Genomic DNA, 48062 nt, shown 5'->3' on the forward strand with positions numbered 1-48062 from the left:
GCGAGCAACTCCAGCAGAAGAGCGAGCAGCTTAAAAATATAGTAAAATCTCTCTATTCAAAAGGTATGAACATTCTGCAAATTGTAGAGATAACCGGAATTAACAAAGATGAGGTGGCAGCGATCTTGAATTAGAATGCTAAATCGTTTTAAACCGAGTATTAAGGAAAATGTGATTTTCTTAATGCTCGATTGTTATATCGCCGTTTTTTTATATCTTCGCTATTTGAAATATATTGAGATTCCTTTATTGTCGTGGTTTGAATGGCAAATTCGATTCTCGACGTTATGACTACTATACAAATCAAAATAAGATGAAATTAGACAGAAAATTATTGACTGGTGCTGCTGTTGTGTTGATGTCAGCATCTGTGATGTCGGCTTTTGCCGACAATCAACCCGCATTCCCTGGAGCCGAAGGGTTTGGTCGCTACACTACTGGCGGTAGAGGCGGAACCGTGTATCATGTGACGAAATTAGATGATGACGGATCGGAAGGCACCTTCCGATGGGCTTGCAACAAGAGTGGTGTCAGAACCATCGTGTTTGATGTCAGCGGTACGATATTCCTGAAGAGTGCTCTGCAGTTGAAGAAAGGTAATGTAACAATTGCCGGACAGACAGCCCCCGGTGATGGCATTTGTATTGCTGATTACCCCTTCACGATAGATTCTGACAATGTTATTCTTCGCTTTTTGCGTTTCCGTTGTGGCAATCGTCATGTGGACAAGCACGAAGGTGACGGACTTGGTGCAATGGACCGTAAGAATATCATAGTGGACCATTGCTCTGTGAGCTGGAGTATCGATGAATGCCTGTCCGTCTATGGCAGTAAGAATCTCACCGTGCAATGGTGTATAGCCTCACAGAGTCTGAAGAACTCCGGACATTCCAAAGTTGCCCATGGCTATGGTGGCAACTGGGGTGGAAGCGGTGCATCGTATCATCATAACCTGCTTGCCGACCACGATTCTAGAACTCCACGACTGGGGCCGCGTCCCGGAACCCAGACTGACGAAAGGATGGATATGCGTAACAACGTGATATACAACTGGGGCGGCAACGGCTGCTATGGCGGTGAAGGAATGAACGTGAACATCGTGAACAACTATTATAAGCCAGGAGCTACAACGCGGAAAAGAAGCAAGACCATCCAGCGCCGCATCGCTTGTCCGGGTATACGCACTGTGGACTACTGTCTGGACAAGACACTCCTTGCAGCACGATTCCAGCAGACAACCGGTATAACCTGCAAGAATAACGACGTGAAAGGGTCGGCAGAAGATGGCAGAAATTATGTTACCATCAAGGGAACGAAGTACGAGATGGATATGAGCGGAAAACTTGCCACAATCACCGTGAATGGCACTCAGATTAATGTACCGTGGAATGATTGGGCAAAGATGCTACATGTGTGGGGAAAATTTTACGTGGAAGGCAATCATAATCCAGATTGGGATGTGGTGAATAAGGATAACTTCAAGTATGGCGTTTCCGACCAGATTGACAAGACCGGCAACGATGGCACTTATCCTGGTGATGAAGCAATACAGTTGAAGACACCGATGGTATTTGAGACCGTTACTACCCATACTGCGGCAGATGCCTTCAACCGTGTGCTCGACTATGCCGGTGCGTCATTGCGCCGCGATGCTCTTGACAAAGTCATCGTAAGCGATACCCGTAGCGGTTCTGATACCTATACAGGCAGCGGATGCACGTCAGGCATAATCAACAGTCAGGATGACACGAAGCCAGCCGACGCTTCTGCAGACTGGAGTCCTTGGCCAACACTTGCCACAGATACTTCTATCGACGTTACAGATACTGATGGCGACGGAATGCCGGATGGTTGGGAAGATGCCAATGGACTCGACAAGAATGATGCTGCAGACGGAAATACGCTCGCTGCCGATGGATATACCAATCTGGAGCATTATCTGAACAGTATCGTGGAGAGTATCATGACTAAAGAGAACGAGGGAGGTAGACTCCTCAGTGGCAGTATGACGTATGAAGATGCTGCAGGTATTGCCGATGTTACGCTGGATAACAACAATGTGGAAGATGGCAACATCTATAACCTTCAAGGTATGCGTGTAGAACACACTGTGGATGGTCGTATTTACATCAAAGACGGGAAGAAATTTGTGAAGTAGAAGAATTTGCTTGACAATGAAATAAAAGGTTGAGTAGGGGAGTGTGTAATCCCTGCTCAACCTTTTGTTCTTTTATCGCTTATAGCAAGCAGTTATAAAATTCTTAATATAACGGCCAATGACTGATTTGGGCTAGATTCTCTGCTCTGTATTGTTGTAGGTCAGCATACTTTGCGGCACGTTGTCTTTCACGCTTTTGATTATCAGTTCAGCCATTGAGTGGCGCACGAAAGTCTTTGTGGTAAGCAATACCACGTCTCTCACCGGTATAGGCAGTGCGAAGGGGCGCACCAGTCGCATCTGTTTGTCGGAAAGTTGGCTAAGGGCGAGTTCCGGAATGAACGTCACACCCTGTCCGTTTTCCACCATTCTCATGAAAGTCTCTATGCTGCCGAGAGAATATTTTGATTTGCTCTCTGTTGCCGATTTCAGATCGCAGAATTTCACAAGTTGGTCGCGGAAGCAATGGCCCTCGTCGAGAAGCCACAGAAACTCGTTGCCAAGGTCCGAAGTCTTTATGTTCTTGTTGTTGAACAGCGGGTCGGTTTCTGCCACATAGGCTATGAACTGCTCATAATATAGCGATGTCTGGTTGAAAGCCTCCAGCTCGTCGAGTCTCACGGCGATGGCAGCGTCCAGTTCGCCGCGGTTCAATGCCTTCTTGATGTCGGCAGTCTTCATCTCGATGATGTGGAAGTCGATGCCAGGATTCTCCTTCTCCAGTTTGGTGAAGAAGCGTGGCAGCAGATATGGCGCTATCGTGGGCAGTATGCCGATACGGAACGAACCATTCAGCGAGTGTTGTTCTTCAGCCACGATGTCCTTTATCTTGTTTGCTCTCGAAAGCACCTTCCATGCCTGTTCCACCACAAGTTTGCCGATGGCAGTAGGAGTGACCTGTTGTGATGAACGTTCGAAGATTTTCACTCCGAGTTCCTTCTCCAGTTTCTGAATCATGGCGCTCAGTGTGGGCTGTGTCACGCCGCACTGTTCTGCGGCATTGGCGAAGTGTCTGTATCTGTATACAGCCACGATGTATTCCATTTGTTGTAGAGTCATGGGATGCTTTCCTCCTCTAATGATTAATTTGATTAGCGTTGCAAATATACTAAAAAAAACGTTAGCGGAATATATTTAAAGCATATTAACCCAGATGGCAGCTTGGGACTTAAAGTGCACGCTGCTTGCCCAACTGGGGCACGGTGCTTGCCCATCATGGGCAATGTGCTTGCCCCGGATGGGCAGAATTGCTGTCAGGCGTATGCCCAATAAATTAATGTTATAACACCCATATTCCAGTTTCCAGGATTCTGCCAACGCATGCAATTCATGTCGTCTGAATTCCTTACACCTGACAATCCCTTTCATCAGCAAACCATCCAGACAATTGGCTGACAGTTGATAGATGGTCAAGTGCCTGTCTGTCAGAATATTACGGCAAAAAACCAGATGGTCTGACAGTTTTTCGGAAATTCTTGTTTTTACTGAAAATCGGCGATATTGGCAACTTTTACTCATATCTATCAACATAACATAATTCCGCCAACGGGAAGTATTCCCATTGGGGTATGCAGGTCGTAATCAGAAAAAAATATATCATAATGTAATAAATCCCGAGGAGATGCGTTAATACAATAGAGGGATGAATTTATTTCAAAAAACAATGCCTATGGAACATTTTACTTCAGAAAATCCAATGCCGTCGAAGCGTACTATCGACATTATCAAAGCCTTTGCCTACACCTATAGGGTGATGAACATCAATGGCAGTATGAAATCCTATTGTCTAAACTGATAAACTGAAAAACATATTTAAAAGAATTTATGGCAACAATTATTTCTCCATCCCTGCTGGCTGCTGATTTCACAGACTTGCGCCATGAGGTGGAAATGATTAACAAAAGTGATGCTGACTGGTTGCATCTTGACATTATGGACGGAACATTCGTTCCTAATATCTCATTCGGATTTCCCGTTATCGATGCGGTGGCAAAGATTTGCAAGAAGCCTCTCGATGTGCATTTCATGATTGAACACCCTGAGCGTTATGTGCAGCGCACGGCAAAGACCGGCGCCATGATGATGAACGTGCATTATGAGGCTTGCGTGCATCTGCATCGTACTGTGCAGGAGATTCACGATGCCGGCATGAAGGCTGGTGTGACTCTCAATCCTTCAACTCCAGTCTGTCTGCTTGAGGATATCCTGAATGATGTGGACATGGTGTTGCTGATGAGCGTCAACCCCGGATTCGGCGGACAGAAATTCATCGAGGGCACTATCGACAAGCTGAGAGCGCTGCGTGAGATGGTGGACAGGAAGAATTCTCGTGCTCTGATACAGATTGACGGTGGTGTGCAGGCTGAGACCGCTCCGCGTCTCGTTGAGGCAGGTGCGGATGTTCTTGTTAGCGGAAGCTATGTGTTCAAGGCTGCCGATCCTATCCAGACAATCCATGATTTGAGATCGCTCTGATATGGAAGTTTTCCTCAATATAACAATAATGTAGGTTGCATGGTGAAGACCATTGGGGAAGTATGTATGTGATCTTGATTCAAGAATAAAATAATGCGGGTAAATCCATAGTCCTTTTTAGAAATATGGATTTACCCGTATGTTTTGTAGATGTTATATAGACCTTTTAAACCCAAGCGGCCTGATGACCGATTGAGGCTAAAATATAAGTTCCTGTAGTTGAAACGTCATGAGTGCTGCGTTTATGGCTTTGTGTCAATAAACGGTTTCAAGTGACAGCTTATTCTTTCTCGCCATTCTTCTCATGTTGAGTATGGCGTATCTCATTCGTCCCAGGGCAGTGTTGATGCTCACACCGGTAGTCTCGGCGATTTCCTTGAACGACATCTCCTGATAGAAGCGCATGAAGACAATTTCCCTCTGTGTCGGAGGCAGCAGGTTCATCATCTTCTTCACATCGCGCAGCACCTGCTCGTTGACATATCTGTCCTCGATGTTGAAGTCTGTTATGTCGTTTCCTGTGACATTCGAGAGGTCGTTGTCGTCAGAAGTTTCCACGATGTTTTTGGCGCGGTTGTCTCGATACCAGTCCATTATCACATTGTGGGCGATGCGCATTATCCATGCCGAAAACTTGCCGGAGTCAATATATCTGCCCTCCTGCAGTTTTGTTATCACCTTCACAAAGGTTTCCTGGAAGATATCATTAGCCAAGTCCGGCTCGTGCACTACGAACAGGATATATGAAAACAATTTGGATTGATTTCGAGATAATAACAAATCGAAGGCCTGATTGTTTCCTCTAACGTATGACAATGCCAACTCTTCATCGGTCATTTCATTTAGTCTTATCATTTTAATTCAATTTTTTAGTGAAGTAAATGATGTTTCAATAGGCTTTAGAATTTTATTTGTTATTATATAATAATGTTCTCTCTTTTGCGTTTATATCTTTTTCATAGATGTTCAACACACTTGCAAAAGTAAGTATAAATGTTTGTTTGAACAAATTTTTTTCTTTATAATGCCGTTTTTTCTTTGAAGTTTCGAAAAATGTTTATAATTTTGCACCGTAAAGGTTCGCCTAATACGTGATTGAAAGGGAACGGAGTGAGAATCTCCGACTGTCCCGCAGCTGTAAGCTCCTTTATGCTCAGTGACGACAGGCCACTGCCCAGAAGAATGTTTCTTCGGTTTTTCTGTTTCGGGTGGGAAGGTGTCATGAGAGTGGAGCGAAGTCAGAATACCTGCCTTTATGTTAGTCTTTGCGGAATCTTCTCGATGTAAGGAGTGGAAGCGTAATTGTGTAAATATATGAAGCGGTTGATATGTAGTCGGCAGTATAATTTGCTTGGCGACATTCGCTTACGTCATAATTGTGCTTGACCATACTTTGATTTCGGCAGCTTTTGCGGGACGTTTGGTATGGCAATCATACGTGTATTATTATATAAGTTATTTTTTATGCTGAGAAAAGGCGTTGTCGTGAGGCAATGCCTTTTTGTCGGTATGCTCGGCATGAGCATTGTCTGACTGACGCGCAAGTCCCGAATAAGACTTGATTGCGGAAATTGAATAGCCGATGTAAGGGGCGTTCATCGAGGGGCGTTGCTTTTCATTTCAGTTCATAACTCAATATCTCTTTCATTCCTGTCATCTTCATGTATTTTGTCTGGTAGCCATATATGGCAACGAGCCGTTGTATGTTTCCAGGGTTGTCCACGAGGTTCAGGTCGCGGCGAATCTTCGAACCGTTCTTCAATTGTATGGCTATGACGTTGGATTTTGATTTCTCGTTCTTATCGTCGGCGATGAGGATGGATGTGTTTGATTCATAGGGACTGTCGAAGAAATACTTGTAGCCTCCCGTTGATGTAGCACATCCTACGATATAGCCTTTCACGCAGATGGGGTCTTCGAAGACGTGGTTCTTGAATGTGTATACGTCCACCGTGTCGGTGCTCACCCATTCAGTATCGTTCTTTCCGTCACCGTTTGCCCATCCGCCGTTGTCGCCATTGTTGCCGGTGGAGGTTGATCCGTTGACTTTATCGTTGTTTTCCTTCTTGTTTTCAGTGTCGTCGATTACGGGCTTTTCGCAGCATGTGAACGCCAAGATGAGAAAGAGAAGAAGTATACTGTAAATGTGTTTCATTGGAATGGTGTGTATAATTGCTTTTTGTTTATTTGACATGCAAATGTAAGCAATCCAATGCAGAACTCCAAAGATTTGCCGTCTTTTGTATTCAAGGGATAGCTTGGGTAAAAAAAAGAGGTTGGCGCAGGATGCTACCAACCTCATGAGATTTCGTAAATGGCGAAATCATAAATAAGATGTGGCAAATGTAAGCCTTTATTATGAAACTTGCAAGAATTCCGACTATAAAATGTTGAATTTAACAAATTGTCCCGTTTTTTTATGTTATAAGGCAGCTTTTGTGTCATTGCTTTTAGTGTGCGTGTCATTCAATGTCGTGGTTCGCTATATGATAAATGCAAATAATCCTTATTTTTGTTGTTATATTTTTCAGATGTATTTTATTATGCGTATCTTTGCAACATCAAAAAATAAAACTACTATTGTATTTCTAAAAAACTTAACTGAATACATTTCAAACAAGACAGTATGAAAAAGCTACAAGCATTTTTACTGCTTTGCTTGCTCTTCCCTATGAGCCTATTGGCTTCGGTGTGGGATACAGACTACAAGCAAGTGGAGCAGAGCATCAGAGAACCGAAGTTCCCTAACCGCTCCTTCAGCATCACCAAGTATGGCGCTTCGCTGAAGAATACGGCAGCCAAGAACCAGAAAGCCATTAACAAGGCCATCGAGGCTTGTTCAAAGGCTGGCGGCGGCAAGGTGGTTATCCCTGCCGGAACATGGAAGACAGGAGCCATCAGACTGCGTAGTCATGTAAACCTCGTGATAGAGAAGAACGCTACACTCTTCTTCGAGTTCGACCGCAGTCTCTATCCCCTTGTTGAAACACGTTGGGAAGGTCTCGACTGTATCAACTACTCACCTCTTATCTATGCTTTCAAGGAGACCGACATCGCCATTACCGGTGAGGGAGTTATTGATGGCAACGGATCTGACGAGACTTGGTGGCTCATGAGCGGCAAGACTCCGAAGAGCCGCAACATAGAGGTGAAGGAGAAACAGCAGAATCCTGGCGGCCGTGCCGATTTGCTGCAGATGGCAGAAGACGGTGTGCCTGTTGAAAAGCGCGTCTTTGGTCCGTGGAAAGGTCTTCGTCCTCAGACGGTGAACCTCAACCAATGTGACGGAATTCTCATCGAGGGCGTAAAGATGATACGATCACCATTCTGGGTTATGCATCCACTGCTGAGCAAGAATATCACGGTGCGTGGCGTACATGTTGAGAATCACGGTCCTAACGGCGATGGCTGCGACCCTGAGTCTTGTGAGAACGTGCTTATTGAGAACTGTATCTTTGATACCGGCGACGACTGTATCGCAATCAAGAGCGGACGTAATGAAGACGGCCGTGAGGGCGGTAAAGGTAAATACGTGGGGCGTCCAAGCAAGAATATCATCATCCGCAACTGCAACATGAAAGACGGTCATGGTGGTGTGGTGCTCGGTTCTGAGATTTCAGGAGGATGCAGCAACGTGTTCGTTGAAAACTGTACGATGGACAGTCCGGACCTGGAGCGTGTGCTCCGCATCAAGACAAACTCATGCCGTGGCGGTGTGATTGAGAATGTATATTTCCGCAACGTGAAGGTTGGACAGTGCCGTGAGGCGGTGTTGAAGATAAACACAAACTATGAACCAAAGGAGAAGGGTCGTCGTGGCTTCTATCCAACCGTGCGCAACGTATACATGGAGAATGTGACCTGCCAGAAGAGCAAGTATGGCGTTATGATCGTTGGCTTCGACAACATCAACACTATCCACAACATCAATCTGAAAAACTGTAACTTCACAGGAGTATATGGCCAGCCTGTGTATATCACAGGCCAGACAGACAAGCCAAACTATGAGAACCTCGTAATCAATGGTTCACAAGTGCTCTCGCAGCTGCCTTACAAGACATACAGCCAGTGGATGGCACACTCAGAAATGCAGCGCAATCCGGATCCATGCTATCTCGATTTCGCAAAGACTCCAAAGTGGGGCTATGTGGTTGGTATAGAGCAGGAGGCAATTCTCGATGCTTATCTCGCCAGCAAAGATGAGAGCATCATCAATTATCTAAAGCAGTATCCAGCCAAGATGATAGACGAAAATGGTAATATCACAGGTTATGAGTATTCAGCTTTCAACCTCGACAATACCCGTCCGGCGCGTTTCATCCTGCGTATGAATGAACTGTTCCCTGAGAAGAAGAATGAACTTGCCTTGAAGACCATCTTCAAGCAGCTTGAGAAACAGCCACGCACAAACGACGGCGTATGGTGGCATAAGGCTATTTATGCATATCAGGTGTGGCTCGACGGAGTATACATGGGTCATCCGTTCTATACAATGGCAGCCCCAAAGCTGAAAGGCGAGAAAAAGGCAGAGAAATATTACGATGACACTTTCACACAGATTACCAAGACATACAACAGAACCTTCGATGACAAGTCCGGTCTCTGGAAGCATGCTTGGGATGAGACAGGCGAGATGTTCTGGGCTGACAAGCAGACAGGACTCTCGCAGCACACCTGGGCTCGTGCACAGGGATGGTTCGCAATGGCAATCCTTGAAGTTCTCGATGCAATGCCGGCAGACTACAAAAACCGTCCGGCTCTCGTAGCGATGCTCAACGACGTGATGACAAAGACCGTGAAATATCAGGACAAGAAGACTGGCCTTTGGTATGACGTAATGGACGTGAAAGACAATCGTAACTATTTTGAGGCAACAGCATCTTCAATGTTCTCTTACGTACTGCTGAAGGGCTCACGCCTCGGTTATTTCGGTGACGAACTGAAGGAAGCCGGCATCAAGGCATATAAGGGAATCCTCAACAATTTCGTGAAAGTGAATTCCGACAAGACCCTTTCTCTCACACGTTGCTGCGAGGTGTCAGGACTCGGTCCGGGTCTCAGCGCTAAGGTGCTGAAGGCAGCTCCAAAGGTGAAGGAGAACAAGCGCCGCGATGGTTCTTTCGAGTATTATATCAGTGAGCCAATCCGCGACAACGACGGCAAGGGCGTTGGTCCGTTTATCTGGGCTTCATTGGAGATGGAACATCTTGGCTACGACGTGGAGTCGCTCAACAAGTAACGACTCCGTTGCTGCCTTATCCAAAAGGACGCATAAAATCAAACTAAAACAAATATCAAATTATGAAGAATTTATGTTTGCCATTAGTAGCTTTGGCACTTTCCGCTTCAGCATCAGCACAGACTGGTGCTCCTGCCTTTCCTGGTGCAGAGGGATTTGCCCGTTACGCAGCCACCGGAGGACGCGCTGCCGATGGTACGACAAAGGTTTATCATGTCACAAATCTCAACGACAGCGGCACTGGTTCACTCAGATGGGCTTTGTCGCAGTCTGGTCCTCGCACCATCGTGTTTGACGTGAGCGGTTACATCGACTTGAAGTCAAACCTCAAAATAACATCAAATACCACTATTGCAGGACAAACGGCACCAGGCAACGGAATTACACTCCGTTATTACACCGTGGAGTTCACAAACTGTGATAATATCATCGTCCGTTTCTTGCGCTTCCGCCGTTCACAGGTGAAGCATGTTGACGACGGTGCCGATGCAACATGGGGAAGATACCGTAAGAATATCCTCATCGACCACTGCTCTATGTCGTGGAGCATTGATGAGCTAGCGTCTTTCTATGACAACAGGGATTTCACCCTGCAGTGGTGTATGCTCGCCGAAGGCCTCAACGCAGGACATGCTAAAGGTGACCACAGCTATGGTGGTATTTGGGGTGGAAAACCGGCATCATTCCATCATAACTTCCTTGCCCACGTCCAGAACAGAGCACCTCGCTTCAATGGCGCCCGCTATAACTGGAACGGTTATGACAAAACCCAATATGCCAACTCCATACAGGCAGAGAGGGTAGACTTCCGTAACTGCGTGGTTTATAACTGGGGTAACGGAAACGGTTGTTATGGCGGTCCTGGTGGTGGCTATGTGAATATGGTGAACAACTATTTCAAGGCTGGTCCTGGCACGAAGAACAAGACTCGCGTTACGCAGATTTCATTCTCTGATGCATCAAACGGCGGCGACAATCCGTTCCCCAACTATTCCAGCCGTTATTTTATCAGCGGAAACTACGTGTCTGCAGCCGGTTCCAAGGCTGCCAACTATGATTGGAGCGGTGTGATTTACGACCAGAAAATCAAGATAGGCAATGATTATTATATGCAGGATGCCAAGCATTATTATGGTGAGGATCAAACCTATGTGAAGGATGCCAGCGGTGTAGACTGCATCAAGATAAAACTTGACAGTCAGTTTGACCCGGGCACCATCACTACCCAGACCGCTGAGACGGCATACGAGAAGGTACTCGCATACAGTGGAGCGAGTCTCTATAGAGATGCTTGTGATGTGCGCTATGTGGAAGAGGCAACAAATGGTACTGTTACCTATAACGCTTCTCATGCCAATGTTCCTGGTATTATCGATGTTATCAACGATCCGTCTTCAGACAGCCAGAATTCCGCTACGGCAAGTTTCCCCGAACTTCCATCAGAATCACGTGCTGCCAACTATGATACTGATGGCGACGGCATACCAGACGAATGGGAGATTGCCAACGGTCTTAATCCTGATGACCCAAGCGATGCACAGTTGAAGACTCTCGATACCGCGAAGGGTTGGTATTCAAATCTTGAAGTATATCTCAATTCTATCGTTGAGCATATCGTGAAATCACAGAATGCTGATGCCGTGTCGCCAGTGAATGAGTATTATCCAGCGTTTACATCAGGCATTTCTGCTTCGTCAACGAAGTCTGAGGTCAAGTCAATCGAGTATTATTCACTGAATGGCGTCAGACTCTCTGAGCCACAGCAGGGAATATCAATTCGCAAGATGGTCTTGACAGATGGCCAGACTGTAGTAGACAAAGTCTTGAAGAAATAATTTCAATTATCTTGAAACGGTCGTTGAGGTTCGAAAAATTATAATTCCGCAAAATGACCGTTTTCTTATTAGCGATAAAGAAGGGAAGTGCTGTTCGGTGCTTCCCTTTTTTAATGACTTTTGTTTCTTAACCTTATTTTAACACGCAAAGAGATACTTCATATCTATAAAAGTTCTATCTTTGCATAAAATAAGCTTCGGCTCGGGATAAGAAATGAATGTCTTCATTTCATTCTCCTCTCGCCTTGCATTATCTTTGCATAAGATAAGCTTCACCTCAGCATAACACTCAAGCAAGCTTGATGTTCTGCATTCGCCTTGCATTATCTTTGCATTAGATAAGCTTTGGATTATAAAATTGCTCAAGCAAATAAAATTGTGTAAATATATTGTTTAATTAATTATTACATTATGAAGAAAACTTTACTATTATTCGTTTCATTGCTTATGACAATGGGAATGTTCGCACAGTCTAAGACTGCGAAATTCGATTTCACAGGCGAGTCTGCTTATGGCATGACACTTTTGAGTGGCTCTACAAAAGAATACAACGCTGACCCTACGGTATGTACAGAGGGTGATGTCACTCTTACTCTCAATGGTCAGACCCGTTGGTGGAAAGCAACCAACGGCAACGAGTTGCGTTTCTATAAAGGCTCAGATATGACTTTCAAAGTGCCAGAGGGTAATGTCATCACAAAGGTTGAGCTTACAGCCAAAGTTCCTGCAAAATTCGAGTCTGCTGTAGGTACATACGCCAATGGCACATGGACTGGTTCAGCCAATAGTGTGGTTATCTCAACCAACATTACAGAGAAGAACACTCCGATCAGCTCTGCTGTAGTGACATACCAGTCATCTTCCGCTCCAATGAAGAAAGACCCGGCACTGTCGTTCAGTGAGACTACAGCAAGTGGTGTTGTAGGCGAGGCTTTCGTTGCTCCTACTCTCACAAAGGCTACCACTGCTGCCGTGGTTTATACTTCGTCAGACGAGGCTGTGGCTACCGTTAATGCTGAGACAGGCGAAGTGACACTTCTCGCTGCCGGTGAGACAAAAATCACTGCTACTGCTGCAGAAAACGATGAATATAATGGTGGTTCTGCATCATATACACTCACTGTCACAACTCCAGCTCTCGATGTAGTTAAAGAGCCTTACTCAGAGTCGTTTGAGACAGAGTTCGGTTCCTTCGTTCTCGACAACGTGAACCTTTCTGAGGGTCTCTCATACGTTTGGTCTATCGACAAAAAATATAAGTGTGCCAAGGCTTCTGCTTTTGTCAACAAGAAGAACCTTCCTTCTGAAAGCTGGCTCGTTTCTCCTTGGATTAAACTTTCTGCAGCAGAAGTAATACGTAGCCTGTATTTCGACCATGCCGTGTCTAAGTATTTTGGCAATGTTTCAGAGGAGGCTACATTGTGGATCAAGGTCGAGGGCGGCGACTGGACTCAGATTACTTCTATCGCATATCCAGAAGTGCCACAGGACAAGAGCTTCTCTCCTTTTGAGACTCAGGCAGTAAGCCTTGCCGGTTATGAGGGCAAGAAGATAAAGGTCGGCTTCAAGTATGTAAGCACCGACGAAGCTGCCGGTACATGGGAAATCAGAAACTTCAAGGTTTCCACTGATGTTTCTGGCATCAACGAGATCAAGGCTGACAAGCTCGACGTGAACGCTCCTGTATACAATCTCGCAGGTCAGCGCGTAAATGCCAATGCCAAGGGAATTCTCATTCAGAATGGCAAGAAGTTCATCAAGTAATGTTCTGAAGGTATTTCCAGGGTAAACAATATCCCTAATCATATTAAAGTGTGTCAACCGAATGGTTCAGACGCACTTTTTTTTGTTTTCATTGATCCCAAATCGGTCGTTGGCGCTTGCTTGAATTCTGATTTTCAGAAGAGTGGATTTTTAACCCCTATCAGTCATTATGTCCGTTTGAGGTTTATTGTCAGATGGGGAGCTATACTTCAGATTATCATTCATCTTTGGAAATCCGCTTTTGCAATCGGGTTGCAATACTGTTGTGGTATCTTTGCATCCAAATAAATGAAAAAGCGAAAAAAATAAAGAATCAAGAATTATGCTGAAGAAAAGCTTTTACTGTTTATCGCTGTTCATTCTCGCTCTTGGTATGGCTGCCTGTGGCAGCAAAAACCACGATCATGACCATGAAGAAGAGACGGAGCAGCATGCCGGCGAAGACGCCCATGACCATGACCACGATGGTGACGAGATTTTGCTGACTCCAGAAAAGGCAAAAGCTGCCGGAGTGCAGGTTGAAACAATTATGCCTGGAACCTTTCATGGCGTTATCCATACCAGCGGTAAAGTGTTGTCTGCATCGTGCGACAAGACCACTGTCGTTGCCACAATCAGTGGCCGTGTGGCAAACAAGAATCATGTGAGTGAAGGATTGAAGGTAGCCAATGGTGCGGCCTTGTTCTCAATCACGTCAGCAGGAATGCAGGTTGCCGACGGCGATCCCGTGCAGCGTGCACGTATCGACTACGAGCGTGCAGAGCGTGACTACACCCGTGCGCGAATCCTTATAAAAGATAAGATAATAAGCGATAAAGACCTCGCTGTGGCGAAGGCAGAATATGAGGCTGCAAAACTGACATATACAAGCATGCAGAAAACACGCAGTGCTGGCGGCGTAGTAGTCACCGCACCTCGCGGAGGCTTCATCAAACAGTGTCTGGTTAACGGCGGCGACTATGTTGAGGCTGGCCAGCCGCTTGCCATCATAACCCAGAACCAACATCTCTATCTCCGCGCAGAAATTCCAGAGCGCGAGTTCAAGGAACTGAACAAGATAAAGTGTGCGAAATTCCGTACCAGCTACAGTGACCGCCTTTATGACATCACTGATATGGGCGGACACATACAGTCGTATGGACGTTCGGCAGAGGTAAACAACTCCTACATTCCAGTCATATTCGAATTCAACAATACAGGCGATGTTGTTCAGGGTTCCTACGCTGAAATATTCCTCATCACCCAAGACCGACCTAACGTGATGACCCTGCCGCTCACTGCCATAACGGAAGAGCAGGGCGTGCATTACATCTATATCCAGGTGGACAAGGAGGGATATCGCAAGCAGGAGGTGACACTCGGCGAGAACGATGGCGACAGGGTGGAAATCCTCAGCGGACTGAAGAAAGGCGACAGGGTGGTGACCAAGGGAGCCATACAGGTGAAGCTCGCTTCGGCCTCTAACGCTATCCCTGCCCACAACCATAATCATTAAAGAAAATCCTACGTAACAGACAGATTATAAATTATGCTGAACAAGATTATCAGGTTCTCGCTTGAGAACAGAATACTCGTTCTTGTGGCGGCAGTTCTGCTTGTCATCGCAGGGCTATATTCTACAAGCAAGACCGAAGTTGACGTCTTCCCCGACCTCAATGCCCCAACCGTTGTCATAATGACAGAAGCGGGAGGTATGGCAGCAGAGGAGGTGGAACAGCTCGTCACCTTTCCTATAGAAACGGCAGTGAACGGCAGCACTGGAGTGCGCCGGGTGAGGTCGCAGTCAACCCATGGCTTCTCTGTAGTCTGGGTAGAGTTCGACTGGGGCACAGATATATATCTTGCACGCCAGATAGTCAGCGAGAAACTCGCAGCCGTTGGCGAACAGATGCCAGAAGGTGTCAGTGCGCCGGTGCTCGGACCGCAGTCGTCTATTCTTGGCGAGGTGCTCATCGTGAGTCTTACCAGCGACAAGGCGTCGCTTCAGGATCTGCGCACCTATGCCGACTGGGTAATCCGTCCGCAGCTGCTCTCAACGGGTGGCGTGGCACAGGTAAGCGTGCACGGAGGTGACATCAAAGAATACCAGATACTCATCAGTCCCGGCAAGATGAAGCATTTCGGTGTGTCGCTCTCCGAAGTTATGGCCAGCACACGCGGCATGAACACCAACACCAATGGTGGTGTGCGCTATAAATACGGCAACGAATATATCATCCGCGGCATCACCTCTACCAACGATATCGACAAGATCGGTGCCTGCATCGTGAAGAAAAACGGCGAGAGCGTGATAACACTTGCCGATGTCGCAGACATCAAGGTAGGCAACCAGTCGCCCAAACTCGGTGTGGCAAGCGAGAAGGCACGTCCGGCAGTATTGCTCACTGTGACAAAACAGCCGGATACCAGTACGCTGAAACTCACCGAACAACTGAACAATGCGCTCGACGAACTGAAGACCAACCTTCCGGCAGATGTACATATCTCAACCGATATCTTCCGTCAGGCAGATTTCATCGACAGCAGTATCGACAACGTGCAGAAGTCGCTCATCGAGGGAGCCATATTCGTGGTCATCGTGCTGATGATATTTATTGCCAATGTGCGTACTACGGTGATTTCACTTGTCACAATCCCGATTTCATTCCTCGTGGCAATGATAGTGCTTAACGTTCTTGGCATAAGCATAAACACCATGACCCTTGGCGGTTTGGCAATTGCCATCGGTTCGCTTGTGGATGATGCCATAGTGGATGTGGAGAACGTGTATAAACATATACGGCAGAACCGCGAACTGCCGGAGGCAGAGCGCATACCGATAATAGAACTCGTATACAACGCCTCACGTGAGGTGCGTATGCCGATTCTCAATTCCACACTTATCATCATCGTCAGCTTTGCCCCGCTGTTCTTCCTCAGCGGTATGGAGGGCAGGATGCTCATTCCTCTTGGCATAGCTTTCGTCACGGCTTTGTTCGCTTCCACACTCGTAGCTCTCACGCTCACACCGGTGCTCTGCAGCTATATGCTGAACAAAAGCAATGGTGAGATGCCGAAGGAGGCTTTCGTGGCGGTGTGGCTGAAGAAATACTACCGTGAGGCTTTGCTCTGGGTGCTCGACCATACCCGCACCGTCATCATTTCCTCTGCGTCATTGCTTGTTTTGGCTTTAGTGATATTCCTCTCGCTTGGCAGCAGTTTCCTGCCAAAATTCAATGAGGGATCATTCACCATAAACATATCCTCGCTTCCCGGCATTTCCCTGGAGGAGAGCGATTCCATAGGAGCGCGGGCGGAAAGGCTGCTGCTGCAGGTACCGGAGATTCAGACCGTGGCGAGGAAAACAGGACGTGCAGAACTCGACGAGCATGCTCTCGGTGTGAACGTAAGTGAGATAGAAGCACCATTCAAGCTCGACGGCCGTAGTCATGAGGAGGTACTCGATGATGTGCGCCATCGCCTCTCCGTATTGGCGGGCGCAAACATAGAGATAGGCCAGCCGATATCCCATCGTATCGATGCCATGCTCTCAGGTACGCAGGCAAGCATCGCCATAAAACTCTTTGGAACAGACCTCAACAAGATGTTCACCATCGGCAATCAGATAAAGAAGGCTTGCAAGGACATCGACGGAATCGCCGACCTGAATGTGGAACAGCAGATAGAGCGTCCGGAACTGAAAATCATTCCGCGCCGCGAACTCCTCTTGCGCAACGGTATCACGTTGCCCGAATTCAACGAGTTCATCTCTGTTAACCTTGCCGGTGAAACTGTTTCTCAGGTGTATGAGGCTGGCAGGGCCTTCAACCTCGTGGTGAAAGGCGGCTACTACGATGAGATAAGCGACCTCATCATAGACGCGCCAGACGGACGCAAGGTGCCGTTGTCTGACGTGGCAGACATCGTGTCGAGTGCCGGACCGAACACCATCAACCGTGAGAACGTGCAGCGCAAGATAGTAATATCTGCCAACACCAGCGGCAGGGCATTGAGCGACGTCGTAGCTGATATCAAGAAAGCAGTGGGCGAAGAGGTGAAATTGCCAGAAGGCTATCGCGTAGAATACGGTGGACAGTTTGAGAGCCAGGAGAGTGCAAGCAGAGTGCTTTATCTCACTTGTACCATCGCCATTGCAATAATTTTCCTGCTGCTCTTCATGCAGTTCCGCAATGCCAAGGAAGCAGGCGTTATTCTTATGAATCTGCCTCTTGCACTCATCGGAGGTATATTTGCTCTGGTGATTACTACAGGAGAAGTGAGCATACCGGCAATCATCGGATTCATCTCCCTCTTTGGTATCGCCACACGAAACGGAATGCTCCTCGTGACAGAATACAAGCGTCTGCGCAAAGAAGAAGGCGCTACAGTAAGGGAGGCTATAGTGAACGGTTCGCTGTCTCGATTGAATCCTATATTGATGACGGCTCTCACTTCGGCTCTTGCCCTCGTGCCACTCGCCCTTGGTGGAGACCTGCCGGGAAATGAGATACAGTCGCCTATGGCAAAGGTAATTCTCGGAGGATTGATTAGTTCAACATTACTTAACGCATTTATAATCCCCGTAATATATGAAAAGATTTCTAATCGCCGTTAGTCTCGTAATCATGGCTTTCACAGCTTCGGCAGACAACAGCGTTGACGACGTGCTGAAGCAGATAGCCCAGAATAATCTCACTCTGAAAGCTCTGCAGCACGATAACGAGGCTGACGTACTCGACATAAAGGCTGAAAATTCCCTCGACGGACTGTCGGTGGAATACAGCCCGTTCTTCAGAAGCGGATATTCGGGCGTGGCGGAGAGTGAACTCGTGGTGAGCCAGGAGATACAGTTTCCTACCAAGTATGCCGACCGCAACAAGCAGGCGAAGATTCAGAAGACGGTGGGCGGAAAAATGTATGAAAAGAACCGTCGCGACATACTGCTCGAAGCGGAACAGCTGTGTATCGACGTGATACGTTTGAACAAGACCCTGGCAATGCTTGACCAGCGTCTGAAGAACAGCGAAACCCTGCATCAGATGTACGACAAACGTATGGCGGCAGGAGATGCAAATATCCTTGAGGTTAACAAGGTGAAGCTCGACTACATGGAGGTGCAGACCATGGTAAGCGAGGCGCAAAACGAACGGATGCTCCTGCTACAGCAGCTGCAACAGCTGAATGGCGGAAAGCCCGTGACAATTGACAGTGAGAAGTTTCCTGAATTCCAGCCGATAAAGGACTTTGAGTCCTACAAGGCTCTTTATCTTGCCAGCGATGCCGATATACAGATGGCTGAGACGATGCTGAAATCTGCTGATATGAATGTGAAAATGCAGAAAAGAGGGTGGTTGCCTAACATCTCTTTTGGCTATCGTCGCAACACGGAGCAGAAAGAAGGTGTGAACGGCCTTAAGGTAGGAGTCAGCTTTCCGCTCTATAGCAACAGCAAGAGAATCAAGGCAGCCCGGGAGCGCCGGCAGAGTGCAGAGCTGCAAGTGGAGCAGGCACGCAAGGATGCTGAATCGCAGTTGCAGTCTGGCTATCAACAGCTTGTCGGCTTGCAGCAGGTGCTTGACCATAGTGATGTCAAGATGATGCAGGAGTCTATAGTACTATTCTCCAAAGCTCTCCAGCATGGAGAAATCAATGCTTTGGATTATTACACAGAGGTAAACAGCATCTACGAGAAGCTCCAGCGCCATATCGACATTCATTGTCAGAGCGCAAAACTGCATGCAGTGCTGCATAAGAACGAATTGTAAGAGATTTGAAATTGAAAATAATAGGGGCAAGAATCTGTCATGTGATTCTTGCCCCTTGACCATTGGTTCTTATTTGTCCAGACTTTTCCCTGATGATAGGATAGGGATTTGTTATTTTTCCCTGTGCACTACACTTCCGCTTGCCTGGTGTGTGGCAAGTATGAGCACTTCGGCAATCTGCACGTGCTTCGGAGCCGATGCTGCATAGAAGGCTACATCGGCGATGTCGGCACCAGTGAGCGGCTTGATGCCCTTGTATACATTGTCGGCACGCTCGTTGTCGCCATGGAAGCGCACCTTGCTGAAGTTCGTTTCCACGAGTCCCGGCTTGAGGTTCGTCACTCGCACAGCCGTGTCGGCTACGTCGATACGCAGTCCGTCAGACAGAGCCTTCACGGCTGCCTTTGTGGCACAGTATACGTTTCCTCCGGCGTAGGCGGCATCGCCTGCCACGCTACCGATGTTTATCACGTTGCCCTCGTTGCGTTTCACCATACCCGGCACCACAAGGCGCGTCATTGTGAGCAGTCCCTTCACGTTGGTGTCGATCATCGCGTCCCATTCTTCTGGCTTGGCTTCATATTCCTTGTCGAGGCCAAGGGCGAGTCCGGCATTGTTTATCAGCACGTTGATTTTCTTCCATTCCTCATCGAGCGAGTCTATCGCCTTTTTTGCGGCAGCCGTATCGCGTACATCGAATGCCAAGGTCTTCACCTCCGTGCCCCTGGCTTCCAGTTCGGCTTTGATTTCAGCCAGTTTCTCCTCGCGGCGTGCCGTGAGAATCAAGTCATAACCGCCTTCGGCAAACTTTCTTGCACAGGCTTCTCCAATGCCGCTTGTGGCTCCTGTGATAAGTGCAATCTTTTTCATCTTGATATTTTTTTATTTATTTTGTAAGTCATTGTTGTCGTATCCGTAGTGATAATCCCAATTTTTGCAAATTTAATGTATTTCTCGTAAATAAGCTTTCTATAAGCGGGCTTTTCGTGTTTTTTGAGTGAATTTTTTTCCTGTTTACCTCACAGTAATTTGATGGAAAAGAATGGAGATTGAAAATAAAACATTACCTTTGTCTGCCGTTTCCATGAAAGGAATGGAAAAATGACATGTGGGCTGTTTGTCGTCAACTCGCATTCAGACAGCTTCTATAGGATAATTCGTTTTTTTAATCACCAGCTTATGATGATAAAAGTATGCGGAATGCGCGATCCGGAGAATATTCGCGATGTGGGGAAACTGGGCATCGACATGATGGGATTTAATTTCTGTAAAGATGATCCGCGTCATGTCGGCATGATAGCGTCTTTGGCTGCCATTATTCCCGATTATGCAGACAGGAGACTCATCGCCGAAAACAATTCACCACGGCGTGTGGGAGTCTTTGCCGACGACATGCCGCAGAACATCGTCACTGCTGTATATAATTACAAGCTCGATTGTGTTCAACTTCAAGGCAGCGAGTCGCCAGTAATGATAGACAACCTTCGCCGGACTCTTGATCCTGATATTTGCAAAGGTGTCAGAATTTTCAAGACACTGAATGTGGCGAATATAGATGATTTGAAATCAAGCAGACAATATTCAGCTCATGCCGACATGTTGGTCTTCAATATGAAAAACGATGATACGGAGGGGGCAAGGTCGTGTTCAGACTTTGAGTTGCTTGATGAATACGATGGTGGTTTGCCATTCCTTGTAGGAGGAATAGTGACGGAGGATTTGGACGGCATAAAGGCTGTTTCCAATCCTTGTTTTGCAGGTGTAGACCTGAACGAAGGATTTGAGACGAAGCCTGGCATCAAAGATACCTCAAAACTTAAAGATTTCATCTCCTTATTGAGAAAATGATTTGAAGACAAAAATCAGGGAGAATATGAGAATCGCTATAATTGACAATTACGACAGTTTTACATATAACCTTGCACATCTCGTGAAGGCTATCGGTGTTGATGTTGACGTGTTGCGCAATGACTGTTTCGAACTCCACAGTCTGGCGGAATACGACAAGCTTTTGCTCAGTCCCGGTCCCGGCATACCGTCAGAGGCAGGGCTTCTTCTTGATGTGATAAGAGAATATGCCGGCAGGTTGCCAATCCTGGGAGTTTGTCTGGGCCACCAGGCTATAGCCGAAGTCTTTGGAGCAAAGATTGAGAATCTGTCGCATGTCTATCATGGTGTGGCTACGCCATGTGATATTATAGCAGACGATAGTCTGTTTGATGGCCTGCCAAGACGTATCGAGGTGGGACGTTATCATAGTTGGGTGGTCAGCAGAGAAGGCTTTCCTGAGTGTCTTGAGATTACATCTGTGAGCGATGACGGAAAGATAATGTCCTTCCGCCACCGTCATTATGCAGTGCATGGAATACAATTCCATCCAGAGAGTGTGTTGACACCGGATGGAAAGAGAATCATCGGGAACTGGTTGGGAGAATGATGCTGTTTGGTTGCATCCTTTGCAGTTTCCCGCCAATCCTTATTCTGCCACAATCTTGAATCTTACTCTGAACGAATGCTTCATCTCGTCCCAGTTGGTGCCGAGCAGCACGAACTTTCCTATTTGTGCAGTAGAACGCACATGCTTTCCGATACAAGGACATGCGTCGTAGTCGCCGATGCGCACGATACGCAGGGTTTCCGATGCGTCGTCGGGCAGTCTGTCAAGCTGCACATCGTCGGGAACATGGTCTCTGTCCACATATTCGAAAGTCACTGGCAGATCTTCGGCTATCAGCTCGTTCATCCTGCGTTCTATTTCCTTTTCCTCGTTGCGGTCGGGCTTGTGGTCAAGGATATAACTGATTTTGCTTTTCTTTCGCTCTATATGAGCGTTTCGTGATCGTTCACATCCGAACATCCTCATCATCGTCTGGTTGAGAAGATGTTCGGCGGTATGAGCCGGCGGAAACTCCTCTTTGTTGTGTGTATTCAGTTCGTAGTCCATAGATTATTATTGTTTGATTCTTTTTGATATCTTTATCACTCTGCCGCTCCATGCCTCCACTGAAAGATTCAGTGGGTCGGTGTCAGAAAGGGTGATGGTGATTTTCTCTCCGTTCAGCAGGTCGGTTCCTTCCATTATTCCTTGCTTCAGGTTGAGATAGTTGAAGGCGTGTTGCGGAATGTTTATCTTGCAGTCGCTGTTCTCGTCGCTGAAGTTGGCAAGTACTATCATCAAATCGTCTTCGTTGCTTCTTAAGAAAACGTATTGCCTGTCTGCATTGAAGTCTGCAGATGTTGGGTTTACATACATGAGGTCGAAGAACTTGCCTTCTGTTACGGCATTCTCGCTGGTCGCAATGTTTAGCACCTTCTTGTATGTGGCTTCGATTGATTTTTCCTCTTTTGTCAGTTGTCTTCTGCTTGAATATCCGTGTATCAGCGAGTCGACAGACCAGTAGTCGAATATTGTCGTTCTTCCGTCTCTTCCGCTGAATCCCTCTTCGTCCATTCCTCTCTCTCCATATTCCTGTCCGGCATAAAGCATGAACGGGTTGGTTCTCATAAGTGCGCTTGTCATAAGAGCCGGTATGCCTTTCCTGGCGTCGCCGGCAAAGAAGTCGCTTGCAATTCGCTGCTCGTCATGGTTTTCCAGGAAATAGAGCATGTGGTCAGCGATGTCGTCATTCGTTTGCCACTGTCTCGTGATATCAGTGGCGCTCCTGTGGCCGCATACCACGTCACGCAAGCTGTCATACATTCCCACCTTGTCGTAGAGATAGTCAAAACCGGCATTTATATATTCTCTGTATCTGCCGGGATTGTATACCTCGCCAATGAATTTCACGTTGTGATGTTTTTTTCTCACTTCCGTCGTGACCCATTGCCAGAAAGCTGACGGCACCATTTCAGCCATGTCGCATCTGAATGCGTCTACTCCTTTTCCTGCCCAGAATAGCAGTATGTCGAGCATCTTCTTCCAAGTGTCTGGAGTGGGGGAGAAGTGTGTGGATACTCCGCCGGCATCGCAGTAGTCCACGCCGTAGTTCAGCTTCACCGTCTCATACCAGTCGTTCCTGCCCGGTCTGTTTCCGAAGCAGTCGTTGCCTGTGGCTTTGGCTGGGAATTCCTCGTATGGTAGTTCTTCACCATGATAGAGATCGATGTCGGCTGCAAAACTTTGTTCCGGACAGTAGTAGAAATTGTTTTGCGGAGAGAATTGCATTCCTGTATTGTCGTTCTCGCCGAAGTCGGCAATGCCTTTTGGTTTTGCTGTCGATTTGTATTGTCGTGCCACGTGGTTGGGCACAAAGTCTATTATCATCTTCAAGCCGGCTTTGTGTGTGCGCTTTACGAGAGATTCGAATTCGTTCATTCGCTTTTCTACGTTAGTCGCCAGGTCTGGGTCTATGTCGTAATAGTCGGTTATGGCATATGGACTACCCGCATTTCCTTTCACCACAGCCGGATGTTGCCGTGGTATTCCGTATCGGGTATAGTCTGTTGTTGTGGCGTGTCGTATCACTCCTGTATACCATACGTGTGTGGCGCCGAGCTCCTTTATTCTGCGCAACACAGCTGGAGTGAATGCGTTGAGTTTACCGCATCCGTTGTCCGTCAGCGTACCGTTGTGTTTCCTTGTTGTATTCGTGTTTCCGAACAGTCTTGTGAAGATTTGGTAGATTATAGCTTTTTCCATAAGTTTTCCGTTTTATGCAAATTTACATATTATTTTCAAATTATCGCCAGAAGTAGGTACAAAAAAAGAGCCATAGGTGAAAAACCTATGACTCCTTATGCTGTTTAAGAGGTTGTACTTACTGTATTCCGTGAGCGGCTACAGTCTTGTCGATACGGCCGATCATACCCTGAAGAGCTTTGCCAGGACCACATTCTGTGAAGTCGTCTGCTCCGTCAGCGATCATGTTCTTTACACACTCTGTCCAGCGTACAGAGCTTGTGAGCTGTGCGATGAGGTTCTTCTTGATGTCGGTAGGGTCAGTATGAGGCTTGCCGTCAACGTTCTGGTATACCGGACACTTAGGAGCGTGGATTTCGGTCTTCTCGATAGCTGCCTCAAGTTCGTCCTTGGCTGGCTGCATGAGTGGAGAGTGGAAAGCACCACCCACCTTCAGCGGTAGGGCACGCTTTGCTCCGGCTGCCTTCAGTTTCTCGCATGCCTCGTTGATAGCCTCGATGTTTCCAGAGATAACGAGCTGGCCTGGGCAGTTGTAGTTTGCAGGCACTACCACGCAACCAGGCTTGCTTACTTCAGCACAGATTTCTTCGATCTTGTCATCGGCCAGACCTACGATTGCTGCCATTGTCGATGGAGCTGCCTCACATGCCTTCTGCATAGCCATGGCACGGGCGTAAACAAGTTTCAGACCATCTTCGAAGCTCAGTGCTCCAGCTGCTACGAGAGCAGAAAACTCTCCGAGAGAGTGACCTGCAACCATTGATGGCTGGAAAGCGTCGCCCATGCAGAGTGCGCTGATTACGCTGTGGAGGAATACTGCAGGCTGAGTAACCTTGGTCTGCTTCAGTTCCTCGTCTGTTCCGTTGAACATGATGTCGGTGATGCTATAACCGAGAATCTCGTTAGCCTTATCGAAAAGTTCTTTTGCCAATGGATTGTTTTCGTAGAGGTCCTTGCCCATACCTACGAACTGTGCTCCCTGTCCGGGAAATACAAATGCTTTCATTTTTATCTATATGTTTGTTTATAATTAAGCGCTGCAAAGTTACAAGTTTTTTGTCGGATAACAGGCATTTAGTAAACAAAAACGTGCATAATTAGTCTAAAATACCTTTTTCTTGGTAGATTATTGCTGGTTTAACTCGTTGGTGGAATTAATTTAGTGCACACATTAATCCTAATGTCGGTTTGTTATTAAATGGGCACGCTGCTTTCCCAACTGTGGTACGCTGCTTGTCCCGGATGGGCAGAATTGCTGTCAGACAAATGCCCAATAAGTTCATTTTGTAATTCCAACCATCATGTCGTACTTTTGTTTCATTCTTGTTATGGAGCGTATAATAATCATGCTTGTCTTTGTCGTTTCATATATTTGTAATACTTTTGCATCCTGCAATCATACCTTTGCCGGTACGTGTTCAGGTATATTTTAAAAGCTGGAAAGATATATTATAGCAATCATTAATTCATTATTAAAATGAGAGAATACAAGACCTACGTTTTTGATTTGGACGGTACGCTGCTAAATACCATCAATGATTTGGCGGCAAGTGTTAACTTCGCATTGAAAGAATATGGAATGTCGCAGCATACGGTTGATGAAGTGAGAAACTTCGTAGGTAATGGAGTGAAGAAACTTATGGAGCGGGCTGTTCCCGATGGACTCGACAACCCATTGTTCGAGGATGCTTATGCCACATTCAAAAAACATTACTTGGAGCATGGACTCGACACAACAAAGCCATATCCGGGTATCGTGGATCTTCTTCGCGAACTGAAAAAGAGAGGAAAGAATATTGCAGTGGTGAGCAATAAATTCTATGATGCCACAGGTGAACTCGTGCGGCATTTCTTTGGAGAATATGTTAAGGTGGCAATCGGTGAGAGGGAGAATATAAGAAAGAAGCCAGCTCCGGACACCGTGCTCGAAGCCTTCCGTCTGCTTGGTGTAGACAAAGAGGAAGCTGTATATATAGGTGACAGTGATGTTGATGTGAACACAGCAAAAAATGTCGGCATTCCATGCATCAGTGTTTTGTGGGGATTCCGTGACAAAGAATTCTTGATAGAGAATGGGGCTACGACATTTGTGGAAACTCCGCAGGAAATATTGTAGTTTCTCATTGACTTGTATTTGTCAACTGGTAGGCATTCTCTTCTTGGGCGATTCCTCTTGTGCGATTTGAGTGGCCGTCCGGCTTGACTTCAAATTTCTTTCAGTTCATCTACTTATATATAATAAAGGTGAAAAAAGTTTTAGTCATTTGGTGGAAAGACGATAATAGATTACTTTTGTCTGTATGAAAAAAATATTGTTTCTGATATTTTCCGCTATCCTTGCCTTGCCTTCGATAGTAATGGCTCAGGAGAATCTTGATGATATGAAGCAGGTGAAACCTAAGGATGTTTTGCAGGCAGATTCATTGGCAAGTCTTGAGATGAACAAAGACTGTATTGTCCCTCCATCGGTAGGGCCGCAGCCATACGCTCGCACAGAATATCTCGATAGAGGCAGACAGAATGCGGATACGTTGAATTTGCCGACTCTCAATATGAAAGGACAAGTGCCGCTCATGACTTATCCTTATGATGGGTGGTGGGGGGTCAACAACTGGACTCTCCATAAAGGTCTCAACGTGAATCTCGGTGCTTCCGTATTCGCAGCCTTTGGCAAAGGAGCCCCCAAGGGAGCAGGCTTCGCACAGGATTTGTCTATGATGTATGCTCTGCCGTTGACCAAACGGCTCACTCTTGCCATTGGCGGATGGGTGAGCAATGCATATTGGGCACACGACAGGTTTACAGATGCCGGTGTCAGCGCAGTTCTCGGATATAAATTTGATGAGCACTGGGAGGCATATGTCTATGGCAGAAAAAGCCTTGTAAACAAACCAATCCCATATCGCTTTTGTACGATGGACGACCTCGGTGACCGTATAGGCGCTGCCGTGAAGTATAATTTCAGTCCGAGTTTCAGCGTTCAGGTGTCTGTTTCTATGGGACAACGGGACTACAGAAATCCATATGGTGGAATGTTCGGTTCAGAACCGGATATGGGATTTGGAGGCATGAGGTGATTTGACTTGTAGTGTGTAGTTTACATTTTAGTGGATTTCACGTGTTTAATCGCAATTTTGTAAATGTGGCAAGGCCTGATTTCCTTTGCTAAAGCATTTTTTATAGTCAAAGTGTTTAAAATATTTTAAATACATCCTCTGTTCCTTTTGTTTCTAAACCATATTTCTTATATTTGCAAAAGAAAATTAAAAGAAGAACGAAATATTATATAGAAATTTATGTTTGAGAATCTAAGTGACAGACTTGAGCGTTCCTTCAAGATACTGAAAGGAGAGGGAAAGATTACAGAGATTAACGTTGCAGAAACGCTCAAAGATGTACGTAGGGCATTGACGGAAGCGGATGTCAATTATAAGGTTGCCAAGACTTTTGTTGACACCGTAAAGAAGAAGGCGATGGGTATGAATGTGCTCACTGCCGTAAAACCAGGACAACTTATGGTGAAGCTCGTTCACGACGAGCTCGCTGAACTTATGGGTGGTGATGCTGCCGAGCTGAAGCTTCAGGGCAGACCGTCTATCATCCTGATGTCTGGTCTTCAAGGTTCCGGTAAGACGACTTTCAGTGGAAAGCTTGCCAATATGCTCAAGAAGAAACAACACAAGAATCCGTTGCTCGTGGCGTGCGACGTTTATCGTCCTGCCGCTATTCAGCAGCTCAAGGTCGTTGCAGAGCAGATCGGTGTTCCTGTGTATTCAGAAGATGGAAACAAGAATGTCGTAGAGATTGCCAACAATGCCATAAAGGAGGCTAAGGCAAAGAGCTACGATGTCGTTATTATAGATACCGCCGGTCGTCTCGCCGTTGATGAAGAGATGATGGACGAGATAGAAAGACTGAAGAATGCCGTCAATCCCGACGAGACACTCTTCGTTGTTGACTCCATGACCGGTCAGGATGCCGTGAATACGGCAAAGACATTCAATGACCGTCTTGATTTTGACGGTGTCGTTCTGACAAAGCTCGATGGTGATACACGCGGTGGTGCGGCATTGAGTATCAGAACGGTTGTGACAAAGCCTATCAAGTTTGTCGGAACTGGTGAGAAGATGGAAGCAATCGATGTTTTCCATCCGTCACGTATGGCTGACCGTATTCTCGGAATGGGAGATATCGTCAGCTTGGTTGAGCGTGCTCAAGAGCAGTTTGATGAAGAGGAGGCAAAACGTCTGCAGAAGAAGATTCAGAAAAACAAGTTCGACTTCAACGATTTCCTCGGACAGATTCAGCAGATCAAGAAGATGGGTAATCTGAAAGACTTGGCTTCGATGATTCCGGGTGTGGGAAAAGCAATCAAGGATGTGGACATCGACGACAATGCTTTCAAGGGTATCGAGGCGATAATCCTCAGTATGACTCCAAAGGAGCGCACTAATCCGGAACTCCTCAATACGAGTCGCCGCCAGCGCATCGCCAAGGGATCCGGTACGAATATCCAGGACGTGAACCGTCTGATAAAGCAGTTCGACCAGACTCGCAAGATGATGAAGATGGTGACTGGCTCGAAGATGACACAGATGATGAACGCCATGAAGCACATGAAGGGCGGAATGCCAGGAATGCCGGGTGGTATGCCTAAGATGTGATAGGCAGGAGTTTTAATTAAGAAATTACAAAACTTACATATAAACAAGATATGCAGTTGATTGACGGAAAGGCTACAGCGGCGAAAATCAAGGAAGAGATTGCCGCTGAAGTGAAAGATATAATGGCAAAGGGAGGTAAACAGCCTCATCTTGCCGCTATTCTCGTGGGTCACGATGGCGGTAGCGAGACGTATGTAAAGAACAAGGTTCTCGCTTGTGAAGCTTGCGGATTCAAAAGTTCACTGATACGTTTCGAAGAGAATGTGAGCGAGGAGGAACTCCTTGATACAGTGAAGAAACTGAATGACGATGCTGATGTTGACGGTTTTATCGTTCAGCTCCCGCTCCCCAAGCATATTGATGAGCAGAAGGTAATCGAGGCTATCGACTATAGAAAAGATGTTGACGGATTCCATCCAGTCAATGTGGGTAGAATGGCGATAGGTCTGCCTTGCTTCATCTCAGCCACACCGCTCGGCATACTGACATTGCTTCAGCGTTATAATATCGAGACGTCTGGCAAGAAATGTGTTGTTCTCGGCAGAAGCAACATCGTAGGCAAGCCTATGGCACAGTTGATGATGCAGAAGCAGTATGGTGACTCCACGGTGACTGTATGTCACAGCCATTCCAAGACTCTCAAGGAGGAATGTCGCGAGGCTGACATCATAATTGCAGCCATCGGCAGACCGGACTTCGTTACTGCTGATATGGTGAAGGAGGGTGCCGTAGTAATCGATGTCGGTACCACACGTGTGCCGGACGCTACACGCAAGAGCGGATTCCGTCTTAATGGAGACGTGAAGTTCGATGAGGTCTCTCCAAAATGCTCTTTCATCACTCCTGTTCCTGGCGGAGTAGGACCGATGACTATCTGCTCGCTCATGAAAAACACTTTGGCGGCAGGTAAGAAGGAGTATTACAAATGATAATAAGACAGAACAAAATAATTCAATATCATGACGGCAGAAGAATTTTACATGGAAGGAAGGGAGTTTCAGCGTGCTGGAAACTGGCAGGAGGCTATCCGCTGCTATAATGAAGCGATAGCTCTAGATGCAGAATGCGCTGCCGTTGAGGCCAAGAGGATGGTTATGGACATCCTCAACTTCTACAACAAGGATATGTACAACCCATAAACATGATGTGGGTTTGTGCATTTTCTTGTGACTGACGAAAGAAAAATTTAGACTAAAAGATTTTATAAGCTTAAGGCGATGGACATGAGGAGACGGGTTATCTCCTGTAGTCCTTAACTGTTACCCTTTAATTTAATTTAGAAAAGACATGGGCAAAATCAAAGGATCAATTGTAGTTAACACAGACCGCTGCAAAGGCTGCTCTCTGTGTGTTGTAGCTTGTCCTAAGGATGTCATCGCATTGTCTGACAAACATGTCAATGTGAACGGTTATCCTTATGCCGTGGCTGTACGCCCCGATGATTGTATCGGTTGTGCGTCGTGTGGTATCGTATGTCCTGATGGATGTATCAGTGTTTACAAAAAACGTATGGAGGATTAAGCAATGGCAGAAAAAGAAATTCTTTTAATGAAAGGAAATGAGGCTATCGCTCACGCAGCAATCCGTTGCGGATGTGATGCTTATTTCGGTTATCCTATCACACCTCAGAGTGAGGTGATCGAGACTCTTGCAGAGCTCAAGCCATGGGAGACAACTGGTATGGTAGTTCTCCAGGCTGAGAGTGAGGTGGCATCCATCAACATGGTTTATGGAGCGGCAGGTGCAGGTAAGAAGGTATTCACTTCTTCATCAAGCCCTGGTGTAGCCCTTATGCAGGAGGGAATCTCTTATATGGCAGGTGCTGAGCTTCCAGGTGTATTCATCAACGTGCAGCGTGGTGGTCCTGGTCTGGGAACTATCCAGCCTTCACAGAGTGACTATTTCCAGTCTACTCGTGGTGGTGGTAATGGTGACTATTATGTTATCGTTCTCGCTCCATCTTCAGTTCAGGAGATGGCAGACTTCATGGATCTCGCTTTCACACTTGCATTCAAGTATCGCATGCCAGCGATGATTCTTAGCGACGGTGTTATCGGTCAGATGATGGAGAAGGTGGTATTGCCACCAGTTAAGCCACGTCGTACCGAGGAGGAAATCAAGAAAGAATGTCCTTGGGCTACATTCGGTCGCACACCAGACCGTAAGCCAAACATCATCACTTCTCTTGAGTTGCAGCCAGAGGTCATGGAAATCCGTAACCAGAAGCTTCTCAAGAAGTATGAGCTGGTAAAGGAGAATGAGGTTAGATATGAGACTTCACAGTGTGAGGATGCTGACTATCTGTTTGTTGCATTCGGTAGTGCAGCCCGTATCTCAGAGAAGGCAATGGAGCTCGCTCGCGAGGCTGGCTTGAAGGTCGGACTCTTCCGTCCTATCACATTGTGGCCTTTCCCGGAGAAGCAGCTTGAGGCTCTTGCTAAGGGCAAGAAGGGTGTTCTCTCTGTTGAGATCAACGCCGGCCAGATGGTAGAGGATGTACGTCTCGCTACCCACGGCACTGTGCCAGTAGAGCATTTCGGCCGTCTTGGTGGTATCGTTCCAGATCCAGAGGAGATTGTAAACTCTCTGAAAGAGAATATCAAGAGCGGAAGATTTAATGGCTAATCTTTAATTTTGAAACAGCATGAAAGAAGATATAATTGCACCAGAGAATCTGGTATATGAAAAACCGTCGTTGATGAACGACACTCCTATGCACTACTGCCCAGGTTGCTCTCATGGAGTTGTTCATAAGCTCGTTGCAGAGGTTATCGAAGAGATGGGCATGCAGGACAAGGCTGTAGGTGTAAGCCCGGTAGGTTGCTCTGTATTCGCATATCGTTATATTGACATCGACTGGTCTGAGGCTGCTCACGGACGTGCTCCTGCAGTTGCTACTGGTATCAAGCGTTGCTGGCCAGACCGTCTCGTGTTCACATATCAGGGTGATGGTGACTTGGCTTGTATTGGTACAGCTGAGACAATCCACGCACTGAACCGTGGTGAGAACATCACTATCATCTTCATCAACAATGCCATTTATGGTATGACTGGTGGTCAGATGGCTCCTACTACATTGCTCGGACAGAAGACTGTAACTTGTCCTTATGGCCGTACACCGGAGCTTCACGGATACCCATTGAAGATGACAGAAATCGCTGCCACACTTCAGGGTACATGCTATGTTACACGCCAGAGCGTTGACACAGTAGCAGCTATCCGTTCAGCAAAGAAGGCTATCCGCAAGGCTTTCGAGGCTTCTATGCAGGGCAAGGGCTCAAGCCTCGTAGAGATTACAAGTACATGTAACAGTGGTTGGAAACTCTCTCCTGTAAAGGCAAACGAGTGGTTGCGTGAGAAAATGTTCGAATTCTATCCGAAAGGAGACCTTAAAAATACTATAGACGAATGAAAAAAGAAATAATCATATCAGGATTTGGTGGTCAGGGTGTTCTTTCCATGGGTAAGATCTTAGCTTACTCTGGTCTTATGGAAGACAAGGAAGTAACATGGATGCCAGCTTACGGACCAGAGCAGCGTGGTGGTACTGCCAACGTTACTGTAATCGTAAGCGATGAGCGTATTTCATCACCAGTGCTCAGCAAGTTTGACATTGCTATTGTACTCAACCAGCCATCACTCGACAAGTTCGAGTCTCGCGTTAAGCCAGGTGGTATCCTCATCTACGAGGGAAATGGTATCATCAGCCCCCCAACCCGCACCGACATTGACATCTATCGCATCGATGCTATGGACAAGGCTGCAGAGCTCAAGAATACCAAGGTGTTTAATATGATCGTACTTGGTGGTATGCTCAAGGTTTCTCCTGTGGTTAGTGAGAATGGTGTTGAGAAGGCTCTATTCAAGACTCTTCCTGAGCGTCACCACAAGTTGATTCCTCTGAACATGGAGGCTATCAAGATTGGTGGAGACATCATGCAGAAGCAGTAATATTTCAACTTCTTATATAACAAAATGGGGGTATGTCGTATTTGGCATACCCTCATTTTGTAGTATTTTGAGTTTGCTTGGCTTTTCGTCAAGTAATAATGCTTGTTTGGTTGCTATAGAATATTTGTTTTCTTCTTCCTTAAGCTATACTTTCCGTGCTTGTCAAACACGAGCCAGTATAGCACAGGCAGGATTGTGGCTATGAGAACCATCGAGATTAGTGTGCCGAAGAATATCACAGCACCCATTGGCGACCATAACGTGTTGTTTTCCAACATCATCGGCAATACGCCCACTGAGGCTGCTGCTGATGTGAGGAAGATAGGGCGCATGCGTCGCTCGCCGGCTTGGAAGGCGGCATCGCGTATTGACAGTCCCTTGTCGCGCCGGAGTTCCTCGGCATAGTCGAGCATGATGATACCGTTGCGCACAAGTATTCCCATCAGACTGACAACACCCAATACACATGTCAGGCTGACGTCATATCCCGTGATGAAGAGTCCTATGGCTGCTCCGAAGATGCAGAGCGACATTGAAGAGAGATTTACCAATGCCAGACTGATGCGTTTGAAATGGAAGAGGAGAATGAAGAATATCACCAGTATCGCAACCATCACTCCCGATATCACTTGCGGCATGGTTTCAGCATCTTTTTCCGACATACCTCCTACTTCCCATGTGAGATTCGGGTCGAGTGAGAGTCCGGCAACCTTTGTCTTCAGCTCTTCAGACAGCTTGTTGGCGTTATATCCTCGTAATGGTTCGCCCACGATAGATATTGTGCGGACACCATTACGGCGTATTATGCTGCCGTCATGCCAGTCAGGTGAAATCTTTGCCAACTGCCGTAGCGGTACGCTGGCTGTTCCACCCATTACGGGGATGTATTCATTTGCCAAATCACTGTCGTTTTCCGATTTCAGTACCATTTTCACCGGGTAATCGCCTTCCCAGAGAGTAGACGTCGGTAAACCGCTGCCGAAATGAATTGCCAGGTCAGCAGAGAGGATAGTCTTGTTCACACCCAGTCTGTTTGCCTCTATAGCATCCGGTGTAACCCTTATTCCAGGCTGCGGTTCCTCGTAATTTGTTCGTATCAGGTTTATCCCCTCCACCTCATGCATGCAGGCGGCAATCTGTTTGGCAGCCTTTTTCAGGTCGCTGATACTGTCGCCGCTCACTCTTATCTCGATGGGATAAGAAGCAGAATTATAGTCCATCTGCTTGAAGCGGATATAGCAATTCGGGAAATAGTTGGAATAATGGTCGGCATACTTGTTGAGCACCTCCTCCGTAGCATCATTGCTCACGGTATTTACAATGAACTGTGCGAAGTTTGGTCCGCCAATCTGTGGAGCGTATGTAGTGTGAAAACGTGGCGATCCTTGTCCGATAAACATCGTTACGGCAGTCACTTTAGGGTCTCGTTTCAGAATATTAGCCATGGAGTCGGCTATAATGGATGTCTTTTCAGCTGTCGTACCGTTGGGAAGATAGAATTCCACGGCAAACTGGTTGCGCTCTGCGATAGGCATCATTCGCTGTGGCAGTTTCACGAATATCATGGCTCCAGTGGCAACCAGAGCGGCTCCTATGACAAGCGTGGTGCGTGGAAAGGCAAAACAGCGGTCTAACAACCACGTATATCCCGTTTGCAGATAGTCAAGAGGTTTCTTCTTTGCGTCAGGTTTCGGTGTGCTGGATATGCCTTGGTGTATCACGATATATTGCAGATAAGGAGTCAGGAGCAGTGATACTGTCAGCGAAATGCTCAAGATGATGAACATCGCCCATGGGAACGACTGCACGAAATCGCCCATATCACCGTGCATGGTGAACAGAAACGGGAAAAAGGTCAGTGAGATGCTCAGTGTGGCAGATAGCACCGACATGAAGAATTCTCTCGGGGCTGCTATGGCAGCATGCCATCGAGACATGCCGTGTCCCAGTTTTTCCATGTAGTTGTCAATAATCACTACGGAGTCGTCTACTACCATTCCCAATGTCACTATGAGTGCTGCCAGTGTCACAGTGTTCAGTTCCATGCTGAAGAGATAGAAAATGCCGATTGACGAGAATATGGTAATTGGAATGCTGAGGGCAGAAACCTCAGCCACGCGTCTTGGCATCAGCAGGATGACCACAATGATGACCGAAATGACCGAGATGAGCAGTTCCTGCAGAAAGTTCATCACCGATTCGTTCACCACTTTGCTTTGGTCGGTGATGGTGGCGATATGCACATCCTTTGGCAAGGTCCCCTCAAACTCGTCCAATGCCTTGTAGACATCATTTCCCATCTTCACAATGTCGTTTCCTGGTCGCATCTCGATAGACAGGAGCACACATTTGTTGCCATTGCTCTTGATGTATTTCTCCTGTTTCGGGTATTCCCTCGTTATGCGTGCAATGTCTTTGAGCCTCACGATGTTGCCTTTCGGGTCGGAATATACAATCTGTTCCGCCACATCACGCTCGTTGTTGTAGGAGTCGGTGATATGGATAGGCAGAGTTAGATTGCCCATGTCCAGACTTCCGCTAATGGTGGTGAATCCCTGAAGCGCCAGTTCGTTGAGTATCTTGAAGGGTCCGATGCCATATTTCGACAGCTTGTTCTGGTCCAGATAAATGCTTATCTGTTCGTTCTGCAAACCGTATGTCCGGAGGTTGGATATGGCGTCGATGCGTCGGAGCCTGTCTTTCAGGTTGTCTATATAGGTGTTTAGTTCCCGGTAAGTCTTCTGTTTGCTTTCAATCGTTATGAGCAAAGCCGATGTCTCGGCAATATCGTCTACCGCCTGCAATGCGATTACTCCAGAAGGCAGTGAAGACTTGAATGCCTGCAGTCCATGTTTGAACTTGCTCCAGAAAGCATCTTTGTCTTCCACATAGTCGTTCAGTTCCATGAATGCAATCAGCATGCCGTCTTTGCTCTGTGTGTATGTCTTCTTTTTATTCACCTCTTTATATCCGAAGATGAAATTCTCCAGAGGTTTCGCCACCCGTTCTTCCACCTCTGCCGATGTGGCACCCGGATATACTGCTACGCATGCACCTTGGCGTACCGTGAACTGCGGCATCTCCTGCTTCGGCATCGTGGCGAGTCCCAGTATTCCAAGGAGCACGAGCATTCCCATAAGCAATATCACGATATTGTGGTTACACATCGCAGCCTCTATGAATGACCGTTTTATCACCCGGTTAGGTTTCCTCGTGAGGCGCGCTTTGATGTGTTCCCGAAGGGCAGTGTCCTTCTTCTTCGCCTTTTTGTCCATGTCCATGTTATTTCCTTTCCGTCATTATCTGTCCATACCCTTGCCGGTGTCCACTCTCATTCCCTCAGACACCTTCTGCTGGCCGTTTACTATAACTTGGTCGCCTGGTTTCAGTCCAGACAGGATTATAATTCCGTCCCCTTCGAAGTCGCCGGTCTCCACACGCTGTTGATGCGCCTTCCCGTTTACTACAGTCCAAACGAATCTAGAATTGTCCACATCCAGTTCTATGCTTTGTGGTGGCACGATGATATGCGCCTGTTCTTTTGTTGCGCCGCCCGTAACGTTGGCGTTGCACACCATGCCGGGGAGAAGACGCCCATGAGTGTTGGCGATACCCACTTTTATGTCATAAGTATGTGATATGGGATTGGCGTCGATGCCCTTTTCCGAAACCGTTCCATAGAATACAGCATTGTCAAGTGCAGCAACCGTCAGTTTCACCTTGTCGCCGATGCGTAGATGTGAAATCTCGCTTTCAGGAACAGAAACCTTCGCGTTTACCTGTTCCACATCAGCCAACTTCAGTACGGGTTGTCCTGGCAGGACGTACGTTCCCAAATCCGCATTCTTTGAGGCTATCACTCCGGCAAAAGGAGCCGTGAGCGTGGTGTGCGACAGTTGTTGGCGGGCTATGCTCTCTGCCGCTTTCGCCTGTTCCAGTTTGCTTTCAATATCCACCCATTGCAGTTCGGAAATCGTTCCTGCCTTATGCAGGGGCAGAAATCTCCTATATGCGTCTTCCGCCTGCTTCAGAGCAGTCATCGTACTTTTGTGAGCCTCCCTCACTGTGGTCGGGTTTATGGTGGCGAGCACTTGTCCTTTGCTCACCCTGTCTCCCTCATCCACTCTTATGGAAGTGATGTTGCCGGCAATCTCGAAACTTAGTGTTGACCCTATTTTTTCTTCTATAGTCCCGACATAATCTTTGGTTTCTCCAAGCGCCGTACTGCCCACGGTGATAGTCTCCGTTTTGATTGTCTTCTGCTCCTTCTTCTTCGCTTGTTTTGAGCATCCTGTCAGTAATAATCCGCCGATAATGAATGCCACAAGCCATCCTGTAACTGTATTTTTCCTTTTCATCTCAATGTCAAATTTATACCTCAAATAATTATATGATGTTCAATAATGCAAAGGTATGTCTTTTATGCGGAAGCAAAATGTCGTGCTGGGATAAAAAATGTAAAAAGGGAAACGAAAGACGTGGTTTCCGTCACCAAATCCGGCAGCAGTCCCCGATTTGGTTTTAATAATTATTGTGGAGATTATAAAGCAAAAAAAGAGGCATTTACTTTCGTAAACACCTCTTGATGAAATCTAATTCTTAGTGACTCCGACAGGATTCAAACCTGTAACCTTCTGATCCGTAGTCAGATGCTCTATTCAGTTGAGCTACGGAGCCATATTTCTGAATTGCGAGAGCAAAGGTAGGGATTTATTTTTAATCTGCAAAATATCCGTGGACTTTTTTTGAAAATCACTTGATTTTTGATTTCTATTTTACATATTCCGCTCTATCTTGTCAGAAATATACTTTTTTGTGATGAAGAAATATGACAATGCTGCAATAATGCTGCTTGTCAACAGGATGTAGTAAATATTGTCTGTTGTAAACTCGCAGACAGGGTTTTGTGGGGCTGCGGTCATCAAGCTTGTGAATAATCCGATGCTTATTCCCAATTCCAGAGTCAGGAAATATGTGCTCAAGGCAGAGCCGCGCTGACAATGGTCTGCTGTCTCGATGAAGCACGAATGATGTACAGACATCAGTATCGTTGCCGCCGCTCCTGATGCCACCATACAGATGAGATGCAGCAAGGGATTTACAGTCAATGCCCTTATTGCCAGAATCAGCGATGCCGCAAGCAGCGCATAGCCAATGGCCGGCAGCATTGTAGTGGTGTGGTTTCCGCCGCAGAGAGTGAATTTGCATTTCGTGGTCTGTGATTTGCGGAAGAAGATGATGTATATTGCCAATATTGCCAGCAGAATACCAGCCAATATGCCGGCAAACTCTTTCATTTGTCTTATGCAGATGATCACGGTTCCTATTACTATGCCGATGGCGATGTTCGGGATAATGATCGGCAGACTTGACACCACGAAGAAACGGTCGCATGACATTCTCTTCAGGGTTTCTTCCGGGGCCTTGAACGGGAACTTGATGCTCGACATTATATATATCGCTATGAAACAAGATGCCATGGCGGTATACAGCACATTCTGTATGTTGGATTCTATTACCATCAGCAGTCCGATTGACCCTCCGGCAGGAATTGCCGCCAGATGCGTCCATGCCATGATGGTGTTTGCTTTTGTGCGGTGGTCAGAGTCGCAGCAGTCTATTGTCAGCGTGCTGCTGAGAATCATCAGCGACAAACCGAAGAAAGCCCCCATCAACCCCCTTGTCGCGAGGAGGAAGACGGGACTTTCCTGTATTATTCCTTTGAGCAGGAATTCATCCATCAGATACGTCGTTGCCAGAATTGTCAGCGCCATACATGCCGTTGACAATATGCAGACTTTGTTGCGTCTGTATCTCTGGATGAGATATGAACAGAATAAGCCAAAGGCGAATACCGATACTCCCGGCATTCCCGTCCATGATGCTATCTGTGTCTGTGATAGTTCCAGGACAGAAGACAGAATCTCCGGCATTGTCGGAATCAGCATATACATTGCCGCGGCAATGAAAAATGTAGAAGTAGTCAGTTTCCAGAAGTCAGTATGCATTTGGCGTTGTTTTAGTTAATATCAATACGATTCCTCGCTGTTGGGGAAATCGCTGCTCTTCACGTCTCTTATGTAGTTGCCTATGGCGTCTGTCATGACGGTGTTGAGGTCGGCATATCTGCGCAGGAATTTAGGACTGAATCCCTTTGTCATTCCGAGCATATCGTCCACCACGAGAATCTGTCCGTCAGTTCCGTTTCCGGCTCCGATACCGATTGTAGGGATGGTCAGTTCCTTGCTCACCTTTGTGGCAAGACTTGCCGGCACCTTCTCGAATACCACAGAGAAGCATCCTGCTTCCTGGAGCAGCAAAGCGTCAGAAACGAGTTTCTCAGCCTCAGCCTCCTCTTTTGCGCGCACGGCATAAGTACCGAATTTGTTGATGCTCTGCGGAGTCAGTCCGAGATGTGCCATAACAGGGATGCCGGCATCCAATATACCCTTCACGGTATCAATGATTTCCACTCCGCCCTCAAGTTTCAGAGCGTCGCATCCGCTTTCCTTCATTATCTTGATGGCGTTTTTCACGCCCTCTTTTCTGTCCACCTGATAGCTTCCGAACGGCATGTCGCATACCACGAGAGCTCTTTTTACTGCTCTTGCCACGGCACTTGCGTGATAGATCATCTGGTCTATCGTAATAGGTAGGGTAGTGCTGTTGCCCACCATCACGTTAGAGGCAGAGTCGCCTATCAGAATACCGTCGATACCGGCACCGTCAACGATACCAGCTGTGGTAAAGTCGTATGACGTCAACATTGAGATTTTCTCTCCACGCTCCTTCATTTCGATGAAACGATGGGTCGTAACCTTTCGGTTGTCGCTTACTAAATAACCTGACATTTTCTTTTCTTGTTTTTTTATTTCTTTAATTGGTTTATACTCATTATTATGTTCATCAGGCATCTTGTCCCAATGATTTCATTATTCCTTCGTAACTCAAGCCTGTGTAGTCGTCAACAACGGTGTCTGAGTATGGTTCTATTGCCTCATGGGAGTTTGTCGTTGCAAATCCCACTACGAACATTTTTGCAGCCCTTCCTGATTTCAGTCCGTTGAAGCTGTCCTCCAGAACCACGCATTCGTCAGAAGTCAGTCCGAAACGCTCTGCGGCTTTCAGATAGCAGTCTGGCGACGGTTTGCTCTCGTCGAAGTCTTCTGAAGTGAGAATCTCGTCGAAATACCCCTTGAACTCCGGGTGCTTGGCATACACGTTCTTCATCTTCATCACGTTGGAACTTGTCACGACGGCAGTCTTTACGCCATTCTCGCGTATGTTCTTTACGAAATCCTCAAAGCCTCTGACATATTCAAACTGCATCTCGTCTTCAAACCTGTCGAGCCTTCTTGTTATCTCCTCCTGCACCGATGGGTCAGGGAAGTATTTGTCGTATATCTCCACAAGGGTCTGTCCCTTGATGAGCTTTTCCATCTCGTGGCTTCCTGGATAGTATTCCTTGAATTGGTTGCCCCAGAATATCGTGTATTGCGGTTCGGTGTCGAACACCACGCCGTCAAGGTCGAACAGGGCACCTCTGAACTGTCTTTTATTCATTATTTTTCGATTCATTTTTCTTATAAGTCTGCAAAAGTACTAAAAAATATATTAACACTTGAATTTTGTACGTATAAAATCGCTTTTGTAGGTTTTTCCTTAACTTCCAATGGTCATTGTGCCGTTAATTGCATCAGATTTCAATTGCTTGCAGTCATATTTTTGCCAGTCGTCTCTACCTTGTCTTTATTCCGGAAACAGTTAACTTTCATTTGTCAATCGAACTATAAATGAGTGTACTAAATAACACATCAGGTGCTGACTATTTGTAAATTGCGAAATATTGCCGTATGTTCCAAAATTCGCATTTATTATACATAAAGTCGGAAATCTGCACAAACGACAAAAAAATGTGTAGTTTGGCTTTGTTTCAAAAGTCCTTTGATGTATTTTTGCACAAAAAATGTAAGTTTATGCAGTTACTTAAAAATTTTAACACCTTAATTAATCGTTTGCAGTCATTGGAAAACAGAAAAAAAGTAGTACTTGTTTGCCCAAATGACTCACATACTGAATACGTGATTAACCGCGCCTTGGAAGAAGGTTTCGTTGATTTCACCCTCGTGCTTGGAGGTACGAGAGCACCGTTCATCGACCGCTTCCTTGCAGACTATCCTGATCATGTTACCGTTCATGAGACAGCCACACCTGACGATGCCGCAGCCTATGCCGTGAAGCTCGTTCACGATGGTGGAGCTGATGTTCTTATGAAGGGTACCCTCAATACCGACAATCTCCTGCGCGCTGTGCTCAACAAGGAATATGGTCTTCTGGAGAAGGGCCATGTGATGACACACGTGACAGTTGTAGAGATACCATCATACGACAAGCTTCTCGTTTTCTCAGATGCTGCCGTATGCCCACGTCCGACCGACGAGCAGTTCAAGGCTATCCTTGGTTATGTTCTTGGAGTTTGCCGCAGTCTCGGTGCCGAAAGCCCGAAGGTTGCCCTTATCCATTGCACAGAGAAGGTGAGCGAGAAGTTCCCACACACATTGAGCTATGAGTCAATGAAGGAGATGGCACGCAATGGCGAGTATGGCGACTGCTGTGTTGATGGTCCTATGGATGTCAAGACTGCCTGCGATTCAGACAGTGGTGCAATCAAGGGCATCAGCTCTCCTGTAGTAGGTAATGCCGACGCTCTGATTTTCCCGAACATCGAGTCCGGAAATGTGTTCTACAAGACTCTCACCTTGTTTGCCAAGGCAGAGACAGCCGGAATGCTTTGCGGAACAACCGCTCCTATCGTAGTGGCTTCAAGAGCCGACAGCGGAGAGTCTAAGTTCAACAGCCTTGCCCTTGCTTGTTTGGCAGACAAGGTTAACAAGTAATCAATATTACAAAACTATACAATATTAATCTTAATGAAAATACTTGCTATCAACCCAGGTTCCACTTCTACCAAGTTGGCTATTTATGAAGATGGAAAACAGGTTTGGGCCGGTGGTGCCCATCACGACCTCAATGAAATCGCTCATTTCCATCAGACGATAGATCAGTATGAGTATCGTAAGGAGTTCATCGTGAAGCGTCTGAAAGACGAGGGTATCGCTATGGATTTCGATGCTGTTATGGGTCGTGGCGGTCTGCTTTGCCCACTCAAGGGTGGAGTTTATGCTGTCAACGAGAAGATGAAGCACGACCTGCTTCATACCAAGCACGACCATGTGTGCAACCTCGGAGCTATCATCGCCGATGAGATTGCCAAGGAGTGTGGTTGTCCTGCTTTCATTGCAGACCCTGTTGTAGTAGACGAGTTCCAGTTGAAGGCCCGCGTTTCCGGTGTTCCTGGCATCAAGCGTGAGTCAATCTTCCATGCTCTCAACCAGAAGGCTGTAGCCCGCCGTTACGCCAAGTCTATTGGCAAGAAATACGAAGAGCTCAATCTTATCGTTGTCCACTTGGGAGGTGGTATCTCAGTAGGTGCCCATCGCAAGGGACTCGTGATTGATGTCAACAACGCCCTCAACGGTGAAGGTCCTATCTCTCCGGAGCGTGCCGGAACAGTTCCTTCAGAGGCTTTGGCTACTTTATGCTTCAGCGGCAAATATACCCTCAATGAAGTTAAGAAGATGCTCCATGGCAAGGCTGGTCTTGCAGCATATCTTGGTACATCAGATATGATTACCATCGAAGAGAAGGCTATTGAAGGCAAGGAGCCATACAAGACTCTCGTTGCAGCTATGGATTATACCGTGGCAAAGGAGATCGGAGCGATGTTCGTTGCCTTGAAGGGACAATGCGACGCCATTATCCTTACAGGTGGTATAGCATACAGCGATTATTGCGTTGCCGACATCAAGGAGCAGATAGAATATCTTTGTAAGGTAGTCGTTTTGCCGGGAGAGAACGAGATGGAGTCGTTGGCAGAGAATGCTTTCGGAGCATTGACCGGCGAACTTCCTGTTCTGACCTACACCGGCGTTTCTTGCGCAGAGGAGATTCCTGGTATGGCTGAGGCTTAACTGGAGTTTCTTTTCCGTAGATTTTTCATATATTCCGAAATCGGTAATTAAGGCTTGCCGGGATTCTGGTCCTGAGGATAATGCAAGGTTGATTATTTACAGATTTAGGATAAAAAAATAAAAACAGCTTTCTTCACAGAGAGCTGTTTTTTGATTCAATAGGTATTAGCTTCTAAGGTAAAAAGATTGTATTCAGGATAACTGTTGCAAATTTATAGCGTTTTTGGCTTGTAACAAAATAAATTTATATGTTACATAGCAGGTTTTTGCTGTTTCTTGCCGTTTTAACTTACTTTTTGTAAGCATTATGGATTTTCTTTGTCTTAGAGCCTGTCTGAGCCATGTGAAACATCGGTTTGATGCATGTCAAGATGAAAAACGCAACTCAAACGTTATTGCCTGAGTTGCGTTATTCATTGTCAGTTGAGATGAGGCTTATAATTCTATGCCTATCTTTCTCATTACTTCCTGCTCCTTCTGTCCGTAGCTGGTCAGAGCCTGGAAACCAAGAGAGCTGCGTTTCAGGTTGTGCAGGCGATGCAGTTCTTCGTGATACTCTTTGGCAATGATCTCACAGAAGAATATTTTGGAGAACCCAACGTCAGTAAGCGTGTTGCCGGCAGAAAGCATCTTTCCCTCTTCTATGTTTGAAACATCGTCAAGACGGAGGAACTGTTTCCCCTTGTCATCCTCGTATGCTGTAAGCAGAGCGTCATCCTTACGGGCAGGACAGATGAAGATTGGTTTGCTCTGTGCATACATCTTGTATGAACTGCCTCTGCTCTTGTCTGTCAGCTGGTCCATAGGAATCCTGTTCACCTTGCCGTCTTCATATACGACAATCAGACTGCCCTCAAGTTCATCGTCATGAATGGCGAGCGTCAGGATGCCGTCCTCCCATTCCACTTCGTCCAGCATGCACCAGTTTCCGATTGATTGTATGCGCAGATAGCAGGAAGTGTCAATGCCATAGCCGTCAACCCAGTTTTCTGTGATGTTGCTTCTCAGTTCACTTGTGCCGATTATGTCGTCAGGCAATGCCTTTGTCTTGATTTTGACCGTCTGCTCCTTCTTTTCCTCCTGCTCGGCAGTTTCCTGAACATCGTCTTCTTCTTCCGGTTCCGACACTCTTGTGTCGTATTGGGCGAAGTTTCGTTCTTTCATGATGTCTATCAGTTGCGACTGGTCGATGAGATGTGTTGAAGACCCTTCCCGCAGATAGAAATTGTTGTCGAGCCGCAAAGGAATCGGAGTCTTGCTTGCAGCCACCTTGATGGCATATATCCAGTGCTTGCCAGCCTCGGGATGCTCAATGACGACAGAGGCGTTTACCGAATCGCCGAGAGAAGTGCGAATCTGGTTTCTGACATAGAGGTCGAACTTGTCTTTGCTATCTTCAAAGAATTCCAGGTCGTCGGCAAGACCCTTGGCGGTGCCTGTGTCGTAGACACCGAGATAGAGGGTTCCACCGTATGCGTTTACCATGCCGCAGATCACCTTCATGATGTTGAACGTCTGTTGCTTGATATCCGCACGCATATTGTTGTTTGGAGGGAACACGATTGATGTCTTGAACTCTGTGGTCTGGTTTTCTTCTCCGAACGAGTAAATCTGCGGAAGTTCTACGTTCACGTTCAGAACGCCCCTTATCTTGTTTATGATAGCCTTCTGGTGCTCCTGCAGTCCAAAGCCTTCCGCCATGTTGTATGACAGCATCAGACGCGAGAGTTTGCTGAGAATGTTGTCAGGTTCGTTGTCGTTCACCATGCTCCACAGATACGGGTTCTTGTCTTGCTGTCCGAAGCAGTTCACGATTCTCATTTCCGAGAGGCGCTGCTTGAGGATAGGGAATTTTTCAACGATGTCGCCGTAGTCATTGCCCAGTGCTTCAAGTTCCTCGTCGTTTATCTTGCCATTCTCGCCATAGTCTTCCAGTATGCTGAGGAAGTGCTGCCTTTGTTCCAGATATTGCATCATCGCCTTGTCGTCGATCATCTTTGACAGGATGTGGGCTATCGACAGGAACGCATAGGCACGGATATTGTCGGTTTCCAACACCGCCTTATGGTCGAAGATGTTGATGATTTCTTTCATGTAGTCCAGTTCGAAGATGTCTTCAGATGCCGCCATCGCTTCTTCTTCCAGTTCTTCCTCAGTTTCCTCGTATAGCTCATCCTTGTACTCATGAAGCACGCTTTCTGCTGCCTCTTTGATGACAACCGCCTTTTCTCCAATACCGGTTATTTCTCCCTGTATTGCGTTTGGACGGGAAGCGTCAGTCACACGAACACTTACCGTGTCGCCGATGTTTAACTGGGCGAACTCATCAGAGGGATGTATGAAGATGCCATAGCCGTATTCTGTAACACCACAGAAGATATCATTCTTTGGATCGTAGTAGAATATGGTGCAGTCGGACTCTTCGCCGAAACTAACCTGATCTTTGATTAGCCCGTCAATGAATGACACGGCGTCAAACATATAGGTGCGCACCTCGTCGTTTGGGCTGCCAACGGAATTCACCCTTGCCTTGAACAGGATAGGCTTGCCGTCGATGTAGAAAGAATCGATGTCCAGTTGTGGGTCGTAATGGAACAGACCTATAGAGCCTCCTTTCTGGTATGTGTCAATCCAGCCCTCGCCCTCATATTGGTCATCCTCAATTCTGCAGTAAAACCTGTTTTGGTGGTACTCGTCCTTCCAGAGCACTCTGATGGTGACAGTTGTGCCCACCTCTGGGGCAATCTTGCGTTGGGGGTGTATGGATGGCGTCTTCTTCTCCTCAAAAAGGGCGTTTTCAACTTTCTTCCAATAGTCTTTCCACATTCTTACCTTTGCCTTCTTTCCGATAGAGTATTTTCCGGGTTGGTCAAGGAATATCTGCAGGTTGAACCATCCTGGGAAATCCTGCGGGAGTATGTTCTTCTCTTTTGAGGCAGAAGAAGACCTCGCTATTGTTATGCTGTCGGCACTTACGGTGAAGCGCACGTTGTGAGCCTCGTATGAGCGTGTGAGGAAGGTAGTGCTGCTTTCCTTGGTTGCCGCCATCTGGTATGCCAGAAGTTCCGTCTGTCTGAAATCCCTGCCCCATGAGAAGTCTTTCATCTTGTCTTCAGACACCACAAGGGTGGTGAATGCCCTGTCTGCAAGTTGTTCGGCGAGGTTGTGGGTGTGGTCGTTGTCGCCAAGCACATTTCTGCTCCTTGTGAATGACAGATAGTGGAACAGCAGCGAACGGTATAATGCCACGTTTATGTCCTTGCCGTTGGTCATCAGGAGCAGATAGCATATAGAACGCACCATGCGGCTCAGCAGCAAGTTGTTCTGCTCGTTGTCGATTACTGCCTCGCGGTTTGTCTTCTCCATATTAGACATGACATAGAACTGAAGGAAGCTGGAGAAGGCATCGTTGAATGATGCCGTTTTCCATTCTTTTGCCTTTTCTGCGAGCAGGTCAAGGATGGCGTCGATCTTCTCTTCCAGAAGTTCCGGTTGGAGTGAGAACATGGCAATCAGCAGCCGCATCCTTTTGTGTGGGTGGTAAATATATCCTGAATTGCGGATTTTCCTGAGTATCAGGTCTGTCTCTTCGCTGCATTTCTTTTCGCCGATAAACGAAAGGCATTCAAGATAAGTTTCAGACATCGTCACCCTGTCGGCAATCCATGTCTGGAAATTTTCCCTGTCCGACTCGTTGAACTGATGCAGATAATCGGAATCTTCAAGCAGATAAAGGCAAATTCTGTGGTAGCATGAGAGTAGAATTTCTTTGTTTTTATTTGAAAGGTTCGGCCATTGTTCCACTTCCACGATGGCTGTTATCGCCTTTATCACCCATTCCGGATTGCCTTGTTCATAATATTCCCTTGCCTCTTCAAATCCGGGATTGGTCGCAAAACTGTACAGGATAAACCTTTGATACCTTTCTTCGATGCCGCTTTTCCTCAGCAGTTCCTTGGGGCTTATGCAGTTTACGATAACGTCCTTTTTCGTGTTTTCAAGTATCAGAATCATCTTGTTCAGGCTTGGCCTTGACACCATACATCTGATTTTCTGGTTTGGCACTAAGAATGTGTTCTTTTCACATTTTATTCTGAAGGGCACACCATTGTAATCCCTTATGTCATAATACCTGAACTCGTTATTCGGATTATAGGCTTCCTTGTTTACAATGAATGGGTAAACCTTTCCAGATATATAAATGTCTTCGAACATCCGGGCGAAGTTTTGCACGAATACGATGTTGTCGCCGTGTATGTCTTTAACCATACATGGCAATTCCTCCATTTGCAATACTTTTTTGTCGGATTTCTGGAAATCGAACATTCGGATTGCATACTCCCTGTTGTTGGCGTTTACGATGAAGAAAGTGTTGTTGCCTTCTTCCCTTAAGGCTTTGATGGGCAGCGTGTAGAATTTGCCCTTTTGAAATGTCTGAACTGTCATTGTTGTTTGATTTAATGGTTATTGCTTATTATTGAAATTTTAGGTTGTGCTCCAATCTCGATGAAGCTAAAATCCGCTTTCCTTGTCTCGGGATTTGGGACAATGCAAATTTACGGATTTTATCATTAACTTGGTTCGGTTGTGGAAGAAAAAATACGGATGAGGTCTTGCCGTGTTTCCTTTAAGCGGTCATTTCAATTGTTTATTTTGTTGCATCATACATAGACAAGTAAGCGGAGGATGGGGTGATGTGGAGTCACCTCATCCTTTTGCCTTTTATTGCCTATGCTATTTTTCTTCCCTATTTTCCCAAAGACTTGAACATCTTGGTGATGCACTTTTTCTTCTGTTCCATGTTTGGGTGAACATAGAGATTAAGGGTTGTTGTGATGTTGGCATGACCGAGCAGTACGCTTACGGTCTTGTAGTCGCAGTTGCTTTCAATGCAGCGTGTGGCAAAGCTGTGGCGCAGTCCGTGATACTTTAGTCGAGGAATGTCAAGATGCGCCATCAACCGATGATAATAGTTGCGATAGGTGCGAGGTTCGGTTGGTTTCTCCTCATTGGTCAGCACATAGAAGTCTGTGTTTACCACCTTTTTCAGAGGTTTCACCATCGCCAGCAGTTCCTTGTTCATCGGTATCTCACGGCATGAGTTCTTGGTCTTGGGTGTGTTGATGACCAACTCCGTGTGCTTGCGTTCGCCCTCCACAATGTAGATGCGTTCAATGGTGCGGTTCACGGTAATTGTGCCGTTGTCGGTGTTAATGTCTGACCATTTCAGACCGCAAATCTCTCCGATACGCAAGCCTGTGGTCAGACTGATATAGATACCAAGGTTGCGGAATGTGAAGTTCTATTTGATGAAATCGAGGATCTTTTTGTGGTGTGCCACCGTCAGCACCTCTATTTCCTTGTTGGTCTCTGTCGTGGGGTACTTGATGTCCCACTCACAATAGTTCATCCATTCGTTCTTTACTCCGAACTTCATCACCATTTTTAGGACAATCAAGATGTCCTTCACCGTTTTGATGCTGAGTCCGCCATTGAGTTTCTGCAAAACGAACTCCTGCACAAGTTTCTCACTCAGAGCATCACAATCACCAAATGATGGCA

At 46.6% G+C, this 48062-nt stretch carries 33 protein-coding genes, 1 tRNA gene, 2 pseudogenes and 1 riboswitch; of the genes and pseudogenes, 22 read left to right on the forward strand and 14 right to left on the reverse strand.

Annotated features, from left to right (window positions below):
• Positions 1–358: 358 nt before the first annotated feature.
• Complete coding sequence (locus tag QVO99_RS03350) at positions 359–2158, forward strand: pectate lyase family protein (protein ID WP_288176933.1); 1800 nt, start codon at positions 359–361, stop codon at positions 2156–2158.
• A 132-nt stretch (positions 2159–2290) separates the two neighbouring features.
• Here the strand turns inward: QVO99_RS03350 and QVO99_RS03355 are convergent, their stop codons facing one another.
• Entirely contained in the window at positions 2291–3217 is a 927-nt protein-coding gene (locus QVO99_RS03355; RefSeq protein ID WP_022316183.1) for a hydrogen peroxide-inducible genes activator, read from the reverse strand.
• A gap of 610 nt (positions 3218–3827) precedes the next feature.
• Here QVO99_RS03355 and QVO99_RS03360 point away from each other — a divergent pair.
• Positions 3828–3953, forward strand: coding sequence for a hypothetical protein (locus QVO99_RS03360; protein WP_022316184.1), 126 nt, complete (start codon positions 3828–3830; stop codon positions 3951–3953).
• 29 nt (positions 3954–3982) lie between these two features.
• The gene (gene rpe / locus QVO99_RS03365; RefSeq protein ID WP_022316185.1) at positions 3983–4633 is read left to right on the forward strand and encodes a ribulose-phosphate 3-epimerase; all 651 of its coding nucleotides are present in this window, start codon (positions 3983–3985) and stop codon (positions 4631–4633) included.
• A 255-nt stretch (positions 4634–4888) separates the two neighbouring features.
• Here the strand turns inward: rpe and QVO99_RS03370 are convergent, their stop codons facing one another.
• Together QVO99_RS03370 and QVO99_RS03375 are read right to left on the reverse strand one after the other, a co-directional pair.
• Complete coding sequence (locus tag QVO99_RS03370) at positions 4889–5488, reverse strand: RNA polymerase sigma factor (protein WP_022316186.1); 600 nt, start codon at positions 5486–5488, stop codon at positions 4889–4891.
• A 204-nt stretch (positions 5489–5692) separates the two neighbouring features.
• Positions 5693–5902: riboswitch (cobalamin riboswitch) on the forward strand.
• Positions 5903–6248: 346 nt separating this feature from the next.
• Positions 6249–6788: a DUF6359 domain-containing protein gene (locus QVO99_RS03375; protein WP_022316188.1), complete on the reverse strand. Its 540-nt coding sequence runs from the start codon at positions 6786–6788 to the stop codon at positions 6249–6251.
• A 471-nt stretch (positions 6789–7259) separates the two neighbouring features.
• Here QVO99_RS03375 and QVO99_RS03380 point away from each other — a divergent pair, with 471 nt between their 5' ends.
• From QVO99_RS03380 to QVO99_RS03405, 6 genes are all read left to right on the forward strand, one after another.
• Positions 7260–9872, forward strand: a complete 2613-nt coding sequence (locus QVO99_RS03380; protein ID WP_022316190.1) for a glycoside hydrolase family 88 protein — start codon at positions 7260–7262, stop codon at positions 9870–9872.
• Positions 9873–9934: 62 nt separating this feature from the next.
• On the forward strand, positions 9935–11707 hold the full coding sequence (locus QVO99_RS03385) for a pectate lyase (RefSeq protein WP_022316191.1): 1773 nt from the start codon (positions 9935–9937) through the stop codon (positions 11705–11707).
• 411 nt (positions 11708–12118) lie between these two features.
• Positions 12119–13471: a choice-of-anchor J domain-containing protein gene (locus QVO99_RS03390; RefSeq protein ID WP_022316192.1), complete on the forward strand. Its 1353-nt coding sequence runs from the start codon at positions 12119–12121 to the stop codon at positions 13469–13471.
• 325 nt (positions 13472–13796) lie between these two features.
• Positions 13797–14966, forward strand: a complete 1170-nt coding sequence (locus QVO99_RS03395; protein ID WP_441295402.1) for an efflux RND transporter periplasmic adaptor subunit — start codon at positions 13797–13799, stop codon at positions 14964–14966.
• A gap of 33 nt (positions 14967–14999) precedes the next feature.
• Positions 15000–18065: an efflux RND transporter permease subunit gene (locus QVO99_RS03400; RefSeq protein ID WP_022316194.1), complete on the forward strand. Its 3066-nt coding sequence runs from the start codon at positions 15000–15002 to the stop codon at positions 18063–18065.
• Positions 18040–19215 (forward strand): TolC family protein, encoded by a 1176-nt coding sequence (locus QVO99_RS03405; protein ID WP_022316195.1) that lies wholly within the window; start codon positions 18040–18042, stop codon positions 19213–19215. The genes QVO99_RS03400 and QVO99_RS03405 overlap by 26 nt, the downstream gene beginning before the upstream one ends.
• Positions 19216–19326: 111 nt before the next feature.
• Here the strand turns inward: QVO99_RS03405 and QVO99_RS03410 are convergent, their stop codons facing one another.
• Positions 19327–20085: an SDR family NAD(P)-dependent oxidoreductase gene (locus tag QVO99_RS03410; protein WP_022316196.1), complete on the reverse strand. Its 759-nt coding sequence runs from the start codon at positions 20083–20085 to the stop codon at positions 19327–19329.
• Positions 20086–20394: 309 nt separating this feature from the next.
• On the opposite strand from QVO99_RS03410, the gene QVO99_RS03415 reads away from it, so the two are divergent.
• Both QVO99_RS03415 and QVO99_RS03420 read left to right on the forward strand, forming a co-directional pair.
• Complete coding sequence (locus tag QVO99_RS03415; RefSeq protein ID WP_044066251.1) at positions 20395–21063, forward strand: phosphoribosylanthranilate isomerase; 669 nt, start codon at positions 20395–20397, stop codon at positions 21061–21063.
• Between the two features lie 25 nt (positions 21064–21088).
• Entirely contained in the window at positions 21089–21652 is a 564-nt protein-coding gene (locus QVO99_RS03420) for an anthranilate synthase component II (RefSeq protein ID WP_022316198.1), read from the forward strand.
• A gap of 39 nt (positions 21653–21691) precedes the next feature.
• Here the strand turns inward: QVO99_RS03420 and QVO99_RS03425 are convergent.
• Both QVO99_RS03425 and fabD read right to left on the reverse strand, forming a co-directional pair.
• Positions 21692–23854, reverse strand: a pseudogene (locus tag QVO99_RS03425) (alpha-amylase family glycosyl hydrolase).
• Between the two features lie 118 nt (positions 23855–23972).
• Positions 23973–24860: an ACP S-malonyltransferase gene (gene fabD / locus QVO99_RS03430; RefSeq protein WP_022316201.1), complete on the reverse strand. Its 888-nt coding sequence runs from the start codon at positions 24858–24860 to the stop codon at positions 23973–23975.
• Between the two features lie 471 nt (positions 24861–25331).
• On the opposite strand from fabD, the gene QVO99_RS03435 reads away from it, so the two are divergent.
• From QVO99_RS03435 to QVO99_RS03475, 9 genes are all read left to right on the forward strand, one after another.
• Positions 25332–25970 (forward strand): HAD family hydrolase, encoded by a 639-nt coding sequence (locus QVO99_RS03435; protein WP_022316202.1) that lies wholly within the window; start codon positions 25332–25334, stop codon positions 25968–25970.
• A gap of 184 nt (positions 25971–26154) precedes the next feature.
• On the forward strand, positions 26155–26931 hold the full coding sequence (locus tag QVO99_RS03440; protein WP_022316203.1) for a hypothetical protein: 777 nt from the start codon (positions 26155–26157) through the stop codon (positions 26929–26931).
• Between the two features lie 219 nt (positions 26932–27150).
• A complete protein-coding gene (gene ffh, locus QVO99_RS03445; protein ID WP_022316204.1) occupies positions 27151–28518 on the forward strand; it encodes a signal recognition particle protein in 1368 nt (455 codons plus the stop codon).
• A 50-nt stretch (positions 28519–28568) separates the two neighbouring features.
• Complete coding sequence (gene folD / locus QVO99_RS03450) at positions 28569–29447, forward strand: bifunctional methylenetetrahydrofolate dehydrogenase/methenyltetrahydrofolate cyclohydrolase FolD (RefSeq protein ID WP_022316205.1); 879 nt, start codon at positions 28569–28571, stop codon at positions 29445–29447.
• Between the two features lie 30 nt (positions 29448–29477).
• On the forward strand, positions 29478–29657 hold the full coding sequence (locus tag QVO99_RS03455) for a tetratricopeptide repeat protein (RefSeq protein ID WP_022316206.1): 180 nt from the start codon (positions 29478–29480) through the stop codon (positions 29655–29657).
• Between the two features lie 148 nt (positions 29658–29805).
• Positions 29806–30039 carry a 4Fe-4S dicluster domain-containing protein gene (locus tag QVO99_RS03460; protein WP_022316207.1) on the forward strand — a complete coding sequence of 78 codons (234 nt, stop codon included), beginning with the start codon at positions 29806–29808 and terminating at the stop codon, positions 30037–30039.
• 3 nt (positions 30040–30042) lie between these two features.
• Positions 30043–31143, forward strand: a complete 1101-nt coding sequence (locus tag QVO99_RS03465) for a 3-methyl-2-oxobutanoate dehydrogenase subunit VorB (protein ID WP_042517202.1) — start codon at positions 30043–30045, stop codon at positions 31141–31143.
• A gap of 19 nt (positions 31144–31162) precedes the next feature.
• Positions 31163–31930, forward strand: a complete 768-nt coding sequence (locus QVO99_RS03470; protein ID WP_022316209.1) for a thiamine pyrophosphate-dependent enzyme — start codon at positions 31163–31165, stop codon at positions 31928–31930.
• Positions 31927–32469: a 2-oxoacid:acceptor oxidoreductase family protein gene (locus tag QVO99_RS03475; protein WP_022316210.1), complete on the forward strand. Its 543-nt coding sequence runs from the start codon at positions 31927–31929 to the stop codon at positions 32467–32469. The genes QVO99_RS03470 and QVO99_RS03475 overlap by 4 nt, the downstream gene beginning before the upstream one ends.
• 113 nt (positions 32470–32582) lie before the next feature.
• Here QVO99_RS03475 and QVO99_RS03480 read toward each other — a convergent pair whose 3' ends face one another.
• The 6 genes from QVO99_RS03480 to QVO99_RS03505 all read right to left on the reverse strand — a co-directional run bounded on the left by QVO99_RS03480 (position 32583) and on the right by QVO99_RS03505 (position 40032).
• Positions 32583–35750: an efflux RND transporter permease subunit gene (locus QVO99_RS03480; protein ID WP_288176932.1), complete on the reverse strand. Its 3168-nt coding sequence runs from the start codon at positions 35748–35750 to the stop codon at positions 32583–32585.
• An 18-nt stretch (positions 35751–35768) separates the two neighbouring features.
• On the reverse strand, positions 35769–36827 hold the full coding sequence (locus QVO99_RS03485; RefSeq protein WP_022316212.1) for an efflux RND transporter periplasmic adaptor subunit: 1059 nt from the start codon (positions 36825–36827) through the stop codon (positions 35769–35771).
• A 245-nt stretch (positions 36828–37072) separates the two neighbouring features.
• A tRNA-Arg gene (locus QVO99_RS03490) sits at positions 37073–37146 on the reverse strand.
• A gap of 98 nt (positions 37147–37244) precedes the next feature.
• Positions 37245–38477, reverse strand: a complete 1233-nt coding sequence (locus tag QVO99_RS03495; protein WP_022316213.1) for an MFS transporter — start codon at positions 38475–38477, stop codon at positions 37245–37247.
• Between the two features lie 21 nt (positions 38478–38498).
• Positions 38499–39320 carry a 3-methyl-2-oxobutanoate hydroxymethyltransferase gene (panB, locus tag QVO99_RS03500; protein WP_022316214.1) on the reverse strand — a complete coding sequence of 274 codons (822 nt, stop codon included), beginning with the start codon at positions 39318–39320 and terminating at the stop codon, positions 38499–38501.
• 55 nt (positions 39321–39375) lie between these two features.
• A complete protein-coding gene (locus QVO99_RS03505) occupies positions 39376–40032 on the reverse strand; it encodes an HAD family hydrolase (protein WP_022316215.1) in 657 nt (218 codons plus the stop codon).
• A 413-nt stretch (positions 40033–40445) separates the two neighbouring features.
• Here QVO99_RS03505 and QVO99_RS03510 point away from each other — a divergent pair, with 413 nt between their 5' ends.
• Positions 40446–41366 carry a phosphate acyltransferase gene (locus QVO99_RS03510; RefSeq protein WP_022316216.1) on the forward strand — a complete coding sequence of 307 codons (921 nt, stop codon included), beginning with the start codon at positions 40446–40448 and terminating at the stop codon, positions 41364–41366.
• A 33-nt stretch (positions 41367–41399) separates the two neighbouring features.
• Positions 41400–42500, forward strand: a complete 1101-nt coding sequence (gene buk / locus QVO99_RS03515; RefSeq protein ID WP_022316217.1) for a butyrate kinase — start codon at positions 41400–41402, stop codon at positions 42498–42500.
• 435 nt (positions 42501–42935) lie between these two features.
• Here the strand turns inward: buk and QVO99_RS03520 are convergent, their stop codons facing one another.
• Both QVO99_RS03520 and QVO99_RS03525 read right to left on the reverse strand, forming a co-directional pair.
• The gene (locus QVO99_RS03520) at positions 42936–46946 is read right to left on the reverse strand and encodes an AlbA family DNA-binding domain-containing protein (RefSeq protein WP_022316218.1); all 4011 of its coding nucleotides are present in this window, start codon (positions 46944–46946) and stop codon (positions 42936–42938) included.
• 301 nt (positions 46947–47247) lie between these two features.
• Positions 47248–48062 (reverse strand): annotated as a pseudogene (locus QVO99_RS03525) (tyrosine-type recombinase/integrase); the annotation flags it as partial.

Source organism: Prevotella sp. CAG:592 (assembly GCF_000436015.1).
GTDB lineage: Bacteria > Bacteroidota > Bacteroidia > Bacteroidales > Bacteroidaceae > Prevotella > Prevotella pectinovora.

Coding starts and splice junctions, on each gene's coding strand:
- QVO99_RS03350 (WP_288176933.1), top strand. CDS start 359: ATGTCAGCATCTGTGATGTCGGCTTTTGCCGACAATCAACCCGCATTC.
- QVO99_RS03355 (WP_022316183.1), bottom strand. CDS start 3,217: ATGACTCTACAACAAATGGAATACATCGTGGCTGTATACAGATACAGA.
- QVO99_RS03360 (WP_022316184.1), top strand. CDS start 3,828: ATGGAACATTTTACTTCAGAAAATCCAATGCCGTCGAAGCGTACTATC.
- rpe (WP_022316185.1), top strand. CDS start 3,983: ATGGCAACAATTATTTCTCCATCCCTGCTGGCTGCTGATTTCACAGAC.
- QVO99_RS03370 (WP_022316186.1), bottom strand. CDS start 5,488: ATGATAAGACTAAATGAAATGACCGATGAAGAGTTGGCATTGTCATAC.
- QVO99_RS03375 (WP_022316188.1), bottom strand. CDS start 6,788: ATGAAACACATTTACAGTATACTTCTTCTCTTTCTCATCTTGGCGTTC.
- QVO99_RS03380 (WP_022316190.1), top strand. CDS start 7,260: ATGAAAAAGCTACAAGCATTTTTACTGCTTTGCTTGCTCTTCCCTATG.
- QVO99_RS03385 (WP_022316191.1), top strand. CDS start 9,935: ATGAAGAATTTATGTTTGCCATTAGTAGCTTTGGCACTTTCCGCTTCA.
- QVO99_RS03390 (WP_022316192.1), top strand. CDS start 12,119: ATGAAGAAAACTTTACTATTATTCGTTTCATTGCTTATGACAATGGGA.
- QVO99_RS03400 (WP_022316194.1), top strand. CDS start 15,000: ATGCTGAACAAGATTATCAGGTTCTCGCTTGAGAACAGAATACTCGTT.
- QVO99_RS03405 (WP_022316195.1), top strand. CDS start 18,040: ATGAAAAGATTTCTAATCGCCGTTAGTCTCGTAATCATGGCTTTCACA.
- QVO99_RS03410 (WP_022316196.1), bottom strand. CDS start 20,085: ATGAAAAAGATTGCACTTATCACAGGAGCCACAAGCGGCATTGGAGAA.
- QVO99_RS03415 (WP_044066251.1), top strand. CDS start 20,395: ATGATGATAAAAGTATGCGGAATGCGCGATCCGGAGAATATTCGCGAT.
- QVO99_RS03420 (WP_022316198.1), top strand. CDS start 21,089: ATGAGAATCGCTATAATTGACAATTACGACAGTTTTACATATAACCTT.
- fabD (WP_022316201.1), bottom strand. CDS start 24,860: ATGAAAGCATTTGTATTTCCCGGACAGGGAGCACAGTTCGTAGGTATG.
- QVO99_RS03435 (WP_022316202.1), top strand. CDS start 25,332: ATGAGAGAATACAAGACCTACGTTTTTGATTTGGACGGTACGCTGCTA.
- QVO99_RS03440 (WP_022316203.1), top strand. CDS start 26,155: ATGAAAAAAATATTGTTTCTGATATTTTCCGCTATCCTTGCCTTGCCT.
- ffh (WP_022316204.1), top strand. CDS start 27,151: ATGTTTGAGAATCTAAGTGACAGACTTGAGCGTTCCTTCAAGATACTG.
- folD (WP_022316205.1), top strand. CDS start 28,569: ATGCAGTTGATTGACGGAAAGGCTACAGCGGCGAAAATCAAGGAAGAG.
- QVO99_RS03455 (WP_022316206.1), top strand. CDS start 29,478: ATGACGGCAGAAGAATTTTACATGGAAGGAAGGGAGTTTCAGCGTGCT.
- QVO99_RS03460 (WP_022316207.1), top strand. CDS start 29,806: ATGGGCAAAATCAAAGGATCAATTGTAGTTAACACAGACCGCTGCAAA.
- QVO99_RS03465 (WP_042517202.1), top strand. CDS start 30,043: ATGGCAGAAAAAGAAATTCTTTTAATGAAAGGAAATGAGGCTATCGCT.
- QVO99_RS03470 (WP_022316209.1), top strand. CDS start 31,163: ATGAAAGAAGATATAATTGCACCAGAGAATCTGGTATATGAAAAACCG.
- QVO99_RS03475 (WP_022316210.1), top strand. CDS start 31,927: ATGAAAAAAGAAATAATCATATCAGGATTTGGTGGTCAGGGTGTTCTT.
- QVO99_RS03480 (WP_288176932.1), bottom strand. CDS start 35,750: ATGGACATGGACAAAAAGGCGAAGAAGAAGGACACTGCCCTTCGGGAA.
- QVO99_RS03485 (WP_022316212.1), bottom strand. CDS start 36,827: ATGAAAAGGAAAAATACAGTTACAGGATGGCTTGTGGCATTCATTATC.
- QVO99_RS03495 (WP_022316213.1), bottom strand. CDS start 38,477: ATGCATACTGACTTCTGGAAACTGACTACTTCTACATTTTTCATTGCC.
- panB (WP_022316214.1), bottom strand. CDS start 39,320: ATGTCAGGTTATTTAGTAAGCGACAACCGAAAGGTTACGACCCATCGT.
- QVO99_RS03505 (WP_022316215.1), bottom strand. CDS start 40,032: ATGAATAAAAGACAGTTCAGAGGTGCCCTGTTCGACCTTGACGGCGTG.
- QVO99_RS03510 (WP_022316216.1), top strand. CDS start 40,446: ATGCAGTTACTTAAAAATTTTAACACCTTAATTAATCGTTTGCAGTCA.
- buk (WP_022316217.1), top strand. CDS start 41,400: ATGAAAATACTTGCTATCAACCCAGGTTCCACTTCTACCAAGTTGGCT.
- QVO99_RS03520 (WP_022316218.1), bottom strand. CDS start 46,946: ATGACAGTTCAGACATTTCAAAAGGGCAAATTCTACACGCTGCCCATC.